Source organism: Geodermatophilus sp. SYSU D00696 (genome assembly GCF_054050235.1).
The window spans coordinates 1-56,493 of sequence record NZ_JBJGYY010000027.1; the positions used below are offsets into that span (position 1 = coordinate 1).

General features: G+C 74.6%; 55 protein-coding genes, 1 tRNA gene and 1 pseudogene (1 of these 57 only partly in view). 38 read left to right on the top strand and 19 right to left on the bottom strand.

Going from position 1 to position 56,493, the window contains the following annotated elements:
- Positions 1 to 111 (top strand): annotated as a pseudogene (locus tag ACI79O_RS16665) (IS5/IS1182 family transposase); the annotation flags it as partial.
- On the opposite strand, the gene ACI79O_RS16670 reads toward ACI79O_RS16665, so the two are convergent.
- Positions 108 to 524, bottom strand: coding sequence for a hypothetical protein (locus ACI79O_RS16670; RefSeq protein WP_456914689.1), 417 nt, complete (start codon positions 522 to 524; stop codon positions 108 to 110). The pseudogene ACI79O_RS16665 and the gene ACI79O_RS16670 overlap by 4 nt on opposite strands.
- A 97-nt stretch (positions 525 to 621) precedes the next feature.
- On the opposite strand from ACI79O_RS16670, the gene ACI79O_RS16675 reads away from it, so the two are divergent.
- Complete coding sequence (locus ACI79O_RS16675; RefSeq protein ID WP_456914690.1) at positions 622 to 858, top strand: hypothetical protein; 237 nt, start codon at positions 622 to 624, stop codon at positions 856 to 858.
- 20 nt (positions 859 to 878) lie between these two features.
- On the opposite strand, the gene ACI79O_RS16680 is transcribed toward ACI79O_RS16675, so the two are convergent.
- Positions 879 to 1,334: a hypothetical protein gene (locus ACI79O_RS16680; RefSeq protein WP_456914691.1), complete on the bottom strand. Its 456-nt coding sequence runs from the start codon at positions 1,332 to 1,334 to the stop codon at positions 879 to 881.
- Between the two features lie 175 nt (positions 1,335 to 1,509).
- Between ACI79O_RS16680 and ACI79O_RS16685 the strand changes: the two genes are divergently transcribed.
- Complete coding sequence (locus ACI79O_RS16685; RefSeq protein WP_456914692.1) at positions 1,510 to 2,700, top strand: tyrosine-type recombinase/integrase; 1,191 nt, start codon at positions 1,510 to 1,512, stop codon at positions 2,698 to 2,700.
- A gap of 25 nt (positions 2,701 to 2,725) precedes the next feature.
- Here ACI79O_RS16685 and ACI79O_RS16690 read toward each other — a convergent pair.
- From ACI79O_RS16690 to ACI79O_RS16700, 3 genes are all read right to left on the bottom strand, one after another.
- Positions 2,726 to 2,797: transfer RNA gene (locus ACI79O_RS16690), tRNA-Arg, on the bottom strand.
- A gap of 52 nt (positions 2,798 to 2,849) precedes the next feature.
- Complete coding sequence (locus tag ACI79O_RS16695; protein ID WP_456914693.1) at positions 2,850 to 3,530, bottom strand: DUF305 domain-containing protein; 681 nt, start codon at positions 3,528 to 3,530, stop codon at positions 2,850 to 2,852.
- 7 nt (positions 3,531 to 3,537) lie between these two features.
- A complete protein-coding gene (locus ACI79O_RS16700; RefSeq protein WP_456914694.1) occupies positions 3,538 to 4,389 on the bottom strand; it encodes a DUF3105 domain-containing protein in 852 nt (283 codons plus the stop codon).
- Positions 4,390 to 4,570: 181 nt separating this feature from the next.
- Here ACI79O_RS16700 and argS point away from each other — a divergent pair, with 181 nt between their 5' ends.
- From argS to ACI79O_RS16815, 23 genes are all read left to right on the top strand, one after another.
- Complete coding sequence (argS, locus tag ACI79O_RS16705; RefSeq protein ID WP_456914695.1) at positions 4,571 to 6,238, top strand: arginine--tRNA ligase; 1,668 nt, start codon at positions 4,571 to 4,573, stop codon at positions 6,236 to 6,238.
- Positions 6,235 to 7,725 carry a diaminopimelate decarboxylase gene (gene lysA / locus ACI79O_RS16710; protein WP_456890571.1) on the top strand — a complete coding sequence of 497 codons (1,491 nt, stop codon included), beginning with the start codon at positions 6,235 to 6,237 and terminating at the stop codon, positions 7,723 to 7,725. Before argS ends, lysA begins: the two co-directional genes overlap by 4 nt.
- On the top strand, positions 7,722 to 9,011 hold the full coding sequence (locus tag ACI79O_RS16715; RefSeq protein WP_456890572.1) for a homoserine dehydrogenase: 1,290 nt from the start codon (positions 7,722 to 7,724) through the stop codon (positions 9,009 to 9,011). The genes lysA and ACI79O_RS16715 overlap by 4 nt, the downstream gene beginning before the upstream one ends.
- Positions 9,008 to 10,087: a threonine synthase gene (gene thrC, locus ACI79O_RS16720; protein WP_456890573.1), complete on the top strand. Its 1,080-nt coding sequence runs from the start codon at positions 9,008 to 9,010 to the stop codon at positions 10,085 to 10,087. Before ACI79O_RS16715 ends, thrC begins: the two co-directional genes overlap by 4 nt.
- Positions 10,084 to 11,034: a homoserine kinase gene (thrB, locus tag ACI79O_RS16725; protein WP_456890574.1), complete on the top strand. Its 951-nt coding sequence runs from the start codon at positions 10,084 to 10,086 to the stop codon at positions 11,032 to 11,034. The genes thrC and thrB overlap by 4 nt, the downstream gene beginning before the upstream one ends.
- Before the next feature lie 245 nt (positions 11,035 to 11,279).
- On the top strand, positions 11,280 to 13,436 hold the full coding sequence (rho, locus tag ACI79O_RS16730; protein WP_456914696.1) for a transcription termination factor Rho: 2,157 nt from the start codon (positions 11,280 to 11,282) through the stop codon (positions 13,434 to 13,436).
- 162 nt (positions 13,437 to 13,598) lie between these two features.
- Entirely contained in the window at positions 13,599 to 13,823 is a 225-nt protein-coding gene (gene rpmE, locus ACI79O_RS16735) for a 50S ribosomal protein L31 (RefSeq protein ID WP_456873755.1), read from the top strand.
- A 117-nt stretch (positions 13,824 to 13,940) separates the two neighbouring features.
- Positions 13,941 to 15,020: a peptide chain release factor 1 gene (prfA, locus tag ACI79O_RS16740; protein ID WP_456890576.1), complete on the top strand. Its 1,080-nt coding sequence runs from the start codon at positions 13,941 to 13,943 to the stop codon at positions 15,018 to 15,020.
- A gap of 11 nt (positions 15,021 to 15,031) precedes the next feature.
- Positions 15,032 to 15,880: a peptide chain release factor N(5)-glutamine methyltransferase gene (prmC, locus tag ACI79O_RS16745; protein WP_456890612.1), complete on the top strand. Its 849-nt coding sequence runs from the start codon at positions 15,032 to 15,034 to the stop codon at positions 15,878 to 15,880.
- Between the two features lie 6 nt (positions 15,881 to 15,886).
- On the top strand, positions 15,887 to 16,528 hold the full coding sequence (locus ACI79O_RS16750; RefSeq protein ID WP_456890577.1) for an L-threonylcarbamoyladenylate synthase: 642 nt from the start codon (positions 15,887 to 15,889) through the stop codon (positions 16,526 to 16,528).
- Positions 16,529 to 16,681: 153 nt separating this feature from the next.
- Positions 16,682 to 17,965: a glycosyltransferase family 4 protein gene (locus ACI79O_RS16755; protein WP_456914697.1), complete on the top strand. Its 1,284-nt coding sequence runs from the start codon at positions 16,682 to 16,684 to the stop codon at positions 17,963 to 17,965.
- On the top strand, positions 17,962 to 18,438 hold the full coding sequence (locus ACI79O_RS16760) for a hypothetical protein (protein ID WP_456890579.1): 477 nt from the start codon (positions 17,962 to 17,964) through the stop codon (positions 18,436 to 18,438). The genes ACI79O_RS16755 and ACI79O_RS16760 overlap by 4 nt, the downstream gene beginning before the upstream one ends.
- Positions 18,439 to 18,556: 118 nt before the next feature.
- The gene (locus ACI79O_RS16765) at positions 18,557 to 18,781 is read left to right on the top strand and encodes an AtpZ/AtpI family protein (RefSeq protein WP_456890613.1); all 225 of its coding nucleotides are present in this window, start codon (positions 18,557 to 18,559) and stop codon (positions 18,779 to 18,781) included.
- Positions 18,778 to 19,605 (top strand): F0F1 ATP synthase subunit A, encoded by an 828-nt coding sequence (gene atpB, locus ACI79O_RS16770; protein ID WP_456873749.1) that lies wholly within the window; start codon positions 18,778 to 18,780, stop codon positions 19,603 to 19,605. The genes ACI79O_RS16765 and atpB overlap by 4 nt, the downstream gene beginning before the upstream one ends.
- A gap of 95 nt (positions 19,606 to 19,700) precedes the next feature.
- A complete protein-coding gene (gene atpE / locus ACI79O_RS16775) occupies positions 19,701 to 19,928 on the top strand; it encodes an ATP synthase F0 subunit C (protein ID WP_029432783.1) in 228 nt (75 codons plus the stop codon).
- 49 nt (positions 19,929 to 19,977) lie between these two features.
- Positions 19,978 to 20,559: a F0F1 ATP synthase subunit B gene (locus tag ACI79O_RS16780; protein ID WP_456890580.1), complete on the top strand. Its 582-nt coding sequence runs from the start codon at positions 19,978 to 19,980 to the stop codon at positions 20,557 to 20,559.
- Positions 20,559 to 21,377, top strand: coding sequence for a F0F1 ATP synthase subunit delta (locus ACI79O_RS16785; RefSeq protein ID WP_456890581.1), 819 nt, complete (start codon positions 20,559 to 20,561; stop codon positions 21,375 to 21,377). The genes ACI79O_RS16780 and ACI79O_RS16785 overlap by 1 nt, the downstream gene beginning before the upstream one ends.
- Before the next feature lie 59 nt (positions 21,378 to 21,436).
- A complete protein-coding gene (gene atpA / locus ACI79O_RS16790) occupies positions 21,437 to 23,125 on the top strand; it encodes a F0F1 ATP synthase subunit alpha (protein WP_456914698.1) in 1,689 nt (562 codons plus the stop codon).
- 1 nt (position 23,126) lies between these two features.
- Positions 23,127 to 24,071 (top strand): F0F1 ATP synthase subunit gamma, encoded by a 945-nt coding sequence (locus tag ACI79O_RS16795; RefSeq protein WP_456890583.1) that lies wholly within the window; start codon positions 23,127 to 23,129, stop codon positions 24,069 to 24,071.
- Positions 24,072 to 24,155: 84 nt separating this feature from the next.
- Positions 24,156 to 25,592: a F0F1 ATP synthase subunit beta gene (gene atpD, locus ACI79O_RS16800; RefSeq protein WP_456890584.1), complete on the top strand. Its 1,437-nt coding sequence runs from the start codon at positions 24,156 to 24,158 to the stop codon at positions 25,590 to 25,592.
- Between the two features lie 360 nt (positions 25,593 to 25,952).
- Complete coding sequence (locus tag ACI79O_RS16805; protein WP_456890585.1) at positions 25,953 to 26,165, top strand: hypothetical protein; 213 nt, start codon at positions 25,953 to 25,955, stop codon at positions 26,163 to 26,165.
- A 186-nt stretch (positions 26,166 to 26,351) separates the two neighbouring features.
- Complete coding sequence (locus tag ACI79O_RS16810) at positions 26,352 to 26,741, top strand: F0F1 ATP synthase subunit epsilon (protein ID WP_456873743.1); 390 nt, start codon at positions 26,352 to 26,354, stop codon at positions 26,739 to 26,741.
- 31 nt (positions 26,742 to 26,772) lie between these two features.
- A complete protein-coding gene (locus ACI79O_RS16815) occupies positions 26,773 to 27,174 on the top strand; it encodes a DUF2550 domain-containing protein (RefSeq protein ID WP_456890586.1) in 402 nt (133 codons plus the stop codon).
- Here the strand turns inward: ACI79O_RS16815 and ACI79O_RS16820 are convergent.
- Positions 27,171 to 27,773 (bottom strand): cob(I)yrinic acid a,c-diamide adenosyltransferase, encoded by a 603-nt coding sequence (locus ACI79O_RS16820; protein ID WP_456890587.1) that lies wholly within the window; start codon positions 27,771 to 27,773, stop codon positions 27,171 to 27,173. The two genes, ACI79O_RS16815 and ACI79O_RS16820, sit on opposite strands and share 4 nt — an antisense overlap.
- A 59-nt stretch (positions 27,774 to 27,832) precedes the next feature.
- Between ACI79O_RS16820 and murA the strand changes: the two genes are divergently transcribed.
- Complete coding sequence (gene murA / locus ACI79O_RS16825; protein WP_456890588.1) at positions 27,833 to 29,113, top strand: UDP-N-acetylglucosamine 1-carboxyvinyltransferase; 1,281 nt, start codon at positions 27,833 to 27,835, stop codon at positions 29,111 to 29,113.
- Here murA and ACI79O_RS16830 read toward each other — a convergent pair whose 3' ends face one another.
- Entirely contained in the window at positions 29,114 to 29,446 is a 333-nt protein-coding gene (locus tag ACI79O_RS16830) for a hypothetical protein (RefSeq protein WP_456873739.1), read from the bottom strand. It lies immediately after the preceding gene.
- A gap of 125 nt (positions 29,447 to 29,571) precedes the next feature.
- On the opposite strand from ACI79O_RS16830, the gene ACI79O_RS16835 reads away from it, so the two are divergent.
- A complete protein-coding gene (locus tag ACI79O_RS16835; protein ID WP_456914699.1) occupies positions 29,572 to 31,590 on the top strand; it encodes a protein meaA in 2,019 nt (672 codons plus the stop codon).
- Here ACI79O_RS16835 and ACI79O_RS16840 read toward each other — a convergent pair.
- The gene (locus ACI79O_RS16840; RefSeq protein WP_456914700.1) at positions 31,587 to 32,369 is read right to left on the bottom strand and encodes a YqjF family protein; all 783 of its coding nucleotides are present in this window, start codon (positions 32,367 to 32,369) and stop codon (positions 31,587 to 31,589) included. The two genes, ACI79O_RS16835 and ACI79O_RS16840, sit on opposite strands and share 4 nt — an antisense overlap.
- Between ACI79O_RS16840 and ACI79O_RS16845 the strand changes: the two genes are divergently transcribed.
- Entirely contained in the window at positions 32,370 to 33,143 is a 774-nt protein-coding gene (locus tag ACI79O_RS16845) for an enoyl-CoA hydratase-related protein (RefSeq protein WP_456914701.1), read from the top strand.
- A gap of 1 nt (position 33,144) precedes the next feature.
- On the opposite strand, the gene ACI79O_RS16850 is transcribed toward ACI79O_RS16845, so the two are convergent.
- Entirely contained in the window at positions 33,145 to 33,981 is an 837-nt protein-coding gene (locus ACI79O_RS16850) for a hypothetical protein (RefSeq protein WP_456914702.1), read from the bottom strand.
- Between the two features lie 65 nt (positions 33,982 to 34,046).
- Between ACI79O_RS16850 and nucS the strand changes: the two genes are divergently transcribed.
- From nucS to ACI79O_RS16865, 3 genes are all read left to right on the top strand, one after another.
- Positions 34,047 to 34,718 carry an endonuclease NucS gene (gene nucS, locus ACI79O_RS16855; RefSeq protein ID WP_456873734.1) on the top strand — a complete coding sequence of 224 codons (672 nt, stop codon included), beginning with the start codon at positions 34,047 to 34,049 and terminating at the stop codon, positions 34,716 to 34,718.
- A 75-nt stretch (positions 34,719 to 34,793) separates the two neighbouring features.
- Complete coding sequence (locus tag ACI79O_RS16860; RefSeq protein WP_456890593.1) at positions 34,794 to 36,575, top strand: 3-hydroxyacyl-CoA dehydrogenase family protein; 1,782 nt, start codon at positions 34,794 to 34,796, stop codon at positions 36,573 to 36,575.
- Between the two features lie 106 nt (positions 36,576 to 36,681).
- On the top strand, positions 36,682 to 36,888 hold the full coding sequence (locus ACI79O_RS16865) for a hypothetical protein (protein ID WP_456890594.1): 207 nt from the start codon (positions 36,682 to 36,684) through the stop codon (positions 36,886 to 36,888).
- A 19-nt stretch (positions 36,889 to 36,907) separates the two neighbouring features.
- On the opposite strand, the gene ACI79O_RS16870 is transcribed toward ACI79O_RS16865, so the two are convergent.
- From ACI79O_RS16870 to mce, 6 genes are all read right to left on the bottom strand, one after another.
- On the bottom strand, positions 36,908 to 37,585 hold the full coding sequence (locus tag ACI79O_RS16870) for a class F sortase (protein ID WP_456890595.1): 678 nt from the start codon (positions 37,583 to 37,585) through the stop codon (positions 36,908 to 36,910).
- Entirely contained in the window at positions 37,582 to 38,451 is an 870-nt protein-coding gene (locus ACI79O_RS16875) for a DUF4397 domain-containing protein (protein ID WP_456914703.1), read from the bottom strand. The genes ACI79O_RS16870 and ACI79O_RS16875 overlap by 4 nt, the downstream gene beginning before the upstream one ends.
- A 110-nt stretch (positions 38,452 to 38,561) precedes the next feature.
- Positions 38,562 to 39,488: a hypothetical protein gene (locus tag ACI79O_RS16880; RefSeq protein WP_456914704.1), complete on the bottom strand. Its 927-nt coding sequence runs from the start codon at positions 39,486 to 39,488 to the stop codon at positions 38,562 to 38,564.
- Between the two features lie 50 nt (positions 39,489 to 39,538).
- Complete coding sequence (locus ACI79O_RS16885; protein WP_456890598.1) at positions 39,539 to 40,951, bottom strand: hypothetical protein; 1,413 nt, start codon at positions 40,949 to 40,951, stop codon at positions 39,539 to 39,541.
- A gap of 138 nt (positions 40,952 to 41,089) precedes the next feature.
- Positions 41,090 to 42,421, bottom strand: coding sequence for a crotonyl-CoA carboxylase/reductase (gene ccrA, locus ACI79O_RS16890; protein ID WP_456914705.1), 1,332 nt, complete (start codon positions 42,419 to 42,421; stop codon positions 41,090 to 41,092).
- A 112-nt stretch (positions 42,422 to 42,533) separates the two neighbouring features.
- Positions 42,534 to 42,986 carry a methylmalonyl-CoA epimerase gene (gene mce / locus ACI79O_RS16895; protein WP_456890600.1) on the bottom strand — a complete coding sequence of 151 codons (453 nt, stop codon included), beginning with the start codon at positions 42,984 to 42,986 and terminating at the stop codon, positions 42,534 to 42,536.
- Between the two features lie 215 nt (positions 42,987 to 43,201).
- Between mce and ACI79O_RS16900 the strand changes: the two genes are divergently transcribed.
- The 6 genes from ACI79O_RS16900 to ACI79O_RS16925 all read left to right on the top strand — a co-directional run bounded on the left by ACI79O_RS16900 (position 43,202) and on the right by ACI79O_RS16925 (position 49,560).
- Positions 43,202 to 44,392 (top strand): acetyl-CoA C-acetyltransferase, encoded by a 1,191-nt coding sequence (locus tag ACI79O_RS16900; RefSeq protein ID WP_456914706.1) that lies wholly within the window; start codon positions 43,202 to 43,204, stop codon positions 44,390 to 44,392.
- Positions 44,389 to 45,450 (top strand): methylmalonyl Co-A mutase-associated GTPase MeaB, encoded by a 1,062-nt coding sequence (meaB, locus tag ACI79O_RS16905; RefSeq protein WP_456914707.1) that lies wholly within the window; start codon positions 44,389 to 44,391, stop codon positions 45,448 to 45,450. Before ACI79O_RS16900 ends, meaB begins: the two co-directional genes overlap by 4 nt.
- Positions 45,447 to 46,913 (top strand): phytoene desaturase family protein, encoded by a 1,467-nt coding sequence (locus ACI79O_RS16910; protein ID WP_456914708.1) that lies wholly within the window; start codon positions 45,447 to 45,449, stop codon positions 46,911 to 46,913. The genes meaB and ACI79O_RS16910 overlap by 4 nt, the downstream gene beginning before the upstream one ends.
- A 129-nt stretch (positions 46,914 to 47,042) precedes the next feature.
- Entirely contained in the window at positions 47,043 to 47,936 is an 894-nt protein-coding gene (locus tag ACI79O_RS16915; protein WP_456914709.1) for an endonuclease domain-containing protein, read from the top strand.
- A gap of 87 nt (positions 47,937 to 48,023) precedes the next feature.
- Entirely contained in the window at positions 48,024 to 48,557 is a 534-nt protein-coding gene (locus tag ACI79O_RS16920) for a MarR family winged helix-turn-helix transcriptional regulator (RefSeq protein WP_456914710.1), read from the top strand.
- A 34-nt stretch (positions 48,558 to 48,591) separates the two neighbouring features.
- Complete coding sequence (locus tag ACI79O_RS16925; protein WP_456914711.1) at positions 48,592 to 49,560, top strand: tetratricopeptide repeat protein; 969 nt, start codon at positions 48,592 to 48,594, stop codon at positions 49,558 to 49,560.
- A 16-nt stretch (positions 49,561 to 49,576) separates the two neighbouring features.
- Here ACI79O_RS16925 and ACI79O_RS16930 read toward each other — a convergent pair whose 3' ends face one another.
- From ACI79O_RS16930 to ACI79O_RS16945, 4 genes are all read right to left on the bottom strand, one after another.
- Positions 49,577 to 50,971: a neutral zinc metallopeptidase gene (locus ACI79O_RS16930; RefSeq protein WP_456890605.1), complete on the bottom strand. Its 1,395-nt coding sequence runs from the start codon at positions 50,969 to 50,971 to the stop codon at positions 49,577 to 49,579.
- Between the two features lie 94 nt (positions 50,972 to 51,065).
- The gene (locus ACI79O_RS16935) at positions 51,066 to 52,451 is read right to left on the bottom strand and encodes a neutral zinc metallopeptidase (RefSeq protein WP_456890606.1); all 1,386 of its coding nucleotides are present in this window, start codon (positions 52,449 to 52,451) and stop codon (positions 51,066 to 51,068) included.
- Between the two features lie 191 nt (positions 52,452 to 52,642).
- The gene (glgB, locus tag ACI79O_RS16940; RefSeq protein WP_456890607.1) at positions 52,643 to 55,531 is read right to left on the bottom strand and encodes a 1,4-alpha-glucan branching protein GlgB; all 2,889 of its coding nucleotides are present in this window, start codon (positions 55,529 to 55,531) and stop codon (positions 52,643 to 52,645) included.
- 88 nt (positions 55,532 to 55,619) lie between these two features.
- A protein-coding gene (locus tag ACI79O_RS16945; protein ID WP_456890608.1) for a maltokinase N-terminal cap-like domain-containing protein crosses the window boundary here: on the bottom strand, positions 55,620 to 56,493 show its 3' portion. The gene runs 530 nt beyond the window's last position; 874 of the gene's 1,404 nt are visible here — the last part of the coding sequence; the start codon falls outside the window, past its right edge; the stop codon is at positions 55,620 to 55,622.

Consider the following 56,493-nt stretch of genomic DNA (forward strand, 5'->3'; position numbering starts at 1 on the left):
CTGTCCTACAAACGCCTGGCGCTGCGCTACGACCGCACCGCCGTGACGATCACCGCGCTGGCCCGCCTGGCCGTCACCCTGATCTGTGCCCGACGACTCCCGACGAACTAATGCAACGTCTTCTTAATCTTGGGCTTCTCCAGTGAGGGGACTCGACGTCGGGTCAGGTCCTGGGCGCCGCGTCGATCCACGGGCCCTCGGCGCCCGGTGTCGTCCGACCGGACCCGCTCGGAGTCCTCGCCCACGGTGCGCCTCCGCCCAGGCGTCGACGGCCTGCAGCGCGGCGGGCCACTCGGGCCGGTGCCTTGCGCAGGTGCCGTCGCCGCCGCCGGCCGCTCAGCGTGCTGGCGGGAGCGGTCGTTGACCCGGTCGACGGCGACTGACTCGTCGGCGGCGAGCTCGATGAGGCGGATGACCGCGTCGAGGTAGCGCAGTTCCGGGTCCCCAGGCTGGCCGGACTCGTCGGCGAGTTCGGCGCGCATCTGCGCGGCCGCGGCGCGGGTACGGGCGACGTCGTCGGTCACGGCTGGCCTTCGGCGAGCGATGCAGATGAGGGCGCGACGTTAGGTGCGGACGGCTCCTACGGTGCGCCCGCCTGTTCGACGAGAAAGGACGATCACCGTGGACATGACCATGGTCAGCGAGCTGTTCAGCGGCACCAGCCGGACGTGGATCGCGCCGGACGAGCGGCGCTGGGCGCCTGAGGGCTTCAAGGACCTGACCCACGCGGTGCGCGAGGGCGACAGTGTTGCCCGGTGCGGCCAGCAGCTGTCGCTCGTGCCGGACGGGACGCGGTTCCCGCTGCCGCAGGTGAGCAGCGCCGGCGTCTGCCCGGCGTGCGCGAAGCTCGCGCGCTGATCCTGTCGCGCCTTGGGCAGTCACTGCTGGCCGTCCGGGGCGCGGCGCAGCGGCTGGGCGTGCGCGCGGTAGACGATAGCGGTCGTGGTGGCGCCCTGCTCGTCGTGGTCGCGGGCCATGTCGACCCACTGGCCGGCGAGCCGCCTCGCCTGCTGCAGGGCGGCATCGGCTTCGTCCCGCTGGCCGCGGATCCGCGCTTGCTCGGCCCACAGGCGGTCGTCTTCCCGCTTGAAGGTCGGCTGCCAGGCCGTTGAGGGACCGGCGACGAGCTGCTCAGCCTGCTCCGGCCAGTCCCACACCGCCCAGTGCCTGGAGTCGTAGTGCTCGACCATGGCGCGCAGCCAGCCGTGGACGCCGTCGACGAGCTCTTCACGTCCGTGCCCACCCGCCGGTGCGGTCACGCCGGGCGAGGTCTGGGGTGAAGTCCCGTCGACGATGGCCCGGTCCGCGGGCGACGAGTGCGGATGCAGGATCACCGCTTGGATCCCGAGGGCACTGGAGGAAGACCGGAGGACCGCTGCAGCTCACCTCCTGAGCTGCGAGTCATCCACAGCCGCTGACCGCGTCCACAGTTCCTCCGGGAATGGCCTGCACATCGCCTTCTCGCGCTAGACGGGTCCTGCGGACAGGACTCGAGCGGGACGAGGGTGGATGGCGAGCATCGCGAAGCGAGCAGACGGCCAGTGGCGGGCGCGTTACCGCGACGCGGCCGGACGCGAGCACGCCCGGCACTTCCGTCGCAAAGTCGACGCCCAGCGATGGCTGGACGGCGTCACGGCTGCCGTCGAGACGGGAACCTACGTCGATCCGCGGGCCGGGCGCGTCACCGTCGGGGAGTGGGCGGACCGGTGGTTGCACAGCCAGGCGCAGCTCAAGCCGACGACGCTGGCCCGCTACCGCGGCATTCTGCACGGACACCTCCTGCCGAAGTGGGCCGACCGGCAGCTGGTGACGCTCTCGCATGCGGAGATCCAGTCCTGGGTGGCCGAGCAGCGGGCGGCCGGCATGGCGGCGGCCACGGTGCGCAAGCACTTCCGGGTCCTCAGCCTGGTCCTCGACCTGGCTGTCCGCGACGGGCGGCTGAGCCGCAACCCCTGCACCGGGGTGAACCTGCCGCGCGCCGAGCAGGCCCGTCGTCGCTACCTGACCCACCGACAGGTCCACCTGCTCGCTGCCGAGACGGCCCGGCCCAGGCCGGGGACGCGACTGCCGTACCGCGAGCGAGAGGTCATGGACTCCTACCGGCTAGTCGTCCTCGTACTGGCCTACTGCGGTCTGCGGTGGGGAGAGCTCGCTGCGCTGAAGGTGAGCCGCATCGACCTCCCGCGGCGCCGGCTCGAGGTCGTCGAGTCGGTCGTCGAGGTCGACGGCGCCCTCGTCTGGGGGGTGCCCAAGGGCTACGAGCGCCGTTCCGTGCCCGTGCCGGCCTTCCTGCTGGAGGAACTCCGGAGGCACCTGGCGGGTCGGCAGGCCGACGACCTGCTCTTCACCGGCCTGCGCGGTGGGGGAGTGCTCCGCAACCGGATCTTCCGGCGCGCCGGCTTCGACCGCGCTGCTGCGGCCGTGGGACTCGACGGCTTGGTGCCGCACGAGCTGCGGCACACCGCCGCCAGCCTGGCCGTCTCCTCCGGCGCGAACGTCAAGGCGGTCCAGCGGATGCTCGGGCACGCCTCGGCCGCACTGACGCTGGACACCTACGCCGACCTGTTCGACGACGACCTCGACGCGGTGGCGGACCGGCTGGACGACGCCGCCCGGCACGTCCGCGGCGGTCTTGCGGACTTTCTGCGGACTGGGGACCAAATCGGCCCGGACGGAGGACCGTCCGGGCCGTTCAGTTGAGCCTCTGACCTGCAGTTATGTGGCGTGCCCCCGGCAGGATTCGAACCTGCGCACCCGCCTCCGGAGGGCGGTGCTCTATCCCCTGAGCTACGGGGGCTCGGGGCAGGAGTGAAGTTACCAGCCGTCCCCGGCCGCCCCGACGCCGGGACTCAGGGCGCCGGCAGCGGCGTCCCGCCCCGCGCGGTGAGCATGTCGACCATCGTCGTCACCTCGGCGCTCTGCGTGTCGGCGATCGAGCGGGCCAGTCTCCGCACGGCGGGCTCGGCGGCGTTCTCCGCGGCGTACTGAGCCATGTCGAAGCCGCCCTGGTGGTGACGGGTCATCAGCCGCAGGAACTCCACGTCGAACGCCGTCCCGGTCAGGGACCGCAGCTGCGCCAGCTCCGCCTCGGTGGCCATCCCGGGCATCACCGCGCCGTCGGCCTCCGACGCGCCGTGACCGGCGTGCTCCCCGCCCATCCAGGCCATGTGGTCGCCGCCGGAGCGCGACAGCCCCCACAGCGACAGCCAGCCCTCCATCCGGCCGGCCTGGTTGGTCTGCGTGCTGGAGATGTCGAAGGCCAACTGGCGGACCTCGGGGTCGGTGCTGCGCTCGAGCGCCAGGTTGGCCATCTCGACGCCCTGCCGGTGGTGCACCGCCATGTCCCGGGAGAACCCGGCGTCGACCGAGTCGGCCGTCGGCGCCTCCTCCTGGCCGATGCCCAGCCCCACCGCCAGCGCCCCGCCGAGGGCCACCAGCGCGACCGCGATGACCGCCAGCAGCACGGCGCGCAGGCCGCGGCGGGCCGGGGCCGGGGCGTCCTGGTCCGGGTCGACGGCGGTGGCGGTCATCGCGGCCTCACTCCGTGCTGGTCCCGTCGGCCGCCGCGGTCGGCGTGGTCGGGGCGTCGGTGGTCATGGCGTCGGTGCCGCGGCTGCCCTCGCCGGTGACGAGCGGGTCGGCGACGAAGTCGGGGTTCTCGCAGCTGGCGCCGATCTCCGGGTAGGCGCCCTCGACCTCGCCGTTGAAGGTGAGGAAGTCGGCGAACTGCTCGATCCGCGGATCGTCGGCCGAGTCCACCTTCAGCTGGTGGTTCCACGACTGCAGGCTCACCGCGGCGTCCAGGCCGGCGTAGGGCGACATCAGCCGGCCGGAGATGCCGTCGACCAGCCCCTCGAGCCGCGTGACGTCGTCGTCGGAGAGCCGCTCCGGGTCGTAGGCGATCCAGACGGCGCCGTGCTCGAGGGAGTGGACGGCGTTCTCGTGCCGGATGTCGGCGTCGTAGACGGTGCCGGTGCAGTCGGCCCACTCGCCGTCGTGCGGCCCGCCGACCGGCGGCGACTGCTCGTACTGCACCGGGGTGGTCACGTGCTCCTGGCCGGCGGCGTAGTCGAAGCTCTCGATGCCGGCGATCTCGTCGATGGAGTCGATGCGCGCCTCGTCGGCCTCGCGCACCTGCAGGACGGCGTAGGTGATCGCCGCGGCGGCGAAGACCACGACGGCGACCGCGGCGGCGATCAGGCCCCACGGCCGCTGCTGGGTGACCACCTGCGTCGGCGGCCGGGTGCGCCCGCGCCCGCCGGTGCCGCGGTTCGGCGTCCTGCCCGTCGAGGCGGGGCGCGCGCCGGAGCCGCCCCTGCCCGTCCCGCCGCCGGAGCGGGTCGCCCCGCCTCCGGCGCGGCCGGAATCGGGCTTGCGGTCCTTGGCCACGTGCTCTCCTCGGTGATCGTCGAGTGGTGCGTCCGCCGGTCGTGGCGCAGCATGGGTGCGCGCCGGCGCGGCAGGCCTCGCGCCCGCCCTCGCCCGGGAGTCTAGGTCGGGTTCCTGTGCGCGCCCCGGCACCGCGGGTACGGCGCGGAACCGGGTCGCGCCCGCTGCGTACGCTTCCCGGGTGACACCGGAGCAGTTGCGCGACCTCGTCCGGACCGTCGTCGCGGCGGTCGTCGAGCGCGGCACGCTCGCCGTCGCCGTCGCCGTCCCCGACGACGTCGTCGTCGAGCGCCCCAAGAACCCCGAGCACGGCGACTACGCCACCAACGTGGCCCTCCGGCTGGCCAAGCCGGCCGGCCGGCCGCCGCGCGAGGTGGCCGAGGCGATCGCCGGGGAGCTGCGCACCCGGCCGGGCATCGGGCGGGTCGACGTCGCCGGCCCGGGCTTCCTCAACATCACCCTGACGCAGGGCGCCCTGGGCCGGATCGCGGTCGACGCGGTCACCGCCGACGCCGCCTACGGACACACCGACGCGCTGGCCGGGCAGCGGCTCAACCTCGAGTTCGTGTCGGCCAACCCGACCGGCCCGGTGCACATCGGCGGCACCCGCTGGGCGGCCGTCGGGGACGCCCTCGGCCGGCTGCTCGAGGCCAGTGGCGCGACCGTGACGCGGGAGTACTACTTCAACGACGCCGGCGCGCAGATCGACCGCTTCGCCCGCAGCCTGATGGCCGCCGCAGCCGGGCGGCCGGTGCCCGAGGACGGCTACGCCGGCGACTACGTCGGCGAGATCGCCGCGCAGGTGGTCGCCGCCGAGCCCGGCGTGCTCGAGCTCCCCGAGGCCGAGCAGCAGGAGCGCTTCCGCGAGCGCGGCGTGGAGCTGATGTTCGCCGAGATCAAGCGCACGCTGGCCGCGTTCGGCGTCGAGTTCGACGTCTACTTCAGCGAGCGCACCCTGCACGAGACCGGGGCGCTGGAGAAGGCGATCGCGCGGCTGCGGGAGAACGGCCACGTCTACGAGGCCGACGGCGCCGTGTGGCTGCGCACCACCGACTTCGGCGACGACAAGGACCGGCCGCTGGTCAAGAGCGACGGCGACCCGACCTACTTCGCCGCCGACTGCGCCTACTACCTGGACAAGCGCTCCCGGGGCTTCGACAAGGTCGTCATCATGCTCGGCGCCGACCACGCCGGGTACGTCGGCCGCTACAAGGCGCTGGTGGCCGCGGTCGGCGACGACCCCGAGGCCAACCTGGAGATCCTGCTCGGCCAGCTGGTCAACCTGGTCCGCGACGGCGAGCCGGTGCGGATGAGCAAGCGCGCCGGCACCGTCGTCCTGCTCGAGGACCTCGTGGACGCCGTCGGCGCCGACGCCGCCCGGTACGCCCTGGCCCGGGCCTCGGTCGACCAGCAGATCGACCTCGACCTGGACCTCTGGAGCCGGCAGACCAACGACAACCCGGTCTTCTACGTCCAGTACGCGCACGCCCGCATCTCCTCGGTGCTGCGCAACGCCGCCGACCTGGGCATCGCGCTCGGGGAGGCGGGGGACGTCGACGTCGCCCTGCTGACCCACGAGCGGGAGAACGACCTGCTGCGCGCGATCGGCGAGTTCCCGCGGGTGCTGACCTCCGCGGCGGAGCTGCGCGCGCCGCACCGGGTGGCCCGCTACTTGGAGGAGCTGGCCGGCACCTACCACCGCTTCTACGACGTCTGCCGGGTGCTGCCCCGCGGCGACGAGGAACCCGGGCCGCTCACCACCGCGCGGTTGTGGCTGTGCGCCGCCACCGCGGTGGTGCTGCGCAACGGCCTGGGCGTGCTCGGGGTCTCCGCCCCGGAGCGGATGTGAGGGCGCACCCGGCGGGGCCGCTGCACGGCGCCATGGCCCCGCCGCCCTCGGCCGGCACGCCGCCGGAGGACCTCGGCGCCCTCGACGAGCAGGTCTGGCCGCGCTCGTCCCGCCGGGTCGACGGCGAGCTGCACCTGGCCGGCCGGCCGGTCACCGAGCTGGCCCGCGCGCACGGCACCCCGCTGTTCGTCCTCGACGAGGGTGACTTCCGCGGCCGTGCCGCCGACTTCGCCACCGCCTTCGACGGCGCCGACGTCCACTACGCCTCCAAGGCGTTCCTCTGCGGCCAGGTGGCCCGGTGGCTCGCCGACGACGGCCTGCACCTGGACGCCTGCAGCGGCAACGAGATGGCCGTGGCACTGGCCGCCGGCTTCCCCGCCGAGCGGATCGCGCTGCACGGCAACAACAAGTCCCTGGTCGAGCTGCAGCTGGCCGTCGACGCCAGCATCGGGCACGTCGTCCTCGACTCCTTCGACGAGATCGACCGGCTGGTGCCCATGGCGGCGGCGCGGGTGGCGGCCGGGGGAGCCCCGGTCCCGGTGCTGGTGCGCACCACCGTCGGCATCGAGGCGCACACCCACGAGTTCATCGCCACCGCGCACGAGGACCAGAAGTTCGGGTTCTCCCTGGCCACGGGCGACGCGCTGACCGCCGCCGTGCGGGTCATCCGGGAGCCGGCGCTGCACCTGACCGGCCTGCACAGCCACATCGGCTCGCAGATCTTCGACACCGCCGGCTTCGAGGCCGCCGCGCACCGCGTGGTGGGGCTGATGGGCCAGGTGCACCAGGCCACCGGCGAGGTGCTCGAGGAGCTCAACCTCGGCGGCGGCTTCGGCATCGCCTACCTGCCCGACGACGACCCGGTCACCCCCGGCGACGTGGCCCGCCGGCTGCGCACCGTGGTCGCCGCCGAGTGCGCCGCGCTGGACCTGCCGGTGCCCCGGCTGGCGGTCGAGCCGGGCCGGGCCATCGCCGGCCCGGGCACCGTGACGCTGTACGAGATCGGCACCATCAAGCCGGTGCGGCTGGGCAGCGGCAGCCACGGCGCGCCACCGGTGCGCAACTACGTCTCGGTCGACGGCGGGATGAGCGACAACATCCGCACCGCCCTCTACGACGCCGACTACACCTGCGTGCTGGCCAACCGCACCTCCGACGCCCCGCCGGCGCTGTGCCGCGTCGTCGGCAAGCACTGCGAGAGCGGCGACGTGCTGGTCCGCGACCTGTGGCTGCCCTCCGACGTGCGGGCCGGCGACCTGCTCGCCGTCGCCGCCACCGGCGCCTACTGCTGGTCGATGGCCAGCAACTACAACTACCTGCTCAAGCCGCCCGTGGTCGCCGTCCGGGACGGCGTCGCCACCGAGATCGTCCGGCGGCAGACACTGGCCGACGTGTTCGCCCTCGACGCCGTCCTCGCGAACCGCCCCGCGCCGTCGCCGGCGGTCGACCAGCCCGCGCCCGAGCACCCGGTGGGAGCCCAGTCGTGACGCCCCTGAAGGTCGCCCTGCTCGGCTGCGGCACGGTCGGCGGCGCGGTGCTGCGCCTGGTCGGCGAGCAGGCCGCCGACCTCACCGCCCGCGTCGGCCGCCCGGTGGAGGTCGCCGGGGTCGCCGTCCGCCGTCCCGACCGGCACCCCGACGTGCCCGCCGGGCTGCTCACCACCGACGCGCACGGCCTGGTCACCCGCGACGACGTCGACCTCGTCGTCGAGGTCATCGGCGGGATCGAGCCGGCCCGCTCGCTGATCCAGGCCGCGATCGAGTCCGGCAAGTCGGTGGTCAGCGCGAACAAGGCGCTGCTCGCCGAGGACGGCGTCGCGCTGCACGCCGCGGCGGCCAAGGCCGGCGTGGACCTGTACTACGAGGCGGCGGTGGCCGGGGCGATCCCGCTGCTGCGCCCGCTGCGCGAGTCGCTGGCCGGCGACCAGATCCGCCGGGTCGTGGGCATCGTCAACGGCACCACCAACTACATCCTGTCGCGCATGGCCGAGACCGGCGCCGGGTTCACCGAGGCGCTGGCCGAGGCCACCGAGCTCGGCTACGCCGAGGCCGACCCGACCGCCGACGTCGACGGGTTCGACGCCGCCGCCAAGGGCGCGATCCTCGCCTCGCTGGCCTTCCACACCGCGGTCACCGCCTCCGACGTGCACCGCGAGGGCATCTCCGCGGTGACCGCGACCGACGTCGCCCGCGCCGCCGAGATCGGCTGCACGGTGAAGCTGCTGGCGATCTGCGAGCGCGTCGCGGGGCCCGACGGGGACTCGGTCGCCGTCCGCGTGCACCCGGCGATGATCCCGACCACCCACCCGCTGGCCGCCGTCGGCGGGGCGTTCAACGCCGTCTTCGTCGAGGCCGAGGCCGCCGGGCAGCTGATGTTCTACGGGCAGGGCGCCGGCGGCGAGCCCACCGCCAGTGCCGTCCTCGGCGACCTCGTCGCCGTCGCCCGCAACCGGGTGGCCGGGGCCGCCGGCGCCGGCCCCACCGCCTACGCCGAGCTGCCGACCCGGCCGATCGCCGAGACGCCGACCCGTTACCACGTCAGCCTCGACGTCGCCGACGTGCCCGGCGTGCTGGCGACCGTGGCCACCGAGTTCGCCCGGCACGAGGTGAGCATCGCCACCGTCCGCCAGGACGGGCACGGCGACGCCGCCACGCTGGTCATCGTCACGCACAGCGCACCGGACGCGGCGCTGTCGGCCACGATCGCCGCGCTGCGGGAGGTGCCCGCGGTCCGCGGGGTGACCAGCGTGCTCAGGGTGGAGGGGTTGTCATGACGGGGACGCTGCCGGGTGCCGTCTCGCCGGCCTGGCCCGGCCTGATCGAGGCCTACCGGTCCCGGCTGCCGGTGAGCCCGGCGACGCCGGTGGTCACCCTGCACGAGGGCGCCACCCCGCTGGTGCCGGCGCCCGAGCTGTCGCGGCGCACCGGTTGCGAGGTGTTCCTCAAGGTCGAGGGCGCCAACCCGACCGGGTCGTTCAAGGACCGCGGGATGACCATGGCCATCACCAAGGCCCTGGAAGAGGGCTCCCAGGCGGTCATCTGCGCCTCCACCGGCAACACCAGCGCCAGCGCCGCCGCCTACGCCGCGCGCGCCGGGATGGTCTGCGCCGTCCTCGTGCCGCAGGGGAAGATCGCGCTCGGCAAGCTCGCCCAGGCCCTGGTGCACGGCGCCAAGCTGCTGCAGGTCGACGGCAACTTCGACGACTGCCTCGCGCTGGCCAGCAAGCTCGCGATCGACTACCCGGTCAGCCTGGTCAACAGCGTCAACCAGTTCCGCATCGAGGGGCAGAAGACCGCCTCGTTCGAGATCGTCGACGTGCTCGGCGACGCCCCCGACGTGCACTGCCTGCCGGTCGGCAACGCCGGCAACATCACCGCCTACTGGCAGGGCTACCGCGAGTACGCCGACGACGGCCCGGCCACCAGGCGCCCGCGGATGTGGGGGTTCCAGGCCGCCGGTGCCGCGCCGATCGTCACCGGCCGGGTCGTCGAGCAGCCGACCACCATCGCGACCGCGATCCGGATCGGGAACCCGGCGTCGTGGACCAAGGCGCTGGCCGCCCGCGACGAGTCCGGCGGGCGCATCGACGCGGTCACCGACCGCGAGATCCTCGCCGCCTACCGGTTGCTGGCCCGCACCGAGGCGGTCTTCGTCGAGCCGGCCTCGGCCGCGTCGGTGGCCGGGCTGCTCAAGGTGGCCGCGGCCGGCGAGCTCGAGCCCGGGCAGCGCGTCGTGTGCACGGTGACCGGCAACGGGCTCAAGGACCCCGACTGGGCCATCTCCGGAGCGCCCGCGCCGGTGACCGTGCCGGTCGACGCCGCCGCGGCCGTCGCGCAGCTCGGTCTGTGAGCACCCCCGCCGTCCGGGTGCAGGTCCCCGCCACCAGCGCGAACCTGGGCCCCGCCTTCGACTGCGCCGGCCTCGCGCTGACGCTGCACGACGTCGTCGAGTTCGCCGTCGCGGACGCCGGGCTGTCGGTGGAGGTCGCCGGCGTCGGGGCGGAGGAGCTGCCCGCCGACGAGCGGCACCTGGTCGTCCGGTCCTTCCGCGACGCGTGCGACCTGCTCGGCTGGTCGCCGCCGGGCCTGCGGGTGCGCGCGGTCAACGCCATCCCGCAGGGCCGGGGGATGGGCTCGTCGGCGGCGGCTGTCGTCGCCGGCGTGGTCGGCGCGTTCGAGCTGTGCCCCGGCGTCGACGTCCGCGACGACGGCGCGGTGCTGCGGCTGGTGTCGGACCTGGAGGGCCACCCCGACAACGTCGCCGCCTGCCTGCTCGGCGGGGCGACGCTGTCCTGGACCACGCCGGCCGGGGCGCGGGCCGACCGGCTGCCGGTCAGCGCCGAGGTGGCGCCGGTGGTGCTCGTCCCCGAGGGCACGCTCGCGACGCACACCGCGCGCACGCTGCTGCCCGCCGCGGTGCCGCACTGCGACGCCGCGTACAACGCCGCCCGCGCGGCGCTGCTGGTGCACGCGCTCATCGCCGAGCCGGGGATGCTGCTCGAGGCCACCGACGACCGGCTGCACCAGCGGCAGCGCGCGGCCGCGATGCCCGGCACGCTCGCGCTGGTCGACCGGCTGCGCGCCGCCGGCCACGCGGCGGTCGTGTCGGGTGCGGGCCCGAGCGTGCTGGTGCTCGGGCGGCACCGGGCCGGCGACGACCGGGCCGATCCGGCGTCGGCCGGCCACGTGCGCGAGGTGATCTCGCTCACCCCGGAGGGGTGGCGCGTGTACCCCCTGGAGGTGGACCACGGTGGCGCACGAGTGTCGGCCGTGACGCCTGGGGTATCGTCTTCGTAACGAGGAACACTCCGCCTGACAGCGGTGTTGTCCCGACCGTGGGGCGAGCCTAGGCTTCCTGGCGTAGCCGCCCTCGGGCGAGCCTCGCGCGGAACGTTGCAGACGACCTTCCTGTCGACGCTGATCCCGCTCCGCACCCATCGGATCCGCCGCTCCCTCCTGTCCCGAACCCGTCGGGACCGGGGCCGGCGCCGGGTCACCCCCTGTGCCGGTAGGCGCAGGTCACAGCAGGGAAGGACCTGTACGTGAGCGAAACCACCGACCTCGCGACCGTCGGCGCCCCCGAGGGCGTCGCCACGGGCGAGGCACCTGCCGCTCCTGGCTCGGCGGGCCGGACCCGCCGCCGCGGCAGCGGGCTGGCCGGGATGCTGCTCCCCGAGCTCCAGCGACTGGCCGCCGAGCTGGGCATCTCCGGTGTCGGCCGCATGCGCAAGGGCGACCTCGTCGCCGCCATCTCCGCCCGTCAGGTCGACAGCGCGCCGGGCGCCGTCCCGGCGCCCAGCGCCCCGGCCGACGAGGCCGGCTCCGCCTCCGGCGCCCCCGCGACGCGAGGCGTCGCCGCGACCGCCCCGCCGGTCGAGGCCCCTGTCAGCGGAGGCGCGAACGGCGGCCCGCTGACCGGGACCGCCGCCCCGGCCGCCGAGGGTGCCCCGCGCCGCCGCCGGGCGGCCAGCCGCCCCGCCGGCGCGCCGACCCAGGCCGCCGAGGCCGCGCCGGCCGTCCCCGTCACCGACGCCGCGCCTGCCGAGGCCGCGCCGGCCGCCGACGCCCCGACCGCCCCGCCGGCAGAGCGCACCGAGCGCACCGACGGCGAGCGGACCGACGGCGACCGTCCCGAGCGCGGCGAGGGCGAGCGCCCGGCCCGCAACCGGGACCGCAACCGCAACCGCGACGGCCGCGACACCACCCGCGAGGGTCGGGACACCAGCCGCGACACCAGCCGCGACACCGCCCGCGACGGCGAGCGGACCGGTCGTGACGGCGAGCGGACCGGTCGTGACGGTGAGCGCACCGGCCGCGACGGGCGGGACGGCCAGCGCGACGGCAACCGCGGTCCCGACCGCGGTGACCGCGCCGAGCGCAGCGGCCGCCCGGACAACCGCACCGACCGCGCTGCCGACGGCCGCAACGACGGCCGCAACGACGAGGACGACGACGACTTCGAGGGCGGCCGCGGCCGCCGCGGCCGCCGCTACCGCGACCGCAACCGCCGCAACGGGCGCGAACGGTTCGAGCAGCAGGGCGAGCCGACCGTCAGCGAGGACGACGTCCTCCTGCCGGTCGCGGGCATCCTCGACGTGCTCGAGAACTACGCGTTCGTCCGGACCTCGGGCTACCTGACCGGCCCGAACGACGTCTACGTGTCCCTGTCGCAGGTGCGCCGGCACGGCCTGCGCCGCGGTGACGCCATCACCGGCGCCGTCCGCCAGCCGCGGGAGGGGGAGCGCAAGGACAAGTACAACGCGCTCGTCCGCCTCGACACGGTCAACGGGCTCGAGCCCGAGCAGGCGCGCAACCGCCCCGAGTTCACCAAGCTGACCCCGCTCTACCCGCAGGAGCGCCTGCGGCTGGAGACCGACCCGCACCAGCTGACCACGCGTGTGATCGACCTGGTGATGCCGATCGGCAAGGGTCAGCGCGCGCTCATCGTGTCGCCGCCCAAGGCCGGCAAGACGATGGTGCTGCAGGCGATCGCCAACGCGATCACCACGAACAACCCCGAGTGCCACCTCATGGTCGTCCTCGTCGACGAGCGGCCCGAGGAGGTCACCGACATGCAGCGCTCGGTGAAGGGCGAGGTCATCGCCTCGACCTTCGACCGGCCGCCGTCGGACCACACCACGGTCGCGGAGCTGTCCATCGAGCGGGCCAAGCGCCTGGTCGAGATGGGCCACGACGTCGTCGTGCTGCTGGACTCGATCACCCGCCTGGGCCGCGCCTACAACCTGGCCGCCCCGGCCAGCGGGCGCATCCTCTCCGGCGGTGTCGACTCCACGGCGCTCTACCCGCCCAAGCGCTTCCTCGGCGCCGCCCGCAACATCGAGAACGGCGGCTCGCTGACCATCATCGCCTCGGCGCTGGTGGAGACCGGGTCCACCATGGACACGGTCATCTTCGAGGAGTTCAAGGGCACCGGTAACGCGGAGATCAAGCTCGACCGCCGGCTGGCGGACAAGCGGGTCTTCCCGGCCGTCGACGTCAACGCGTCGGGCACGCGCAAGGAGGAGATCCTCATGTCGCCCGACGAGCTGGCCATCGTCATCAAGCTGCGCCGGGTGCTCGCCGCGCTCGAGCCGCAGCAGGCCCTGGAACTGCTGCTCGCCCAGCTGCGCAAGACGCGCAACAACATCGAGTTCCTCATGCAGGTCCAGAAGAACACGCCCGGCACCGCGCTCGACTAGCGCCACCGGCGGGGCCGGCGAGCAGCCACCCGCCGGCGGGGCCCGGCCGATCAGGGATACTGGTCGGCCGAGCCCCGCGCCAGCGCCGTGCGGACGGCCGGAATGACCGGCCCGTCACCGGCGTTCGACCACCTGAACGGCCCAGACCCCGGAAGAGGCGACATGAAGCCCGGCATCCACCCCGACTACCACACCACCACGGTGACCTGTGGCTGCGGGAACACCTTCACCACCCGCAGCACGGCTCCCAACGGTCAGCTGACCGTCGAGACCTGCTCGGCCTGCCACCCGTTCTACACGGGCAAGCAGCGCATCCTCGACACCGGCGGCCGCGTGGCCCGCTTCGAGAAGCGCTTCGGCAAGCGCGGCGCGAACGCCGGCAAGTAGCACCCCCGACGGCGCCCGTCCCACCTCGCGTGGGGCGGGCGCCGTCGTCGTGTCCGCCCCATCCCCTCGTGCACTTCCGCGGAAGTGCCCGCCACGTCCCGCCCGAGAGGTCCTGTGATGAGCAGTCCCACCGACGCCGCGCCCGACCGGCTGCGCGGGCTGCTCGAGGAGCACGCCGCGCTCGAGACCGAGCTCGCCGACCCCGCGGTGCACGCCGACCCCGGCCGCGCCCGCCGGCTGGGCCGCCGCTACGCCCAGCTCGCGCCCGTCGTGGAGACCGCGCGCAGCCTGGACGCCGCCCGCGACGACCTCGCCGCCGCCCGTGAGCTGGCCGCGGAGGACGCGTCCTTCCACGACGAAGCACGTCAGTTGGAGCTCCGCGTCGACGGGCTCACCGACCGGCTGCGCGAGCTGCTGCTGCCGAAGGACCCCGACGACGACAAGGACGTCATCCTCGAGATCAAGGCGGGGGAGGGCGGCGCGGAGTCGGCGCTGTTCGCCGGCGACCTGCTGCGCATGTACCTGCGCTACGCCGAGCGCCGGGGCTGGGCCACCGAGGTGCTCGATGCCGTCCCCGCCGAGCTCGGCGGCTACAAGGACGTCTCGATCGCGGTGAAGTCCCGCGGCGACGAGGGCATCTGGTCCCGGCTCAAGTTCGAGGGCGGCGTCCACCGCGTGCAGCGGGTGCCGGTCACCGAGTCGCAGGGCCGCATCCACACCTCCGCCGTCGGCGTCCTGGTGCTGCCCGAGGCCGAGGAGGTCGACGTCACCGTCGACCCGAACGACCTTCGCATCGACGTCTTCCGCTCCTCGGGTCCCGGCGGGCAGAGCGTGAACACCACCGACTCCGCCGTCCGGATCACCCACCTGCCCACCGGGATCGTGGTCAGCTCGCAGAACGAGAAGAGCCAGCTGCAGAACCGCGAGTCGGCGCTGCGCGTGCTGCGCTCCCGGTTGCTGGCGGCCGCCCGTGAGGAGGCCGCGGCCACCGCCAGCGACCAGCGGCGCAGCCAGGTCCGCACGGTCGACCGCAGCGAGCGGGTGCGCACCTACAACTTCCCGGAGAGCCGGATCTCCGACCACCGGGTGGGCTTCAAGGCACACAACCTCGACCAGGTCCTCGACGGCGAGCTCGACCCGGTCATCGACGCGCTGACCCGCGCGCACACCGCCGAGCTGCTGGCGGCCGGGTCCTGAACACCCGCACGCTGCTCGCCGGCGCCGCCCGTCGGCTGGCCGACGCCGGCGTCGACTCGCCGCGCGTGGACGCCGAGCTGCTGCTGGCGCACGTCCTCGGCCGCCCGCGGGCGGCGCTGCTCACCCTCGACGACGTCGACGAGGACACCGCCGCCCGCTTCACCGCGCTGCTCGACCAGCGCGCCGCCCGCGCCCCGCTGCAGCACCTCACCGGCCGGGCGCCCTTCCGCCATCTCGAGCTCGCCGTCGGACCGGGCGTGTTCGTGCCGCGGCCGGAGACCGAGCAGCTCGTCGAGTGGGCGCTGGGGCGGCTGGCCGGCCTCGACGAGCCGGTCGTCGTCGACCTGGGCAGCGGCTCGGGCGCCATCGCGCTGTCCCTCGCCCACGAGCACCCCGGCGCGCGGGTCACCGCCGTCGAGCGCGACCCGCAGGCGCTGGAGTGGACCCGGCACAACGCCGCGCTGCGCGCCGCCGCGGGCGACCGGCAGGTCACCGTCCTCGCCGGGGACATGACCGACCCCGGCCTGCTGCGCGAGCTCGACGGCGCCGTCGACCTCGTCGTCTCCAACCCGCCCTACGTGCCCGACGGCGCCCGGGTGCCGCGCGAGGTCGCCGACCACGACCCGCCGCTGGCGCTGTGGGGCGGCCCCGACGGCCTCGACGTCGTCCGCGGCCTGCTGCGCACCGCAGGCCGGCTGCTGCGGGCCGGCGGCGCCCTGGGCATCGAGCACGCCGACCAGCAGGGGAGCGCGCTGCCCGCGCTCGTCCGCGGCACCGGCGACTTCGCCGACGTGGCCGACCACCCCGACCTGGCCGGCCGCCCGCGCTACACCACCGCCGTCCGGGGTGGGGGAGACTGACCGCCCGTGGCCGACGTCTACGACTGCACCGACCCCGCCGCGCGCACGGCGGGCCTGGACGCCGCCGCGGCGGCGATAGCCCGCGGTGAGCTGGTCCTGCTCCCCACCGACACCGTCTACGGCGTCGGTGCCGACGCCTTCTCCCCGGCGGCGGTCGCCGGCCTGCTCGCGGCGAAGAACCGCGGCCGCGCGATGCCCGTGCCCGTGCTGATCGGGGAGGCCTCGACGCTGGCCGGGCTGACCATGAGCGTCCCGGCCGCGGCGTCCCGCCTGGCCGAGGCGTTCTGGCCCGGCGGGCTGACCCTCGTCGTCGAGCACGCGCCCTCCCTGGCCTGGGACCTCGGCGACGCGGAGGGCACCGTCGCCGTCCGCCTCCCCGACGACGACGTCGCCCGCGACCTGCTGCGCCGCACCGGCCCGCTGGCCGTGTCCAGCGCCAACCGCTCCGGCCGGCCCGCCGCGACCACCGCCGAGGAGGCGGTCGCCCAGCTCGGCACGCACGCCGCGGTCGTGCTCGACGGCGGACCGCGGACCGGCTCGGCGGCCAGCACGATCGTGGACTGCACCGGCTCCGTGCCGCGCGTGTTGCGGGTGGGCGCGGTCCCCGTCGAGCGGCTGCGCGAGGTCCTCCCTGACGTCACTGACTAGGCCGCACGGGAACGCTCGGTCCCGCTCCGGTCACGGCGCGGGCGATACCGTGGGGAGACCGCCCTGCCGTCTCGCCCAGGGAGCACCGCCGCGATGAGCCCCTCCGCCGCGCGCCCGGCCCGGGTCCCGCGCGGGGCCGGGCGGGGCTGAGCCGTGCGCGAGTACGCCGTCGTCCTGCTCACGGCGGGCCTGGTCACCTTCCTCGCCACCCCGGTGGTGCGGGTGGCGGCGGTGCGGCTGCGGATGATGGCCGCGCCACGCGAGCGCGACGTGCACGTGATCCCCACCCCGCGCGGGGGAGGGGTGGCCATGTACCTCGGGGTGGCCGCCGCGGTGCTCGTCGCCACCCGGCTGCCGGCCCTGCAGCGCACGTTCGACGACTCCCAGACCGCCGCGGTGCTCGTCGCCGGCGGCCTGATCTGCCTGCTCGGCGTCCTCGACGACAAGTGGGGCCTCGACGCGCTCACCAAGCTGACCGGCCAGATCGCCGCGGCCGGCGTCATGGTGCTGCTCGGCGTCCAGCTGGCCTTCCTGTTCCTACCGGTGGCCGACATCGGGACCCTCTCCTTCGGGCCGGACGTCGGCGTGCCGCTGACGATCCTGCTGACCGTCGTGACGGTCAACGCGCTCAACTTCATCGACGGCCTCGACGGGCTGGCCGCGGGCGTCTCGGCGATCGCCGCGCTGGCCTTCTTCGCCTACAGCTACAACCTCAGCATGGTCGGCTACGACGAGGTGGCCAGCGCCCCGGCGCTGATCACCGCCGTGCTGGCCGGCGCCTGCCTGGGGTTCCTGCCGCACAACTTCAGCCCGGCGCGGATCTTCATGGGCGACTCCGGGTCGATGCTCGTGGGGCTCATGCTCTCGGCGGCGGCCGTCAGCGCCACCGGCCGGGTCGACGCGCAGACCTTCGACTCCGCGGCCAGCCTGCTGCCGCTGGCGCTGCCGCTGCTGGTGCCGATCGCGGTCCTCTCGATCCCGTTCACCGACCTCGTGCTGGCCGTCGTCCGGCGGACCCGCCGCGGGCAGTCGCCCTTCTCACCCGACAAGATGCACCTGCACCACCGGCTGCTGGCCATCGGCCACTCCCACCGCCGGGCGGTGCTGACCATGTACTTCTGGGCGGCTCTCCTGTCCTTCGGCGCGGTGGCGCTCTCGATCACCGGCGGGACCGCGGAGCTGCTCGTCGTGATCGGGGTGCTGCTCGCCGTGGGTGTCGTCGTCGTCCTCAGCCCGCACACCCGGCGGGCGGCCCGGGAGGCCCGGGCGGCCGAGATCGCCGCCCAGCGACGGCGCAGCCGCGCCGCGCACCCCACCGCCCGCGCCACCCGCAGCAGGCAAGGCCGGACCGCCGGGCCGGAGGGCGCCCCCGTGCCGCCGTCGCCGCAGGGGGCGACGGCGCCGCGCGCGGCCGGTGCCGGTCAGGGGCTCCGGTGAGCGCGCCCCGCCCCGCCCCGGAGGTGCCCTGGGACCTGTCGTTCCTGCGCGTCGGCGCCCTGGTCACCGGCGCGGTCGCCGCCGTGGCGGCGCTGGTCGCCGGGCTGGTCGCCGGCTGGGCCGACGCCGTGGGCGTGCTCGTGGGAGCCGCGGTGGTGACGGCGTTCTTCGTCGTCTCCGGTGTGGTCATCGCCTGGGCGGGCCGGATCAACGACACCTTCACGCTCCCCGCGGCGCTGGGGACCTTCTTCGTCAAGGCCGTCGTCCTGTTCGGCATCCTGAGCGCGCTCCCCGAGGACGGCTGGCTCGACCGGCTCACGATGGCCTGGGCGGTCATCGTGGGCGCTCTGCTGTGGAGCGTCGTCCAGCTGCGCTGGGTCTGGACCCGGCCGCTCTACTACGTCACCCCGCCCGCGCCGCCCGGTCGGGCGACCCTCCCCCCGGCACCGGACGGGCCCGCGACACGCGGCTGATAGTGTCCCGGCGATGGCCGAGGACGACCCCGTGCGCGGGGACCCCCGGCCTCGATCTGCGCGACCATCCGCTCCCCGGGGTAGTGGTGCCGAGACCGGCTACGCCGTCATCGGGACGATGATCTCCGGGATGGCCGTGTGGGGCGGGGCGGGCTGGTTGCTCGACCGGTGGTTGGACACGCGGGTGTTCCTGCCGGTCGGGATCCTCCTCGGCATCTCGGCGGCCATCTACCTGGTCGTGAAACGGTACGGCGGGCTGCCACCGACACCCGGTGCACCCGAGAAGAGCGACAGCCCGGGCGGACGACGGAGCCGGCCCAGGACGCAGAAGGGACAACGGTGACCTCCAGCGCCCTCGCGCTCGCAGACGTGCTCGCGGTCGAGGAGAGCAGCGGGGACGGTTTCCAGGCCCCCGGTCTCAGCGAGTTCTACCCGGAACCGATCGCCGAGTTCTCGGTGCTCGGCATCGACTTCGCCATCACCCGCATCACGCTGATCCTGTGGATCGCCACGCTGGCGATGCTGGTCTTCATGGTGGCGACGGTCCGCAGGCCGCAGATCGTCCCGGGCAAGCTGCAGTTCGTCGGCGAGAGCGGCTACTCACTTGTCCGCGACGGCATCGCGCGCGACGTCGTCGGTCCCAGAGGCCTGCCGTTCGCCCCGTTCCTCGCGTCGCTGTTCTTCTTCATCCTCGCGAACAACCTGATGGCGATCATCCCGTTCGCGCAGATCTCGCCGATGTCGCTGTTCGCGTTCCCGCTGGTGCTCGCCGGCATCTGCTGGGTCCTCTACATCTACATCGGCATCCGCGAGCAGGGCGCCGGCCGCTACTTCAAGGACATCCTGTTCCTGCCGGGCGTGCCCAAGCCGATGTACGTCCTGGTCACGCCGATCGAGATCCTGCAGAACTTCGTCGTGCGGCCGTTCACCCTCGCGGTCCGGCTCTTCGCCAACATGTTCGCCGGCCACATGCTGCTGGTCGTCTTCTCGCTCGGCGCGGTCTACCTGTTCAGCCGGGACAACTTCTCGATCGTGTTCGGTCCCGTCTCCGCCCTCATGGCGATCGTGATGACGTTCTTCGAGCTGCTGGTCATCTTCCTGCAGGCCTACGTCTTCACCGTGCTGATGGGGACCTACCTCAACGGCTCGATCGAGGCCGAGCACTGACGGCCTGACCCGCACCACCCGGACCGCACCACCCGCACGACCCCCGCAAGCCGCCCGGCGGACACCGGGCGACGACACAGGAGGAACACCCCGTCATGGATCTTCTCGCTGAGCTGACCGGCAGCATCGGCTCCGTGGGCTACGGCCTCGCCGCCATCGGCCCGGGCATCGGCGTCGGCATCGTGTGGGCCGCCTACATCCAGGCCACCGCCCGGCAGCCCGAGTCGGCCGGTCTGACCCGTACCTACGCCTTCCTCGGGTTCGCCCTCTCCGAGGCGCTCGCGCTGATCGGCTTCGTCGTCCCCTTCGTCTTCGGCACCTGATCCGTAGCTCCAGGCACGGGTCACCGACTCAGACAGGGACACTGAGACCATGAGCATCCTCGCTGCGGAGAGTGCCAACCCGCTGCTGCCGCCGCTGGGTGAGATCATCATCGGCCTGATCGCCTTCGCGATCGTGCTGCTGGTCTTCTTCCGGTTCATCGCGCCGCGCTTCGAGCAGGTCTTCCGGGCCCGCCGCGAGGCGATCGAGGGCGGCATCGAGCGCGCCGAGGCCATGCAGGCCGAGGCGAAGGCCGCGCTGGAGCAGTACCGCGCCCAGCTGGCCGAGGCCCGGACCGAGGCCGCGCAGATCCGCGACCAGGCCCGCGCCGAGGGCCAGCAGATCCTCGAGGAGCTGCGGACCCAGGCGCAGGAGGAGTCCGCGAGGATCGTCGCCCGCGGCGAGGAGCAGCTGGCCGCCAACCGCCAGTCGGTGGTCAACCAGCTGCGCGGTGAGCTCGGCGCGCTCGCCGTCGACCTGGCCGGCCGGGTGGTCGGCGAGTCCCTCGAGGACGAGGCCCGCCGCCGCGGGACCGTCGACCGCTTCCTCGACCAGCTCGACGGCATGAGCGCCGGCGGCGCCTCCGACGGCCGGACCGGCAGCACCGTGTTCGTCCCCGGGTCGGACCGCTGATGGACGCCTCCAGCCGGGAGGCGCTCGCGGTCAGCCGGGAGCGCCTGGCGGCGACGACCCGCGGTGCCGCCGGCCCGGGACTGCTGGCCCTGGCCGAGGAGCTGTTCGCCGTCGCGCGGCTGCTCGACGGCCAGGTCTCGCTGCGCCGCGCGCTGTCGGACGCGTCGGTGAAGCCGGTCGACCGGGCCGGCGTGACCCGCCGGATCCTCGGCGGCCGGGTCTCCGAGGCGACCGTCGACCTGGTCGAGACCGTCGCCCGGCAGCGCTGGTCGCGGCCGCTCGACCTCGTCGAGGCCGTGGAGGTCCTCGCGACCGAGGCGGGGCTGGACGCCGCGGAGGCACGCGGCGAGCTCGAGGGCGTCGAGGACGAGCTGTTCCGGTTCGGCCGGATCGTCGCCGGCGACCCGGAGCTGTCGCGCATCCTCTCCGACGACCGCGCGCCGGTCGCCGGCAAGACCGCGCTGCTCGACCGGCTGCTGTCGGGCCGGGTCAGCCCGGTCTCCGAGCTGCTGCTGCGGAACTCGCTCACCGCGCGGCACGTGGGCAACGCGGAGAACCGGGTCGAGCGCCTCTCGGCGTCGGCGTCGGCCCGCCGTGGCCGGTCGGTCGCCCACGTCACGACGGCGGTGCCGCTGACCACCGCGCAGGAGCAGCGGCTGCAGACCGTGCTCGGCCGGATCTACGGCCGGACCATGGGGCTGCAGGTGACCGTCGACCCGGCGGTGCTCGGCGGTCTCGTCGTCCGCGTCGGTGACGAGGTCATCGACGGCAGCATCGCCAACCGGCTCGAGGCCGCCGGCCGCCGGCTCACCGGCTGACCCGGCGCCCGCCCACCCAGACCACCAGCACCACCTCAGCAGGGAAGAGGACGCGACCCATGGCCGAGCTGACGATCTCCGCAGACGAGATCCGCAGTGCCATCCAGAACTACGTCACCGAGTTCTCCCCGGACGTCTCCCGGGAAGAGGTCGGGATCGTCACCGAGGCCGGCGACGGCATCGCCCGGGTCGAGGGCCTGCCCTCGGTCATGACCAACGAGCTGCTCGAGTTCGAGAGCGGCGTCCGCGGACTGGCCCTGAACCTCGACGTGCGCGAGGTCGGTGTCGTCATCCTGGGTGACTTCGCCGGCATCGAGGAGGGCCAGCAGGTCCGCCGCACGGGCGAGGTCCTGTCCGTGCCGGTGGGCGACGGCTACCTCGGCCGCGTGGTCGACCCGCTGGGCAACCCGATCGACGGCGCGGGCCCGATCGCCACCACCGGCCGCCGCGCCCTCGAGCTGCAGGCCCCCACCGTGGTGCAGCGCCAGTCGGTGCACGAGCCGCTGCAGACCGGCATCAAGGCCATCGACGCGATGACCCCCATCGGCCGCGGTCAGCGCCAGCTGGTCATCGGCGACCGGCAGACCGGCAAGACCGCGATCGTCACCGACACGATCATCAACCAGAAGCAGGCCTGGGCCACCGGCGACCCGGCGCAGCAGGTGCGCTGCATCTACGTCGCGGTGGGCCAGAAGGGCTCGACGATCGCGGCGATCCGCGCCTCCCTCGAGGAGGCCGGCGCGATGGAGTACACGACCATCGTCGCCGCCCCGGCGTCGGAGTCGGCCGGCTTCAAGTACATCGCCCCCTACACCGGCTCGGCCATCGGCCAGCACTGGATGTACGAGGGCAAGCACGTCCTGATCGTGTTCGACGACCTGTCCAAGCAGGCCGAGGCCTACCGCGCCGTCTCGCTGCTGCTGCGCCGCCCGCCGGGCCGCGAGGCCTACCCCGGCGACGTCTTCTACCTCCACTCCCGGCTGCTGGAGCGCTGCGCCAAGCTCTCCGACGAGCTCGGCGCCGGGTCGATGACGGGGCTGCCGCTCATCGAGACCAAGGGCAACGACGTGTCGGCCTACATCCCGACCAACGTCATCTCGATCACCGACGGGCAGATCTTCCTCGAGACGGGTCTGTTCAACTCCGGTGTCCGCCCTGCCATCAACGTCGGCATCTCGGTGTCCCGGGTCGGCGGTTCGGCGCAGATCAAGGCGATGAAGTCCGTCGCCGGGCGACTGCGCCTCGACCTCGCCCAGTACCGCGAGCTCGAGGCCTTCGCCTCCTTCTCGTCGGACCTCGACGCCTCCAGCCGGGCCACCCTCGACCGCGGTCAGCGGCTGGTCGAGCTGCTCAAGCAGGGCCAGTACCAGCCCTACCCGGTCGAGCGCGAGGTCGTCTCGCTGTGGCTGGGCACCACCGGCAAGCTCGACCGCGTCCCGGTCGGCGACGTCCGGCGCTTCGAGTCGGAGTTCCTCGACTACGTGGGCCGCAGCGAGACCGGCGTCTTCGACGAGATCCGCACCTCGCGGGCCCTCGGGGACGACGCCGTCAACAGCCTCGAGCGCGCCGTCACGGCGTTCTACGGCCAGTTCACGACGTCGGACGGCAGCTCGCTGACCGGCGACGACGAGGGCGTCTCCACCGCCCAGGGCGGCGGTACCACCCAGGGCGGGGCCACCACCCAGGGCGGGGCCACCACCCAGGGCGGCGCCACCACCCAGGGCGCCTCGACGGCGAAGCGGGCCTGACGTGGCCGGTTCGCTCCGCGCGCTGCGGCGCCGGATCCGCTCCACCCAGTCGACGAAGAAGATCTTCTCGGCCCAGGAGCTGATCGCCGGCGCCCGCATCGTGCGCGCCCAGGCCCGGGTGGAGGCCTCCAAGCCCTACGCCCGCGAGATCACCCGCGTGCTGTCGGCGCTGGCGTCGTCGGCGTCGCTGGAGCACCCGCTGCTCAACGAGCGGACCGGCACCCGGCGGGCGGCGGTCCTGGTGGTCACCTCCGACCGCGGGTTCGCCGGCTCGTACAACGTGAACGTGCTGCGCCGCACCGAGGAGCTGCTCGGCACCCTGCGCCAGCAGGGCAAGGAGCCGGTGCTCTACGTCGTCGGTCGCAAGGGGGAGACCTACTACTCCTTCCGCGACCGCCCGGTCGAGGAGACCTTCACCGGGTTCTCCGAGCAGCCGGCCTACTCCGACGCGCAGGAGGTCGGCCGGGCGCTGATCGACGTCTTCGCCCCCGGCGAGGACGCCGACCGCAGCGGGGCGGTGGACGAGGTGCACATCGTCTACACGGAGTTCGTGTCGCTGCTGAGCCAGGTGCCGGTCGCCCGGCGGCTGGCACCGGTCGACACCGAGGAGCTCCAGCGGGAGGACGAGGACTCCGGGGACGGCACGGGCGTCGGCCCCTCCGGCGTGCCGACGTCCTACGAGTTCGAGCCCTCGGCCGACGCGCTGCTCGACTCGCTGCTGCCCAAGTACGTCACCACCCGCATCTACGCGGCCCTGCTCGAGGCGGCTGCCTCGGAGTCGGCGTCGCGCCGGCGGGCGATGAAGTCGGCCTCGGACAACGCCGAGGAGCTGGCCAAGAACCTCTCCCGCCAGGCCAACCAGGCGCGGCAGGCGGAGATCACCCAGGAGATCAGCGAGATCGTCGGCGGCGCCGACGCGCTGGTCAGCGCCGGCGCCGACGACTGACCCCCACCGTCCTCCGCCCCCACCGGGGGCGGAGGACACTGGACTGCGAGACCACCGAGGCCCGAAGGGCAGGAGAGCACCCCCATGACCGTCACCGAGGACCGTCCGACCACCCAGACGACCGGCCGCGTCGTCCGGGTCACCGGCCCGGTCGTCGACGTCGAGTTCCCGCGCGACGCGATCCCGGACCTGTTCAACGCCCTGCACGTCGACGTCACCCTGGCCGACCTGGGCAAGACGCTGACCCTCGAGGTCGCCCAGCACCTGGGTGACAACGTGGTCCGCACCATCTCCATGCAGCCCACCGACGGCCTGGTCCGCGGTGCCGACGTCCGCGACACCGGCGCCCCGATCAGCGTCCCGGTCGGTGACGTCACCAAGGGCCACGTGTTCAACGCCCTCGGCGACTGCCTGGACGCCCCCGGTCACGGTGCCGACGCCCCGCACTGGTCGATCCACCGGCACGCGCCGCGCTTCGACCAGCTCGAGGGCCGCACCGAGCTGCTCGAGACCGGCATCAAGGTCATCGACCTGCTCACCCCGTACGTGGCCGGCGGGAAGATCGGCCTGTTCGGCGGTGCCGGCGTGGGCAAGACCGTGCTGATCCAGGAGATGATCCGCCGCGTCGCCCAGGAGTTCGGTGGCGTGTCGGTGTTCGCCGGCGTCGGCGAGCGCACCCGCGAGGGCAACGACCTCATCACCGAGATGACCGAGTCCGGCGTCATCGACTCGACCGCGCTGGTGTTCGGTCAGATGGACGAGCCGCCGGGCACCCGGCTGCGGGTCGCCCTGTCGGCGCTGACGATGGCGGAGTACTTCCGCGACGAGCAGAACCAGGACGTGCTGCTCTTCATCGACAACATCTTCCGGTTCACCCAGGCCGGGTCCGAGGTCTCCACGCTGCTGGGCCGCATGCCCTCCGCCGTGGGTTACCAGCCGACCCTCGCCGACGAGATGGGCGAGCTGCAGGAGCGGATCACCTCGACGCGGGGTCACTCGATCACCTCGCTGCAGGCCATCTACGTGCCCGCCGACGACATCACCGACCCGGCGCCGCACACCACCTTCGCCCACCTCGACGCGACGACGGTGCTCTCCCGGCCGATCTCGGAGAAGGGCATCTACCCGGCCGTCGACCCGCTGGACTCCACCAGCCGGATCCTCGACCCGCAGTACGTCGGGCAGGAGCACTACCAGGTCGCCCAGACCGTCAAGCAGATCCTGCAGCGCTACCAGGAGCTGCAGGACATCATCGCGATCCTCGGCATCGACGAGCTCTCCGAGGAGGACAAGGTCACCGTGCAGCGCGCGCGGCGGATCGAGCGGTTCCTCTCGCAGAACATGTTCGTGGCCGAGGCCTTCACCGGTCAGCCCGGCTCGTTCGTGCCGCTGTCGGAGACCCTCGAGGCCTTCCGGGCGCTCACCGAGGGCAACTACGACCACGTGCCCGAGCAGGCGTTCTTCATGTGCGGTGGCCTCGAGGACCTCGAGCGCAACGCCGAGAAGCTCAAGCGCGGGTGAGCAAGGACCACCCTTCCCCCCACGCCTCGCAGGCTCGGCGCGGGGCCCTGAAGGGTGGCCGTTCCACAGAACGACAGTGACGGCCGGGCACCCCTCGCGGGGGTGCCCGGCCGTCGCGTTCTCCCGGGTCCGCGGGGTGCCGGCAGGACGGCACCGTTACCCATCCGAGACCTGCGCGGGCCGTTCCGCGTGCGTGCGCCTACGCAGCGTCGGGACCGGCCAGGGAGTGCCCCATCCGGTGGTTCACAACGGGTGAAGCGTGGGCACGACCCTGGCGGACGCACCCTCAAGCGCGGGAGCCTCTCTGCCGATCGAGCAGATGGCGCCCGGAGGGACCGGTCGCGCAGCGCGGGAGAGACGATGGACTGGCTGGACGGGGCGAGCACCCAGAGCGCGGTGGCCGGGCCCACGGTGTGTACGCCCGATCCCGGGTGGACCTGGCCGCCGTCGGCACCCGTCTCGCACGTGACCGACATCCGCTACGACACCGAGGAGTGGGCACCGGCCTCCACGGTCCGCCACCCGTGGGTCCGTGTGGGCCGCTGGACCCTCCTCTACCGCCGGGCCGCCTGAGGGAAGACCACCCTGCCCCCACGCCTCGCGAGCTCGGCGCGGGCCCCTGGAGGGTGGCCGTTCCAGCAGCTCACCCGGCCCGCACCGGGTGCCCCGGGATCACGCGGCTAGAGTGGGCAGGTCCGTCGCCGTGCCCGCCCGGCCGGCGTCCCAGCACCGCAGCGTCGGTGGACCCGGAGGAGTGTCGTGGCGACCCTGCAGGTCGAGTTGGTGGCCGTCGAGCGGACGATCTGGTCCGGTGAGGCCAGCATGGTCATCGCCCGCACCACCGAGGGCGAGATCGGTGTGCTGCCCGGTCACGCCCCGCTGCTCGGCGAGCTGGCGCCCGGCGGCGTCGTCACCATCCGCAGCGCCGACGGCCAGGACGTCGTCGCCGCCGCCCACGGCGGTTTCCTCTCGGTGACCCCGCAGGGGGTGTCCATCCTCGCGGAGAACGCCGAGATCAGCTCCGAGATCGACGTCGAGCGCGCCCGCGCGGCGCTGAGCCGCGCCGAGCAGGCGGGCGACGACCCCGACGCCCTGGCCGCCGCGCGCCGGGCCCAGTCCCGCCTGCGGGCCGCCGGCCAGGCCGTCTGACCCCACCGGACCGAGCCCGCACCGCCCGCCGGTGACCACCGCCCTCCTGCTCCTCGCCGCGGCGCTGGTCCTCGCCCTGGTGGTCGGGTTCCTGCTGCGCCGCCGCCTGCTCCTGATGGGCCTGGGCGCGGTTCCCATGTGGCTGCGCCCGCTGGGCAGCTCCCGCTGGTCGGTGGGGGTCGCCTGGTACGGCGGGGACGCGCTGCTCTGGTACCGCGCGCTGTCGCTGTCGGTGCGCCCGCAGCAGCGGCTGTGCCGGACCGAGTTCCGCGTGGCCGGCCGCCGCGCCGCCGGCCGGGACGACGTCGCCCTGCCCGACGACGCCGTCGTCCTCACCTGCGAGACCGGCAGCGGGCCCCGGGAGCTGGCCATGGACCCCTCGACGGTGACCGGCTTCCTGTCCTGGGTGGAGTCGGCCCCGCCGGTCCACTAGCCGCGGGCGGCCCGCTGGGCGTGCACGCCGCTGTGTGCGCCGGGCTCCCAGAGCACGTCGCCGTCCGGGTTGGCCTCGCGGGCGAGGATGAACAGCAGGTCCGAGAGCCGGTTGAGGTAGCGCGCCGTCTCGGGGTTGGTCCGCTCGCCGTCGGCGGCCACCAGCGCCCAGACGCTGCGCTCGGCCCGCCGCACCACCACCCGCGCCTGGTGCAGCAGCGCCGCGAGGGCGGTGCCGCCGGGCAGCACGAAGCTGGTCAGCGCCGGCAGCGCCTCGTTGTGCGCGTCGCAGGCCGCCTCCAGCCGCTCGGTGTAGGCGGCGGTCACCCGCAGCGGCGGGTGAGCGGGGTCCGGGACGACCGGCGTCGAGAGGTCGGCTCCGACGTCGAACAGGTCGTTCTGCACGCTGCGCAGCAGCTCGACCAGTTCCGGCGACGGCGACCCCAGTGCCAGCGCCACGCCGAGCACGCTGTTGGCCTCGTCGACGTCGGCGTAGGCGACCAGTCGCGGGTCGGTCTTCGCGACCCGGCTCATGTCGCCCAGGTGCGTCTGGCCGGCGTCACCGGTCTTCGTGTAGATGCGGGTGAGCCGGACCGTCATGGCGACCGAGCCTAGGCGGTGGGCGGAGGCGGGTCGCACGCCCGCCGTAGGGTGACCCGGTGCAGTGCTTCGAGGTGACCGGCGGCACGCCGCTCAAGGGCCGGGTCCGCGTCACGGGGGCGAAGAACAGCGCCCTGAAGCTCATGGCCGCAGCACTGCTGGCCCCGGGGCGGACGACCATCGACGAGGTCCCCGACATCCTCGACGTCGCCATCATGAGCGAGGTCCTGCGCCGGCTGGGCTGCGGCGTCGGTTACGAGCGCTCGGGTGAGGCCGGCGGCGGCGGCCGGGTCGTCGTCGACGTGCCCGAGGCCCCGTCCACCGAGACCGACTACGACCTGGTCCGCAAGATGCGCGCCTCGATCAGCGTGCTCGGCCCGCTGGTCGCCCGCTGCGGCAGCGCCCGGGTGGCCCTGCCCGGCGGGGACGCGATCGGCTCGCGCGGGCTGGACATGCACATCTCCGGGCTGGAGCGGCTCGGCGCCTCGATCCACAGCGAGCACGGCTTCCTGGTCGCCAGCGCGCCGCGGCTGCGGGGCACCTCGATCTGGCTGGACTTCCCGTCGGTCGGGGCCACGGAGAACCTGCTCATGGCCGCCGTGCTCGCCGAGGGCACCACCGTCATCGACAACGCGGCGCGGGAGCCGGAGATCGTCGACATCAGCTCGATGCTCACCGCGATGGGGGCGCGCATCGAGGGAGCGGGGTCGTCCACGCTCACCGTCGAGGGCGTCACGGCGCTGGCACCGGTCGCCTACAGCACCGTGCCCGACCGGATCGTGGCCGGGACCTGGGCGATCGGTGCGGTCATGACCCGCGGCGACGTCGTCGTCGAGCGCGCGGTGGCCGAGCACCTCGCCGTCCCGCTGGACAAGCTGGTCAGCGCCGGCGCCACGGTCGAGGTGGTCCCCGACGGCATCCGCGTGGCCATGGAGGAGCGGCCGCGCGCGGTCGACGTCGTCACGCTGCCCTTCCCCGGGTTCCCCACCGACCTGCAGCCGATGGCGGTCGCCCTGGCCGCGGTCTCGACCGGGACGGCGCTGGTCACCGAGAACGTGTTCGAGGGCCGGTTCATGTTCGTCAACGAGCTGGTGCGGCTCGGCGCCGACGTGCGCACCGACGGCCACCACGCCGTGGTGCGCGGCCGCGAGCGGCTCTCCAGCGCCCCGGTGCTGGCCACCGACATCCGCGCCGGTGCCGGGCTGGTGCTGGCCGGGCTGCTCACCGACGGGGTGACCGAGGTGCAGGACGTGCACCACGTCGACCGCGGCTACCCCGACTTCGTCGAGCTGCTGCGCGGTCTCGGCGCGCAGGTCGAGCGGGTCGAGCGCCCGGACTGACTAGGCGGCGGGGAAGGACGCGGCCAGCTCGCGGGCGCGGGCGGCGTCCTCGCGGAACACCAGCACGTCGGCCCGGTGTGCCTCGGGGCAGCGGATCGTCGAGCGGATGCCGGCGTCGGAGAGCACCGCTCGCAGCGCCAGCGCCGACTCCCGGCGGGAGAGGGTGGCCACGCGGGTGAGCAGGCCGTCGTCCGACGGCGTCGGCCGCCGGCGGCGCATCCCGCCCGTGGAGCTGCCCCCGAACGCCCAGCGCATGAACAGCACCAGCAGCACCATGACCACGATCGCGACGACGGGCCCGGCGATGTAGCTGAGACTGCCCGGCTGCAGCATCCCGGCCTCCCTCGGCGATCGGTGCCGGACCCTCGCGGCCCGGTCGCACACGATCGAGTGTGCCACCGCCGGGGCCTCCGGCCGGTGCTGTTACCGGCCAGTAGGTCCCCTTACACTCCGCTGGCATGCCGTTCCCCTCGTCACCGGACGAGCGCGACCGCCCCTGGGTCATGCGCACCTACGCCGGGCACTCGTCGCCGGCCGAGTCCAACTCGCTGTACCGGCGCAACCTGGCGAAGGGACAGACCGGGCTGTCGGTCGCCTTCGACCTGCCGACCCAGACCGGCTACGACCCCGACGACGAGCTCGCCGTCGGTGAGGTCGGCAAGGTCGGCGTCCCGGTGACGCACATCGGCGACATGCGGGCGCTCTTCGACGGCATCCCGCTCGACGGGATGAACACGTCGATGACGATCAACGCCACCGCGATGTGGCTGCTGGCGCTCTACCAGGCGGTCGCCGAGGAGCACGGCCACGACGTCGCGGCGCTGGCGGGGACGACGCAGAACGACATCATCAAGGAGTACCTGTCGCGGGGGACCTACGTGTTCCCGCCCGGGCCCTCCATGCGGCTGATCACCGACATGGTCGCCTACACCGTGACGGCGATGCCGCGGTGGAACCCGATCAACATCTGCAGCTACCACCTGCAGGAGGCCGGCGCGACGCCGGTGCAGGAGATCGCCTACGCGATGAGCACCGCGATCGCGGTCCTCGACTCCGTGCGCGACTCCGGCCAGGTGCCGCCGGAGCGCTTCGGCGAGGTCGTCGCGCGCATGTCCTTCTTCGTCAACGCGGGCGTCCGCTTCGTCGAGGAGATGTGCAAGATGCGGGCGTTCACCCGGCTCTGGGACGAGCTGACCCGGGAGCGCTACGGCGTGCAGGACCCCCGGCACCGCCGGTTCCGCTACGGCGTCCAGGTCAACTCGCTCGGCCTGACCGAGGCGCAGCCGGAGAACAACGTCCAGCGGATCGTGCTGGAGATGCTGGCGGTCACCCTGTCCCGGGACGCCCGCGCCCGCGCGGTGCAGCTGCCGGCGTGGAACGAGGCGCTGGGCCTGCCCCGGCCCTGGGACCAGCAGTGGTCGCTGCGGCTGCAGCAGGTGCTGGCCTACGAGACCGACCTGCTCGAGTACGAGGACCTGTTCACCGGGTCGGTGGTCGTCGAGCGGAAGGTCGCCGAGCTCGTCGACGGGGCGCGCGCCGAGATCGCGCGGGTGCAGGAGATGGGCGGCGCCGTGGCCGCCGTCGAGTCCGGCTACATGAAGGGGCAGCTGGTCGCCTCGCTGGCCGAGCGGCGCCGCCGGATGGAGAGCGGCGAGGACGTCGTCGTCGGCGTCAACCGCTTCGAGGCCACCGAACCCAACCCGCTGCTGGCCGACCTCGACACCGCGATCCAGGTCGTGGACCCGGCCGTCGAGGCCGCGGCCCAGGAGGCGGTGCGCGCCTGGCGCGCCGGGCGGGACCCCGAGCCGGTGCGGCGGGCCCTCGACCGGCTGCGGGCGGCCGCGGGCACCGACGAGAACCTGATGGCGGCGACCCTGGAGTGCGCCCGCGCCGGGGTGACGACGGGGGAGTGGGCCGGCGTGCTGCGCGAGGCGTTCGGCGAGTACCGCGCGCCCACCGGCGTGGCGGCGGCCACCGGCGGCGGCGAGGCCGACGACACGCTGGTGGCGGTCCGCGAGCGGGTGCGGGCCACCGGGGAGGAGCTCGGCGGCCGGCTGCGGTTCCTGGTGGGCAAGCCCGGCCTCGACGGGCACTCCAACGGCGCCGAGCAGATCGCCGTGCGCGCGCGCGACGCCGGCTTCGAGGTGGTCTACCAGGGCATCCGGCTCACACCCGCACAGATCGTCTCGGCCGCGGTCGAGGAGGACGTGCACGTCGTCGGGCTGTCGGTGCTGTCCGGTTCGCACCTGCAGGTCGTCCCGGCGGTGCTGCGCGGGCTGCGGGAGGCCGGGCTCGACGACGTGCCGGTCGTCGTCGGCGGGATCATCCCCGACGGTGACGCCCGCCGGCTGCGCGAACAGGGCGTGGCCCGGGTGTTCACGCCGAAGGACTTCGGGCTCACCGACATCATGGGCCAGGTCGTCGACGTCATCCGGGACGCGCACGGCCTCGACGAGCGGGTGCCCGCGCCGGCCTAGGAGCGCGGGCCGAAGCGCACGTCGACGCCGGGGGAGAACAGCACGCTGTCCGGCGGGCCGCCGACGCCGGGCGGGCCGGCCGCGGCCAGCAGGTCGCCGTCCCAGGCCAGCAGCTCGGCGCGGTGCAGCGGCCAGGCGGGGTGCTCGTTGGGCCAGTAGACCGTCCGGCCGCGCGCGGTCTGGTGCAGCCCCCACCGGCCGGTGAGGAAGCGCTCGAGCGGGCCGGGGTCGGTGAGCCGCTCGCCCACGCGGACCTCGATCCGCCCCCCGGCCCCGCGCGGGCCGGGCCAGCGCCGGTGCGAGGAGTAGGTGATCCGGTCGCCGTCGCGGGCGATCCGCATCCGCGACCACAGGTAGGGCAGTCCCGCCGCCCGGGCCACCAGGACGGGCAGCAGCCGGTCGGCGTCGAGGGACCGGAAGACGACGCCGCGGCGGCCCCGGTCGTCGACCGAGTACAGCCGCACGTTGGTCTCGAGGAACGAGCCGACCCACGGCAGCCCCGGCGAGCCGAGGACGCCGATGCGCCGCATCCGGAAGGGCACCAGGCCGACCCAGCTCGACCCCGCGTGCACGTCGGGCCGGGTGCCCGGCGGCAGCAGCGGGGCGACGACGGCCGGGTCGACCGCCCAGTGCACGAACGCGACGTCGCGCCAGCCCTGGGTGAACAGGGTCCGCCCCGCGCCGCGCGGCGCGGTGTCGGTGACCGGCTCGGGCAGCACGCCCTCCAGCCTCCCCAGCCACGTTGCCCGGGGCGACCCGGTCGTGGTGAGGTCGCTCACATGACCGCCGAGGGTGCCCCCCGCGTCGAGCGCGACGGGGACGTCGTCCGCATCACGATGTGCCGGCCGCAGCGCCGCAACGCGCTGTCCCGCGACCACCTGCAGCAGTTGCTCGCCGCGGTGACGGAGGTGGGGGAGAGCGACGCCGCCGGGATCGTGCTCGGCGCGGAGGGGCCGGTGTTCAGCGCCGGCCACGACTTCCGCGACGTCCTCGACGCCCCGCTGCCCGAGGTGCGCAGCCTGCTGGCGCTGTGCACCGAGCTCATGCAGACCCTCGAGCAGGTGCCGCAGGTCGTCGTCGCCCGGGTGCACGCGCTGGCCACCGCCGCCGGCTGTCAGCTGGTCGCCTCCTGCGACCTCGCCGTCGCCGCGGAGTCGGCCGGCTTCGCCGCACCCGGCGGCAAGGGCGGCTGGTTCTGCCACACGCCGATGGTCGCGATCGCCCGCAACGTCGGCCGCAAGCGGGCGATGGAGCTGGCGCTCACCGGCGACGTCATCGACGCCCGGACCGCGCTGGACTGGGGGCTGGTCAACCGGGTGGTGCCCGACGCCGGGCTCGACGCCGCCGTCGACGACCTGGTGGCCCGGGCCACCCGCGGGTCGCGGGCGAGCAAGGCGTGGGGCAAGCAGACGCTGTACGCCCAGCTCGACCGGCCCGAGCGCGACGCCTACTCCACCGCTGTCGAGGTCATGGCCGCGGCCAGCCAGATCGAGGGCGCCCGCGAGGGCATGCGCTCCTTCCTCGAGAAGCGCCCGGCGGTCTGGACGGACTGAGTCAGGGAGCCAGGTCGGCGCAGCCGGACTCGTGCGGCAGCACCGGCCGGAACGCGACCGACCAGCGGCTGCCGTCGGCGGTCACCCACGGGGTGAGCACGGTGGCCGAGGCCGCCGCGGCCAGCAGGTCGGCCGCCTGCTGCCCGGTGGCGCTCACGCAGGTCAGCCCGGCGCCGAGCGGGGTGCCGGGCAGGTCGGGGCCGGGCCAGGCGACCTCGGGCTGCGGCAGCTCGGGGTCGCCGCCGGTGTACGGCTGCACGACGGCGGCCACCGTCTGCGGCTCGTAGGTCTCCGTCGCACCACCGCCCAGGCCGGTGAGCTCGTCGGCCAGGTCCTGCAACCGGCCACGGGCCTCGGCCTGCTCGTCGGTCACGGTGTCGTCGGGGGTCTCCGCGAGGGCGTACACCTCCCGCACGGACGTGCCCTCGGCCGTCACGAGCGTGAAGCGGGTGGTCGCCGCGTCGGCCAGCGGCGGCTCGCCGAGGTCGCCGGACCCCGTGACGCCCGCCTCGACCGCGCGGTCGACGAGGTCACGGACGGTCGCCTCGTCGACCCTGGCCACCTGCACGTTCGGCAGCGCGGGCGCCGGCCAGATCGCGATCTGCGGGCCCTGGGTCAGCACCCGGCCGTCGCCGTAGACGCTGACCAGCGGCAGCCGGGTGGCCAGCTCCTCCGGCGTGGTGAACCCGCCGGTGTGGGCGACCTGCAGGACCAGCCCGGCGGGCAGGGGGCCCGGGGACGCCGGCGCGCCGGGGTCGCCACCGCCCTCCGCGCACGCGGTCAGGACCAGCGCCCCGGCCAGCAGGGACGCCGCACGCACCGCCCACGTCGTCGTCACGGTCCTGGCACGCCCGGCCGTCCTCGGCGGTTCCCGTCGTGACCGGACCGGTACCGTCGGCGCCCGTGCGTCTGGTCATCGCCCGCTGCTCGGTCGACTACATCGGGCGGCTGACCGCCCACCTGCCCCTCGCCACCCGGCTGCTGCTGGTCAAGGCCGACGGCTCGGTCTCGGTGCACGCCGACGACCGCGCCTACAAGCCGCTCAACTGGATGAGTCCTCCCTGCAGGTTGGAGGACGAGCTGGTCGACGGGGCGGGCACCTGGACGGTCACCAACAAGGCCGGCGAGCAGCTGGTCATCACCATCGAGGCGGTCGAGCACGACTCCTCGCACGACCTCGGCGTCGACCCGGGCCTGCAGAAGGACGGCGTGGAGGCCGAGCTGCAGCGGCTGCTGGCGCTGCACGTGGAGACGTTCGGCACCGGCTGGCAGCTGGTCCGCCGGGAGTACCCGACCGCGATCGGCCCGGTCGACCTGCTGTGCCGCGACGCCGACGGCGCGACGGTGGCCGTCGAGGTCAAGCGGCGCGGGGAGATCGACGGCGTGGAGCAGCTGACCCGCTACCTCGAGCTGCTCAACCGCGACCCGCTGCTCGCCCCGGTCAAGGGGGTCTTCGCCGCGCAGGAGATCAGGCCGCAGGCGCGGGTGCTCGCCCAGGACCGCGGCATCGACTGCGTGACCGTCGACTACGCCGTCCTCAAGGGCACCGACGACCCCACCCAGCGGCTGTTCTAGGCCCGGCACCCACCGCCGCCGCGGGGCTCCGCGGGTGCGACACTGCCCCGGTCAGCGTCGTGGAGGGATGGCAGCGTGGCCAGAGAACTGACCGAGGTCGGCGTGGTGGGCCTGGGCACCATGGGTGCGGGCATCGCCGAGGTCATGGCCCGCGCGGGCCTGTCGGTGACCGCCGTCGAGGTCGACGAGCAGGCCCTCGAGCGCGGCCGGGCCCACGTCGAGCAGTCCACCGGCAAGGCCGTCGCGCGCGGCAAGCTCGAGCCCGCCGACCGCGACGCCATCATCGGGCGGATCCGCTTCAGCACCGCGCTGGAGGACCTGTCCCAGGCCGAGCTGGTCGTCGAGGCCGTCCCCGAGCGGATGGAGCTCAAGACCGAGCTGTTCGCGAAGCTGGACAAGATCTGCCCGCCCGACACCATCCTGGCGACCAACACCTCGAGCCTGTCGGTGACCGAGCTGTCGGTGGCCACCGGCCGGCCGAGCAAGGTCATCGGCATGCACTTCTTCAACCCGGCGCCGGTCATGAAGCTGGTCGAGGTCGTGCGCACGGTGGTCACCGAGCCCGCGGTCATCGAGGACGTCGAGGCCCTCGCCGCCCGGCTGGGCAAGGTCGACGTCACCATCGGCGACAAGGCCGGCTTCATCGCCAACGCGCTGCTGTTCGGCTACCTCAACCACGCGGTCGCCATGTACGAGAACCGCTACGCCAGCCGCGAGGACATCGACGCCGCCATGCGGCTGGGCTGCGGCCTGCCGATGGGGCCGCTGGCGCTGATGGACCTCATCGGCATCGACACCGCATACGAGATCCTCGACACGATGTACAAGCAGTCGCGCGACCGGCTGCACGCGCCCAGCCCGATCATCAAGCAGATGATGACCGCGGGCCTGCTGGGCCGGAAGTCCGGCCGCGGCTTCTACACCTACGCCGCCCCGGGCTCCGCCGAGGTCGTCCCCGACGAACACACCCCGCGGGCCGGCGGTGCCGCCGAGGGCGCCCGGCCGGTGTCACTGGTCGGCGTCGTCGGCTCGGGCACGATGGCCACCGGCATCGTCGAGGTCGTCGCCAAGGGCGGCTACGACGTGCTGTTCCAGGCCCGCTCGCCGGAGAAGGTCGAGGCGGTGCTGACGGCGCTGCGCCGGTCGCTGGACAAGCAGGTGGCCCGCGGGCGCCTCGACGAGGCCGGCCGCGACGAGGTGCTGGGCCGGGTCCGCGGGACGACGTCGCTGGACGAGCTCGCCGACCGCGACCTGGTCGTCGAGGCCGTCGTCGAGTCGCTGCCGGTCAAGCAGGCGCTGTTCGCCGCGCTGGGGGAGATCGCCAAGCCCGGCGCCGTCCTCGCGACGACGACCTCCAGCCTGCCGGTGATCGAGTGCGCCAAGGCCAGCGAGCGCCCCGGTGACGTCGTCGGCCTGCACTTCTTCAACCCCGCGCCGGTGATGAAGCTGGTGGAGGTGGTCAGCACGATCGCCACCGCCCCCGACGTCGCGGCCACCGCGCACGCGGTCTGCGCGCAGCTGGGCAAGCACGCGGTCTCCTGCACCGACCGCGCCGGGTTCATCGTCAACGCGCTGCTGTTCCCCTACCTCAACGACGCGGTGAAGATGCTCCAGGCGCACTACGCGACCGCCGACGACATCGACGCCGCGATGAAGGTCGGCTGCGGCTACCCGATGGGCCCGTTCGAGCTGCTCGACGTCGTCGGCCTGGACGTGTCGCTGGCGATCGAGCGGGAGCTCTACACCGAGTTCCGCGAGCCCGGCTTCGCGCCGGCGCCGCTGCTCGAGCACCTGGTCACCGCCGGGTACCTCGGCCGCAAGACCGGCCGGGGCTTCCGGGACTACTCCGGCCGCTGAGGTGCCCCGACGGGGACGACGCGGCAGCGGGGGGCGGCCGTCGGGCCGCCCCCCGCTGGCACCCCGGTCCGACCCGGTCGAGGAGGCCGCCGACGGCGACTGGGTCGTGCGGTCCCTGACCGGCGCGGCGAGCACCAAGCCCTACCGCTGCCCGGGCTGCGACCAGGAGGTCCGGCCCGGGACGCCGCACCTGGTGACCTGGCCGGCCTTCGCGCGCGACTCCGACCTCGACCCCTGGGACACCGACTCCGCGGCCGACCGGCGCCGGCACTGGCACACCGCCTGCTGGCGCGCCCGCGACCGCCGTCGGTGACGGCGCCCGGCTCAGGTCCTCAGCTCACCAGGGTCGCGAAGACGACGACGTTGTCCTCGTAGCTGCCCCGCGACCGGTCGAAGGCCCCGCCGCAGGTCACCAGCCGCAGCTGGGCGTCGGGGGTCGGCCCGTAGACCTCCTCGGTCGGGAACGCGCCCTTGGAGTGCCGCTCGACGCGGGTCACCGCGAAGCGGACGGTGGTGCCGTCGGAGCGGTCGACGAGCACCTCGTCACCGGGCTCGATCCCGGCGAGGTGGGCGAACACGGCCGGCCCCCGGGCGGAGTCGACGTGCCCGGCCAGCACCGCGGGCCCGACCTCGCCGGGGACCGGGCCGGCGGCGTACCAGCCGGCCAGGGAGGGGTCGGCCGGCACCGCCAGCGCGCCGGCGGGGTCGAGGCCCAGCTCCACCAGGGCGCTGTCGACGCCGGCCGCCGGTACCCGCACCCGGACGGGGACCGTGGCCGGTGCCGTCGGCTGGGCGGCGAGCACCACCGGTCCGGGGACCGACGCCGCGGGCGCCGTCGCGCCCGATGCCTCCGCCGCCGGGGCAGACGAGCCGGGCACGAGCAGTGCGACCGTCACGGCGCCCAGGGCGAGCACGGTCAGGACCACGGGCAGCAGCGGGCTCCTGCGCCGGTGCGGCGTGCGGTACCGGGTCCCGCGCTGGGGAGCCCGGTGGCGGGCCGGGAGCGTCACCGGCTCCGGGAGGTGGCGGCGTGCCGCGGGCGACCGGCCGGGCGCCGCGCCGTCGCGAGACACACCCCCGCGCCGGCGGCCAGCGCTGCGCCTGCGGTGGTCAGGGCGACGGGCAGCGACACCCCGTCCGGCTGCGCCGCGCCGCCCGCGCCGGCCTCCACGCCGCCGGCCGGGACGACGGCGGTCCCCGCGGCGTCGCGCACGGCCCGCACGGTCAGCCCGCCGCCGGACCGGTCGAGCACCAGCACGCTGTAGACCGACCCCGCGGCCAGCTCGACCGGCAGCTCGGCCGGCTGCCCGCCCTCCGGGGTGACCCCGATGCCCGTGGGGCCGGCGGGCACGTCGACGTAGCCGCTGGTGTCGGCGAAGGCGAGGTCGCCGGCCAGCGACGGCCCGCCGGGCACCCCGACGGCGAGGGCGGGCGCGCTCGCCGCGGCGGCGAGGACCCGCAGCCGGGCCGCCCCGGATGCCGGCGGCGTCAGGTCGTCCTCGAGGACCTCCAGCCCGAGGTCGGCGAACGGGCCGACGCCGGCGACCGTGCGGGCGCTGTCGGCTTCCACCTCGACGGTCGTCGACAGCACCGGTGGGGTGTCCGGGTCGGCGCCCGCGGCCCGCATGCTGACGGCGTAGGTGCCGGCCGGGACGCTCTGGTACTCCGACACCGTGCCGTAGCCGACCGCCGGGAAGACCTGCCCGGCGGCGGGGTCGGCGACCGAGTCGACGTACACGTCGACCGCGGGGGTGTCGGGGGACAGGTGCGCCAGCCGCAGCAGGCCGCCCTCGTCCGCCGTCGCCGTTGCCAGGGGCAGCCCACTCACCGCGGCCGCCAGCGCCGTCACCACCAGGACGCGGCTGGTCCTCGTCACTCGTTCCTCCCCGTGTGCGGTCCCGGTCGCGTCGCAGCGCGGCCGGGGCGTCACTCACGTGTACCCCGCGCCCGCCGGACGCGCACGCCGGGGGTCCGCCGGGCGTGCCGTCAGCCGACGGCGCCGGCGACCAGGCCGTCGGGATCGGAGACGTGGTGGAAGGAGACCAGGACGCCGTCGGCGGTCACCTGCACGTCGTCGGGACGCAGCGGCGGCAACTGGGCGTCCAGCCAGGCGCGCAGCCGGTCGGTCCCCGCCGGGTCGGCCGGCACCGGCGCACCGCCGAAGGCGTCGATCAGCACCCGCCGGGCCGGCGTCCCGGCGTCCTCCTCGCCCGGCAGGGCCGGGAGGGCGGCGATGCCGACCCCCTCGCCCGCGGCGAGGCCGGCCAGGAGGCTCAGCACCCGCAGGTCCACCTCCCCGGAGCGCAGGACGGCCGCGACGGCGGGGTCCGCGCCGGTGGTCGGGTTGGCCAGCAGGGCCGCGGCCAGCGACCGCCGCCGCTCGCGTTGCTCGGCCGTGGGCTCGACGGGCCGCGGGTCGACCACCAGGAGGTCGTCGTCGCCGGGCCGGTCGAAGCGGGCGACGACCCGGGAGCCCGGGGGCGCGGGGCCGACGACCGCCAGCAGGGCACCGGGCGGGACGGCGCTCCCGGCCGCGCGGAGCCGGCCGGGCGGCACCCCGCCGGCGATGAGCTCCTCGCGGACGGCGGTGGAGGCGGCCAGGTCCGCCGACGGCGGGAGGGCGGCCGGGAGCCAGTCCGCCGGCGTGGCGGTCCCGGTCGCCGGGTCGCCCGTCCCGGCGGCCGTACCGCCGTCCCCGGTCAGCCGCGGCAGCAGGACCACTGCGGTGGCGAGGACGGCCAGCACGAGGGCCAGGAGGCCGCCGCGGACGAGCGGTCGCCGCAGCGAGGACCGGTCGCGGTGCCGGGCCCGGTGGCCGAGGTGGGTGAGGGCCGCGGCGGGGGCGTCGGCGGGGGCGGCGTGGCGCGGCCCGCCCGCCGCACCGGGGCTCCCCGGTCCGGCGGTGTCAGGCACGTGTCGTGCCTACCCTGTCGCGGCATCCCCCGCGCGCGGGGGATGCGGGGTCAGCGGCGCCCGGGGACGGCCGGCTGGCCGCCGGTGTCCTGCGGGGTGACGGCCGGCTGGACCCTGGTCGGCGCGTCCCCCGCGGGGGGCGCGCCCTCGGCCGGCCGGCCGGGCTCGGCCACACGGCTGGAGCCGCCGGCCTGCCGGTCCTCCTCCTGACCGCTGGCGTGGACCGGGCGGATCTGCTGCGTCCGCTCCGTCGAGACGGACTCGGGCTGCTGCACCGCCGGCAGCGTGGAGGGCGAGGACGACCGGGTGGGCTGGCGGGCGGCCGCGGCCTCCCCGACCCCCTGGACCGGTGTGTCGACGGTGCGCGCGTGCGGAGCCGGTCGCGGTGCGCCCGGCTGCCCGCCGGTCTGCGGCCCCACGGCCGGCTGCACGGCCGTCTGCGGACCGACGGCGGGCTGCATCGCCGTCTGCGGCCCGGCGACCGGCTGGACGGCGGTCTGCGGCCCGCCGGGCTCACGGCGCGGCAGCCGCACCTCCTCGGTCGCCCCGGGGCGCGGTGCCTGGGCCGGCTGGGGAGCCTGCCCCTGCTGGGGCTGGCCCTGCTGCGGCTGACCCTGCTGGCCACCCTGGCCCTGCTGCGGCGCCGCGGGACGCGGCTGCGGCCGGTCGCCGAGGTCGGGCAGGGCGGAGAGCACCCGGCGGGCCTCGGTGAGGCGGGCGGTCAGCTCGTCGCGCACCCGGCGGACGGCGGCGGCCGAGGCCTCGGCCTCGCCGACGACGCGGGCGGCGTGCGCCTCGGCCGCGGCGACCCGCTGCTGCGCGGCCTGGACCGAGGCGCGCTCCCGCTCCTCCTCGGCGCGCGCGGCCTCCATCCGGCGGGCGCGCTGGGCGATCTCGAAGTCCTCCTCCACCTTGGTCCGGCGGGCCTGGGACTCGGCCTCGAGGCGGGCGACCTTCTCCTGTGCCTTGGCGACCAGCTCGTCGGCGCGGATCTGCGCCTTGCTGGCGATCTGCTCGGCGTTCTGGCGGGCCTCGGTGAGCATCCGCTCCACCTCGGCCTGCCCGGCGGCGTGCCGCTCGAGCATCGCCCGCTCCTCGGCGGCGGTCTGCTCGCGCAGCGCGCGGGCCTCCTGCTCGGCGGCGGCGCGGATGTCCGCGGCCTCCTCCTCGGCCAGCCGGAGCATGTGCGAGATCCGCTCGCTCATGTTCTCGAAGGTGGCCGGGCCGGAGGTGGCGGCCTTGCGGCGCAGCTGCTCGATCTCCGCGTGCATCGCCGACAGCTGGCCGGCGAGGTCGGCCGAGCGGCCCACGGCGGCGTCCCGGTCGGCCATGGCGACCCGGATGTCGGCCTCGAGGCGTTCGATGGTCTCGGCCACCTGGTGGCGGTCGTAACCCCGCAGCACCACGTCGAACGAGTGCTGCGCCTCGCGCATCGGCAGCAGGTCGCGGCGGGGATCGCTCATGCCGCCATCCTCGCAGAGTCCGGGAGTGTCGTCAGGACGTCGGTCGGGCACCGGACCGCGCCCCGCCCGGCGGGCGGCCCCTCCCCGGGCGCTCCGCGGTGGTCCGGGCCGATCACCCGGCCCGGACCACCGGCGGGTTCACACGCCGCGGAAGCGGTTGATCGCGCTCAGGTGCCGTTCCCGCTTCTCGGCGTCCTTGACACCCAGGCCCTCCTGCGGGGCGAGGGTGAGCACGCCGACCTTGCCCTGGTGCAGGTTGTGGTGGACGTCGTAGGCCGCCTGGCCCACGTCCTCCATCGCGTAGGTCCGCGACAGGGTCGGGTGGACCAGGCCCCGGTCGATGAGCCGGTTGGCCTCCCACGCCTCCTTGTAGTTGGCGAAGTGCGACCCGACGATCCGCTTGAGGTTCATCCACAGGTAGCGGTTGTCGTAGGAGTGCATGTACCCGCTGGTGGAGGCGCAGGTGACGATCGTGCCGCCCTTCTTGGCGACGTAGACGCTCGCGCCGAAGGTCTCCCGGCCGGGGTGCTCGAAGACGATGTCGACGTCGTCGCCGCCGGTCAGCTCGCGGATGCGCTTGCCGAACCGCTGCCACTCCCTGGGGTCCTGGGTGTCCTCGTCCTTCCAGAACCGGTAGCCCTCGGCGGAGCGGTCGATGACCAGCTCGGCGCCCATCGTCCGGACGATGTCGGCCTTCTCCGGGCTGGAGACCACGCAGACGGGGATCGCGCCGCCGTTGAGCGCCATCTGGGTGGCGTAGGAGCCCAGCCCGCCGGAGGCGCCCCAGACCAGCACGACGTCGCCCTGCTTCATGCCGGCGCCGTTGCGGGAGACGAGCTGGCGGTAGGCGGTGGAGTTGACCAGCCCGGGGGCGGCCGCCTCCTCCCAGGACAGGTGCCGTGGCTTGGGCATGAGCTGGTTGCTCTTGACCAGCGCCAGCTCGGCCAGGCCGCCGAAGTTGGTCTCGAACCCCCAGATGCGCTGCTGGGGGTCCATCATCGTGTCGCCGTGGCCGGCCGGGTCCTCCAGCTCCACCGACAGGCAGTGCGCCACGACCTCGTCGCCGGGCTTCCACTTGTTCACGCCCGGGCCCACCCGCAGCACGACGCCGGCCAGGTCGGAGCCGACGACGTGGTAGGGCAGGTCGTGCCGCTTGGTGAGCGGGTTCTGGCGGCCGTAGCGCTCGAGGAACCCGAAGGTGGAGACCGGCTCGAAGATCGACGTCCAGACGGTGTTGTAGTTCACCGACGACGCCATCACCGCCACCACCGCCTCGCCCGGGCCGAGCTCGGGGGTGGGCACCTCCTCGACGTGCAGCGACTTGCGCGGGTCCTTCTCCTTGGTCGGCATCCCGGCGAACATCTCCTGCTCGTCCTTGCGGACGACGACCGCCCGGTAGGACTCCGGCACCGGCAGCCCGCCGATGTCGCTGAGCTGGTCGGCGAGGATGGCGTCCCTGATCGCGTCCACGTGCTACTCCCGGGTCTTGGTCGGCTCGGAGCGGAGGGGGTGCGGCGGCAGGTTACCGGCCGGTAACCGCCGGGGCCGGGCGACCCGGGGACGCGCCCCGGAGCCCGGGGGCTCAGGAGGCGGTGCGGGCGGGCTCGACGAGCTCGACGAGGACGCCGCCGGCGTCCTTGGGGTGCACGAAGTTGACCCGGCTGCCCGACGTCCCGCGCCTCGGGACGTCGTAGAGCAACCGCAGGCCGCGCTCCCGCAGCGTGGCGCCGGCCGCCTCGACGTCGTCGACGCGGAAGGCGAGCTGCTGCAGGCCGGGCCCGGAGCGGCCGATGAACTTCGCGATCGTCGACTCCGGGGTGAGCGGGGCGAGCAGCTGGATCCGGGTCTCCCCGCTGCCGACGGCGAGCATCGCCTCGCGGACGCCCTGCTCCTCGTTGGTCTCCTCGTGCACCGACCGGACGCCGAAGGTCCTCGCGTAGAAGGCGATCGCCTCGTCGAGGTCGGGGACGGCGATCCCGACGTGGTCGACGGTGGTGAACAGCTCGGCGGGCAGACCCGTCGCGGCGTCGGTCATCGGGTCATCTTGGCGCAAGACGTCTGAGACGACTCACCAGTGTGTCGGGGATCACGCCGCGGCGGGCCGAGCCGTCCGGGGTGCCGGTCGGCCCGTCGACCCGGTTGGAGAACCGATCTATCCTGGCCTGCAGCCCTGTCCCCGCGACCTGCGACTCCCGCGGGCGCGGTCCGACCCGTCGTCGCCAGCGTCGGCGGCGCGCTCCTGGAGGCAGCATGTCCCGCTCGGTGATCGTCAGCGGCGCCCGGACCCCCATGGGCCGGCTGCTCGGCTCGCTCAAGGACTTCTCCGCGGCCGACCTCGGCGGTGTCGCGATCAAGGCCGCCCTGGAGCGCGCGGGCATCAGCGGCGACCAGGTCGAGTACGTGATCATGGGGCAGGTGCTGCAGGCCGGCGCCGGCCAGAACCCCGCCCGGCCCGCCGCGGTGGCCGCCGGCATCCCGATGACCGTCCCGGCGATCACCGTGAACAAGGTCTGCCTGTCCGGGCTGAGCGCCATCGCGCTGGCCGACCAGCTCATCCGCGCCGGCGAGTTCGACGTCGTCGTGGCCGGCGGCCAGGAGTCGATGACCCAGGCGCCGCACCTGCTGCCCAGCGGCCGCACCGGCACCAAGTACGGCGACGCCCGGCTGGTCGACGCCATGGCGCACGACGGGCTGACCGACACCTTCGACCAGGTGGCCATGGGCGCGCTGACCGAGCAGGCCAACGACCGGTACCGGCTGACCCGCGAGGAGCAGGACGCCTTCGCCGCGGAGAGCCACCAGAAGGCCGCCCGCGCGGGCAAGAACGGGATCTTCGACGAGGCGATCACCCCCGTGCTCATCCCGCAGCGCAAGGGCGACCCCATCGAGTTCCGCGACGACGAGGGCGTGCGCGCCGACACCACCGTGGAGACCCTCGCCCGGCTCAAGCCCGCCTTCGCGAAGGACGGCACCATCACCGCGGGCACCGCCTCCCAGATCTCCGACGGCGCCTGCGCGGTCGTGGTCATGAGCGCCGAGAAGGCCGCGGAGCTGGGCATCACGCCGATCGCCGAGATCGGCGCGCACGGCGTCGTCGCCGGGCCGGACGCGACGCTGCAGAGCCAGCCCGCCCGCGCGATCCGGCGGGCCTGCGAGCGCGAGGGGATCGCGCCGGAGGACCTGGACCTGGTCGAGTTCAACGAGGCCTTCGCCGCGGTCGCCCTCGTCGCCACCCGCGAGCTGGGGATCGACCCGGAGAAGGTCAACCCCAACGGCGGCGCGATCGCCCTCGGACACCCGATCGGCATGAGCGGCGCCCGGATCGTGCTCGACGTGGCGCTCGAGCTGCGCCGCCGCGGTGGCGGCGTCGGTGCCGCCGCGCTGTGCGGCGGTGGCGGGCAGGGCGACGCGCTGGTCCTGCACGTGCCCGCTCCCGCGTGACGCCCGACGGCCTCGTCCGGGAGGACACGGCCGTCGCGACGCCCGGCCCCGCCACCCCCCGGGGGAGGCGGGGCCGGCGCGTTGTCGACGTCGCCGACCTGGTCGCCCGCGCCCGCGACGGCGAGGCCCGCGCGGTGGCCCGGCTCATCTCGCTGGTCGAGGACGCCAGCCCGCTGCTGCGCGAGGTCGCCGCCGCGCTGGCGCCGCACACCGGGCGCGCCCAGGTGCTGGGGCTGACCGGCGCGCCCGGCGTCGGCAAGTCCACGACGACGACGGCGCTGGTGCGCGGCCTGCGGGCCGCCGGCCGGCGGGTCGGCGTGCTCGCCGTCGACCCGTCCTCGCCCTTCTCCGGCGGCGCGCTGCTCGGCGACCGGGTGCGCATGCAGGACCACGCCGGCGACCCCGGCGTCTACATCCGGTCGATGGCCTCGCGCGGGCACCTGGGCGGGCTGGCCTGGGCGACGCCGCAGGCGCTGCGGGTGCTCGACGCGGCCGGCTGCGACGTCGTGCTCGTCGAGACCGTCGGCGTCGGCCAGTCGGAGCTGGAGATCGCCTCGCTCGCCGACACCACGCTGGTGCTCGTCGCGCCGGGGATGGGCGACGGCATCCAGGCGGCCAAGGCCGGGATCCTCGAGGTGGCCGACGTCCTCGTCGTCAACAAGGCCGACCGGGACGGCGCCGACCGAACCGTGCGCGACCTGCGCTACGCCCAGTCCCTGGGCGGCCGGTCCACCGGTCCGGGGGCGTGGCGGCCGCCGATCCTGCGCACGGTGGCCGCCCGCGGGGAGGGCGTCGACCGGGTCCTCGAGGAGGTCGAGGCGCACCGCCGGTGGCTGGCCGGCTCCGGCGAGGGCGCCCACCGCCGTGCCGAGCGGGCCGCCCGCGAGATCGAGGCGATCGCCCTGGCCGGGCTGCGGGAGCGGATCGGCGAGGTGCGCGGGTCGGCCGCGCTGGCCGCGCTCGCCGGCGAGGTGGTGGCGGGCGAGACCGACCCCTACCGCGCCGCCGACCGGCTCCTCGGGCAGCTCCGGGACCCCGCGGGCAGACTGACCCGGTGAACGGGAAGCCGGACGCCGTCGTCGTCGGAGCCGGGCCGAACGGCCTGGCCGCAGCGCTGCGGCTGGCGGCGGCCGGGCTGCGGGTGCAGGTCGTCGAGGCGGCGGACCGGCCCGGCGGCGGGATGCGCACCGAGGAGCTCATGCGGCCGGGCTACCGGCACGACGTCTGCTCGATCGTGCAGCCGATGGCCGCCGCGGCACCGTTCTTCCGCGAGTTCGACCTGCCCAGCCGCGGCGTCCGGCTGGTGCAGCCGGAGGTCAACTTCGCCCACCCGCTGGAGGGCGGGCGGGCCGCGGTCCAGTACCACTCCCTGGAGGAGACGGCGGCCGCGCTCGGGCGGGACGGGGCGGCCTACCGCCGCCTGTTCGAGCCGCTGGTGGAGCACGGGCAGGACGTCGTCGACTTCTTCCTGACCAGCCGGCTGCGCCGGCTGCCGACCCGCAGCGTGCCGCAGATCGTGTACTTCGGGCTCAACGGGCTGCCCAACGTGAGCTGGCTGGCGCACCGGTACTTCGAGACCGAGGAGGCCCGCGCGCTGCTCGGCGGCGCCGCGGCGCACGGCATGCTCGACCTGAGCCAGCCGCTCACCTCCGCGCTCGGGATGCTGCTGACGATGCTCGGCCACCACGTCGGCTGGCCGCTGGTCGAGGGCGGGTCGCAGAACCTCGCCGACGCGATGGTCACCGCGCTCGAGCAGCAGGGCGGCGAGGTGGTCACCGGGCACCTGGTCACCGACCTGTGCGAGTTCGACGGCGTCCCGGCCGTGCTGCTCGACACCACGCCCGAGGCGTTCGTGTCGATGGCCGGCGACCGGGTGCACGAGGGCTACCGGCGCTGGGTGCGGCGGTACCGGCACGGGGCCGGCGTCTTCAAGATCGACTGGATCCTGTCCGAGCCGGTGCCGTGGACCAACCCCGACGCCCGGCGGGCCGGGACGCTGCACGTGGCCGGCACCCTCGAGGAGACCATCGCCGGCGAGCGCGCCCCGAACCAGGGGAGGGCCGCCGAGCGCCCGTACGTGCTCGCCGTCCAGCCGACCGTGCCCGACCCGACCCGTGCGCCCGAGGGCGGCCACGTCTTCTGGGCCTACGTGCACGTGCCGCACGGGTCCGACGTGGACATGACCGCGGCGATCGAGGACCAGGTCGAGCGGTTCGCGCCGGGGTTCAAGGACACGATCGTCGACCGGGTCACCAAGAACGCCGTCCAGATGGAGGCGTGGAACCCGATGTACCTCGGCGGGGACATCTCCAACGGGCAGGCCACGCTGCGCCAGATGCTGTTCCGCCCGGTGCCGCGGTGGAACACCTACAAGACGCCGGTCGACGGCGTGTACCTCGCGTCCTCGGCCACCCCGCCCGGGCCCGCCGTGCACGGCGCCTGCGGGGACAACGCCGCACAGGTGGCGCTGCGCGAGTTGTTCGGCGTCCGCGACGTCCCCCGGCTGCGCCCCGCCGTCTGAGGGGTCGGCCGCTCGCCCGTTGGTCACCTGCCGTGGTCTCCCGTCGGCGGTGACCACGGCCGCTGACCACTACGTCCGGCCTGTGGACGGCGCCGGCGGGCAGCGGCCGTCTCCGGGCAGGCTGCGCCGGTGTCCAGGTCACCCCGCCGTCCCCCGGAGCTGCGCGGCCGCGTCTTCCGGGGGTCCAGCGTCGTCTCCGCGGGGCTGCTGACGGAGAACGAGCTGTGGGGGCCGGCCTGGCGCCGGGCCTTCCGGGACGTGTACGCCTGCACCACGGTCGACCTCACGCACCAGCTGCGGGCCCGTGCCGCGGCGGTCCTGCTCGTGCCGGGCGCCGTCGTCAGCGGCCGGAGCGCCGCGGTGCTGTGGGACCTGCGCCTGGCCGGGGCGACCGAGGACGTCGAGCTCACCGTCCCGCCCGACCGGTCGCGGGTCCGCCTGCCGGGCATCCGGGTCCGCCGGGCCGCGCTGTCCGGGGACCAGGTCACCCGCCGGTCCGGCGTCGCCGTCACCACGGCCGCGGCGACGGCGGTCGCCGTGGCGGCCTCCGGTCCGCTCGACGAGGCGGTCGTCCTGCTCGACCGGTTCGTCGCCCAGCGGCTCGTCGACCTCGACGCCGTCCGTGCGGCCGCCGCGGCGGCGACCGGGCGCGGGTGCCGGCAGGTGCGGACGGCGGCGACGCTCGCCGACGGCCTGGCCGGGTCGCCGCAGGAGACCCGGCTCCGGCTGCTGCTGCACCGGTCGGGGTTGCCGCTGCCGGTCGCACAGTTCACCGTCCGCGACGACCGCGGCTTCGTGGCGCGGGTCGACTTCGCCTGGCCCGGACACCGGCTCGCGGTCGAGTACGACGGTCTGTGGCACGGCGACCCCGCCCAGTTCGTGGCCGACCGGCGCCGGCTCAACCGGCTCACCGAGGCCGGGTGGCGCGTCCTCTTCGTCACGGCCGAGGACCTGCGCTGTCCGGCCCGCCTCGTCGCCCGGATCGCCGAGGCACTGGCCGCCTGCGAACGAGTGGTCGGCTGACGTGGTTGTGCGGCCGGGGTGACCACGGCGGGTGACCGGTCGGCGCGGGGGCCGGGGCGCAGGCGGGCGGCGGGTAGCGTCGGGCGCATGGTCCGGGCGCTGGGGCTGCCGTTCGACCCGATCGAGCGCGCAGGGGAGACCTGGGAGCGGCGCTTCGGGCCGGCCGCGGCGATGCGCGCGGCCACGTCGGTGTTCCGGGTGCAGCAGATCCTGCTCGCCCGCTTCGACGAGGTGCTGCGCCCGCACGGGCTGACCTTCGCCCGCTACGAGGTGCTCGTGCTGCTCACCTTCAGCCGCAGCGGGCAGCTGCCGCTCAAGGTCATCGGCAGCCGCCTCATGGTCCACCCGACCAGCGTCACCAACGCCATCGACCGGCTCGTCGCGGCCGGGTACGTCGACCGCCGGCCCAACCCCGCCGACGGCCGCGGCGTCCTCGCCGGCATCACCGACCGCGGCCGCGCCGTGGTCGAGGCGGCCACCCGGGAGCTCACCGCGCTCGACTTCGGCCTCGGCGACCTGCCCGAGGCCGAGCAGGAGACCCTGTTCGACCTCCTGCGCCGGGTGCGGCTGGGCGCCGGCGACGTCGCGGAGGTCGACGCGGCCCCGTCCGCCGAGAGCTGACACCGCGCCCACCCGCCGGTGGGATCATGGGCGCATGCAGCCCACCCGTCCCGGACGCCCCGACCCGCGCGCGCAGGCCCAGCAGGCGCAGCTCGCCGCCTCCCTGGCCGGTGCGGTCGACCTCGCCGCCGTCAAGGCCCGCTCCGAGGCCGCCGCGCGGGCCGAGGCGGCCCCGCAGCCCAGTGCCACGGCCCCGGCGGGCGCACCCGGCTCGGCGGTCGTCGACGTCACCGAGGCCACCTTCCAGGCCGAGGTGCTCGACCGCTCCTTCCAGGTGCCGGTCGTCCTCGACCTGTGGGCCGAGTGGTGCGGCCCCTGCAAGCAGCTCTCCCCGGTGCTCGAGCGGCTGGCCGCCGAGGGCGGCGGTTCGTGGGTGCTCGCCAAGGTCGACGTCGACGCCAACCCGGCGCTGGCCCAGGGCCTGCGGGTGCAGGGCATCCCCGCGGTCAAGGCGGTCTGGCAGGGGCAGCTGGTCGCCGAGTTCACCGGCGCCATCCCCGAGGAGCAGGCCCGCCAGTTCGTCACCGAGCTGGTCCGGGCCACCACCGGCGGCGCGGTCCCGGAGGGCGGGCCCGGCGAGGACGAGGCGATGGACGACCCCCGCCTCGACGCCGCCGAGGCTGCCCTCGAGCGCGGCGACCTCGAGGCCGCCGAGGCCGCCTACGCCGCGATCCTCGAGACCGAGCCCGACCACCCGGTCGCGGGCCTCGCGCTGCGCCAGGTGCGGCTGATCCGCCGGGCCGACGCCGCCGGTCCCGAGGCGCTCGCGGCCGCCGACGCCGCCCCCGACGACGTCGAGGCGCAGACGCGGGCGGCGGACTTCCAGCTCGGCACGGGCGACGTCGAGGGCGCCTTCACTCGCCTGGTCGACGTCGTCCGGCGGACCGCCGGCGACGACCGGGACCGCGCGCGCCAGCACCTCGTCGAGCTCTTCGACGTCGTCGGCGCCGAGGACCCGCGGGTGGTCGCCGCCCGCCGCCAGCTGATGGCGGCGCTCTACTGAGCCGCGCCCGGCGGCGCTAGACCCCGACGCCGCACGGTTCCGCGCCGTTGAGGAAGCCGGCGCGGAACAGGTCGACCAGCTGGAACCCGGTCAGCTCGACGTCGGCGAGCACGTCCGGGTCGTTGCCGTACTCGAGCAGGAACTGCACGCTCTCGTCGATGTCACCGGGGGAGATGCGCACGCTCTCCAGCTGGTTGTTGTAGACCTGCGCCGAGTACCAGCCGGTCAGGCACACGGCCGACTGCAGCGCCTCGGTGTCGTCGGTGGACAGGCCCAGCTGGTCGCGGGCGGCCAGCGCGTACGGGACGGCCACCCCGGTGACCACGGCGAAGTCGCCGAGCTCGTAGGTCTGCTCGGCGAAGTCCCCGTCGAAGGCGACGAGGCCGGCCCCGTCCCCGCCGTCGGGGCAGTAGACCAGCGCGACGTCCTCGGGGGCGCAGTCCGGCGGGGCGGTGGTGGCCTCCAGCGCCGGCTCGGTGAACTCGGCGTCGAGGACCTCGGTGAACGCGCGGCCCCAGAACTCGGCCAGCGACGCCTCGGTGAAGCCGAGGGTGTCGCCGAAGGGCGCGTTGCCGCCGGTGGCGAAGTCCGCGTCGGTGGTGAACTCGCCCTGGGTGAACACCCGGTCGGGGCCGTAGCGGTCGCGGCAGGCCGTCGAGCCGTCGTCGAAGCCCTCCTGGAACGCCGAGACGCGGTCGAAGTAGGAGCCGTGCGCCTGCTGCTCGCCCGAGCCGGTGCCCACCGGGTCGCGCAGCAGGAAGTAGCCGCGCAGCAGCTGGTCGAGGTCGTCGGTGTCGATGGAGGAGTACTCGGCGTTGCCGTCGGCCACCCACGCCGTCCACGCGCCGGCCAGGCAGTCGGCCTGGGTCTCGGTGGCGATCGAGGCCGGCGGGTAGCCGACCCGGGCCTGCACCGCGTGGCCGAACTCGTGCGCCATCACCAGCTGCGGCAGCACCTCGCCGTACTGGCCGGCGAGTTCGCCGAGGAAGGCGCGGTCGTAGCTGATCGAGTCGGAGTTGGGCGCCTCCTGCGAGGAGCAGTAGAAGGCGTTGTTCTCCAGCTCGCGGGGATCGGTGCCGCAGCCGATGCCGTCGGGGTACAGCGACGGGTCGACGTCGTTCGGGTCGACGCTGAAGAAACCGCCGGTCAGCGGCTGGAACGGCTGCCCGAAGACGTCGGGGAAGCCCGCCGCCCAGAAGGTCTCCAGGTCGGCCAGCGCGTTGCGGGCGAGGGTGTCGATCGGCCCGTCGGTGGCGCCGACGACGCGCAGCGTGCCGGCGTCGACCGACTCGGTCGGCATGCCCTGCGACCGCGGGGTGCCGATCACGACGTAGGAGCACGCCGAGGTGACGAGGACGCCGAGCGCCAGCAGCGCGGCGAGGGCGCCCCGGGAGCGCGAGGGGAGGTCCATCGGGAGGCCCGTACCCGGCCGGGGCCTGCGTGAACGCGGCGGCGCCCGCCTCCCGCGCGGGGGAGACGGGCGCCGCTGTCGTGACCGGGACGGGCTACAGCCCGATGTCGCAGCCGGTGCCGCCGTTGAGGAAGCCGTCGCGGAAGGCGTCGACCATCTCGAAGCCGGACAGGTCGGTGTTCGGGAAGACACCCTCCTCCTGACCGTAGGTGAGCAGGAAGATGGCCGCCTCGTCGACGTCGCCGGGGGAGAGGCTGCCGATCTGCTCGAAGTCACCGGTCCAGAAGCGGGCGGTGTACCAGCCGGTCAGGCAGACCGCCGAGGAGATCGCCGCGGCGTCGTCGATCGGCAGGTCCAGCTGGGCGCGCGCGGCCTGGGCGTAGGCGACGGAGATGGCCGCGGCGACCGCGAAGTCCCCGATGCCGTCGTAGGTCGAGCCCAGCAGCTCCGCGTCGAGGTAGACGGTGTCGTCGGCCTCGCAGTACCCGAGGTCGCGGTTCTCCGCGCCCATGTCACCGCAGTCGGGCGCGTCCCCCTCGAAGGACTCGATCGCGGGGTCGGTGAACTCGGCGCCCAGGCCCGGGAACACCGACTGGTAGAAGACCGGCAGCGTGGTGGCGACCAGCTCGCCGATCTGGTCGGCGGGCAGGTTGCCCCCGCTCTCGAGGTCGGCCTCGGTGGTGAACTCGGTGGCGGTGAACAGCCGGTCCTCGGTGAAGTCGTCGCGGCAGGTGCCCACGCCGCCGTCGTAACCGGCGTAGAAGGCCGACATCCGGTCGAAGCCGGAGCCGTGCGCGCGCTGGTCGTCGGGGTCGAAGCCGACCGGGTCGCGCAGGCCGATGACCCCGAGGACGACCTGGTCGAGCTCGGCGGCGCGCAGCGCGATGTGCTCGGCGTTTCCGTCGATCACCCAGCGGGTGAAGGCGCCGGCGAGGCAGTCGGCCTGCGTCTCGACGACGATCGCCGAGTCGGCGAAGCCGAACCGGCCCTGCATCGCGTGGCCGATCTCGTGCGCCATGACCGCGGGGCCGAGGTAGGGCCCGAACTGGTCGCTGAGCTGCTGCAGCAGCGCCCGGTCGTAGGCCACGACGTCGCAGTTCGGGTCGTAGTGCGCGTTGTTGGCCACCCCCTCGGGGTCCTCGGGCGCCCGGGCGCAGCCGATGCCGGTGTCGGGGTAGGCCGACTCGTCGATGTTCGTGGAGTCGACGGAGAAGTAGCCGCCGGTGATCGGCTCGTACTCCTCACCGAAGTACTCGGGGTAGGCCTGCGACCAGAAGGTGTCCAGGTCGGCCAGGGCGTTGCGGGCGAGCCGGTCGGCCTCGGTGTCCGCGGAGCCGGTGACCGGGAAGTCCGCGTCGGAGACGTCGACCGGCACGCTCGCGCCGCGCGACGCGATGCCGGAGACGGTGCTCGTGCAGCCGGTGAGCAGCACGCTGCCCGCCGCTGCCGCCACGATGACGCGACGCAGGACATGCCTCATGGAGCTGGTGTTCCTTCTCTGCCGGTGTGCCGTCACCCGGGGAGCCGGGCGCGCGGGGTGCGGTCCGCGCCACCGGGGGCGGCGCGGAGCCGGGCCATGATGCACGGGCGGGCAGGAGTGCGGAACAGGTCGGCGCGCGGCGACGCCCGGGCCACCCCGAGGGGGCGGCCGGGGCGTCGCCGATCAGGGGATCAGCCCTCGTGGACCAGCCAGAGGGTGCCCAGCGGCGGCGCGGAGACGGTGGCCGAGAAGGGCTGGCCGTGCCAGGGCTCGGCGACGGCGTCGACCCCGCCGTAGTTGCCGACCCCGGAGCCGCCGTAGAGCTCGGCGTCGGTGTTGAGCACCTCGCGCCAGCGCCCGCCGCGGGGCAGGCCGACGCGGTAGCCGTGGTGCGGCGTGCCGGCGAAGTTGCAGACCGCGGCCAGCACCTGGCCTCGTGTCTGCCCGCCCTCGACCTGCCCGCCGCGCTCGCCGGACTCCGCGGCCTGGGTGGCCGTGGGGACGTCGGTCACCTTCGGCCCGCCGTAGCGCAGGAACGTGACGACGTTGCCCGAGGCGTCGTTGGCGTCGATCCACTGGAAACCGGCCGGGTCGACGTCGAGCGACCAGAGCGCCTCGAGCTCGCGGTAGCGGGCGTTGAGGTCGGTGACCAGCTGCAGCACGCCGCGGTGCGCGGGGTCGTCGAGGTGCCACCAGTCCAGCGAGCGGCTCTCGGCCCACTCGCTGTCCTGGGCGAACTCCGAGCCCATGAACAGCAGCTGCTTGCCGGGGTGGGCCCACATGTAGGCCAGGTAGCCGCGCACGCCGGCCAGCTGCTGCCAGCGGTCACCGGGCATCTTCCGCAGCAGCGAGCCCTTGCCGTAGACGACCTCGTCGTGGCTGATCGGCAGCACGTAGTTCTCGGAGTAGGCGTACATCATCGAGAACGTCAGCTGGTTGTGGTGGTAGCTGCGGTGCACCGGCTGGCGGGAGACGTAGGCCAGCGAGTCGTGCATCCAGCCCATGTTCCACTTGAATCCGAAGCCCAGGCCGCCCAGGTGGGTGGGCCGGGTGACCCCGGGCCAGGCCGTCGACTCCTCCGCGATGGTGACCACGCCGGGCACCTCGCGGTAGACGGTCGCGTTGACCTCCTGGAGGAACGACACCGCCTCCAGGTTCTCCCGCCCGCCGTAGGCGTTGGGCACCCACTCGCCGTCCTCGCGCGAGTAGTCGAGGTAGAGCATCGAGGCGACGGCGTCGACCCGCAGCCCGTCGATGTGGAACTCCTGGCACCAGAACAGCGCGTTGGCGACGAGGAAGTTGCGCACCTCGGTGCGGCCGAAGTTGAACACGAACGTGCCCCAGTCCGGCTGCTCACCGCGGCGGGGGTCGTCGTGCTCGTAGAGGGCGGTGCCGTCGAAGCGGCCCAGCGCCCACGCGTCCTTGGGGAAGTGTGCGGGGACCCAGTCGACGATGATCCCGAGGCCGGCCTGGTGGGCCCGGTCAACGAGGTAGCGCAGGTCGTCGGGGTGCCCGAAGCGCGAGGTGGGGGCGTAGTAGCTGGTGACCTGGTATCCCCAGGAGCCGCCGAAGGGGTGCTCGGCGACCGGCAGGAACTCCAGGTGGGTGAAGCCGGCGGCGACGGCGTAGTCGACGAGCTCGTCGGCCAGCTGCCGGTAGGACAGCCCCTGCCGCCACGAGCCGAGGTGCACCTCGTAGATGCTCATCGGCCGCTCGTGCCAGCCGCCGCGCTCGCGCTCGGCCAGCCACGCGTCGTCGTTCCACTCGTAGGTGGACTCCGTGACCACTGAGGCGTTGAGCGGGGGCACCTCGGTGGCGAAGGCCATCGGGTCGGACTTCTCCCGCCACACGCCGTCGGCGCCGAGCACGTGGAAGCGGTAGCGGGCGCCGACCTGCACGCCGGGCACGAAGATCTCCCAGACGCCGATCGAGCCGAGCTGGCGCATCGGGTAGAGCCGCGCCTCCCAGTAGTCGAAGTCGCCGGTGACCTTCACGCCCTGGGCGTTGGGCGCCCACACCGCGAAGGAGACGCCCGCCACGGTGCCGCGCGGGGTGTCGTAGCGGCGGACGTGCGCGCCCAGCACGTCGTACAGCCGCTCGTGGCGGCCCTCGCCGAGCAGGTACTGGTCGAGCTCGCCGAGCGTGGGCAGCCACCGGTAGGGGTCGTCGACGGGGAAGGTGTCGGTGCCGTAGGTGACCTCGAGCCGGTAGTCGCCAGGCTGCGCGGGCAGCGTGGCCTCGAAGACGCCGCCCGGGTGGATCTGCCGGGCCTCGTAGCGGGTGTCGTCCTGGTCGAGGACGGCCACGGCGGAGGCGTTGGGCCGCAGTGCGCGCACCACCCAGCCCGAGCCGGACGGGTGTGCGCCGAGGACGCGGTGCGGATCCCGCGACCAGCCGTCCACGATCGCGCGCAGGTCCTCCTCGGTGACGGCGTCGGTCGCGTCGGGCGCGCCCTCGCCGCCGGCGCCGGAGGCCAGCCCGCCGCCGTCCCCCGGCTCGGGCTCGGGCCGTGCCTCGGGCTGGGCCTCGGGCTGGGACTCGGGCTGGGGTGCGGGGGCGCCGGAGGGGGACCCGGGCTCGGCGATCGGGGCCGGGGCGACCACCGGGGGCGTCGTGCCGCCCTGCTCGGCGACGATCTCGGCGGAGGGCTCGGCGGCGGTGTCGGCGGCCGTGCGCTTCGCGGGGGTGCGCGTGCGGGTGGCCTTCACCGGCGCCTCACCCGTGGCGGTGGTCGCCGCCGTGGCCTTCCTCGTCGTCCGCTTGGCCGCCTTCTTCGCGGCGGCGGGCTCGGCGGCGCCGTCGCCGTCGGTGACCGCGGCCGTGGTCGCCGCGGCCGTCTGCCCGGCGGGGGCCTTCTTGGCCGGGGCCTTCTTCGCGGGGACCTTCTTGGCCGCCGCCTTCTTGGCCGGGGCGCGCTTCTTCGCGGGGGCCGCGTTCACCACCGGCTCGCTCTCGGCCGCCTCGGCCTGGGCGGCGCGCTCGTCGACCACCCGCTGCAGTTCCTCCTTGGAGGCCGGCGCGTCGGCGGTCTCGTTGGCGGTGGGCGTACCGGGAGGGAGTGTCGAGTCGCTCGTCGTCATGGTCGCGTTGCCGTCCTCTGCCGTCGTCTCGTGCCGTCGTCTGGTCCGCGGGTGCTGACTCCGTGCGGTGTCGTCGTGCGGGTGGGGCTCAGGACTCCCCGGCGGTGAGCCGCGCCAACGACTGCAGCGGGATCATCAGCCAGTTCGGCCGGTTGCGCGCCTCGTAGACGCACTCGTAGACGGCCTTGTCCGCCTCGAAGGCCCGCAGCAGCGGGGAGTCCCCGCACGGGTCCATCTCGCCGGCCGCCGAGTAGCCCGTGCAGAAGGCGCCGCGGTTGCGCACTGCCCACTCCTGGGCGCGGTACGCGCGCTGGGAGTCGTCGGGCTGCTCCACGAGCATGTGCCGTGCGGCGTAGTCGAAGCTGCGGAGCATCCCCGCGACGTCGCGCAGCGGACTGTCGAGCTGCCGGCGTTCGGCCAGCGGCCGGGCCGGCTCGCCCTCGAAGTCGAGCACCACCCAGCCGGTCGCGGTCCGCAGCACCTGGCCGAGGTGGAAGTCGCCGTGCACCCGCTGGCGCACCACCTCCTCCGGGCTGTCGGCCACCGCGGCGAAGAGCGCGCGCAGTCCGGCCAGGTGCTCCTCGAGCTGGGGGACCACGCCCAGGGCCGCCTCCAGCCGGGCGTTCATCGCCTCCGCGCTGGCGGCGAACCAGGCGCGGTCGGCGGGCTCGCTCGGCAGCACGCGCGCGAGGTCGGCGTGCACCGACGCGGTCGCCGCGCCCAGCCGCTCGCTGTCCGCGGCGAAGTCCCCGCCGACCTCGTCGGCGTGCAGGTCGCCCTCGGCGTAGAGGTCGCGGACGCTGGCGGTGGCCAGCCGCCAGCCGTCGCTGGCGCCTCGGACGAAGGTCTGCAGCATCGCGACCGTCGCGGGCTCGGCCGACGGGTCCGGGTCGTCGATCTCGACGTACCCGAGCAGCGGGGCGATGTGCGGGTTCTCGGTCCGCCGCAGCGCCTCGCCGATC

Bases quoted from the DNA above. Each gene is read 5' to 3' on its own strand.
- ACI79O_RS16685 (WP_456914692.1), top strand. From the start codon at position 1,510: ATGGCGAGCATCGCGAAGCGAGCAGACGGCCAGTGGCGGGCGCGTTAC.
- ACI79O_RS16695 (WP_456914693.1), bottom strand. From the start codon at position 3,530: ATGACCGCCACCGCCGTCGACCCGGACCAGGACGCCCCGGCCCCGGCC.
- thrC (WP_456890573.1), top strand. From the start codon at position 9,008: ATGACGGGGACGCTGCCGGGTGCCGTCTCGCCGGCCTGGCCCGGCCTG.
- rpmE (WP_456873755.1), top strand. From the start codon at position 13,599: ATGAAGCCCGGCATCCACCCCGACTACCACACCACCACGGTGACCTGT.
- prfA (WP_456890576.1), top strand. From the start codon at position 13,941: ATGAGCAGTCCCACCGACGCCGCGCCCGACCGGCTGCGCGGGCTGCTC.
- ACI79O_RS16765 (WP_456890613.1), top strand. From the start codon at position 18,557: ATGATCTCCGGGATGGCCGTGTGGGGCGGGGCGGGCTGGTTGCTCGAC.
- atpE (WP_029432783.1), top strand. From the start codon at position 19,701: ATGGATCTTCTCGCTGAGCTGACCGGCAGCATCGGCTCCGTGGGCTAC.
- ACI79O_RS16780 (WP_456890580.1), top strand. From the start codon at position 19,978: ATGAGCATCCTCGCTGCGGAGAGTGCCAACCCGCTGCTGCCGCCGCTG.
- ACI79O_RS16785 (WP_456890581.1), top strand. From the start codon at position 20,559: ATGGACGCCTCCAGCCGGGAGGCGCTCGCGGTCAGCCGGGAGCGCCTG.
- atpA (WP_456914698.1), top strand. From the start codon at position 21,437: ATGGCCGAGCTGACGATCTCCGCAGACGAGATCCGCAGTGCCATCCAG.
- atpD (WP_456890584.1), top strand. From the start codon at position 24,156: ATGACCGTCACCGAGGACCGTCCGACCACCCAGACGACCGGCCGCGTC.
- ACI79O_RS16805 (WP_456890585.1), top strand. From the start codon at position 25,953: ATGGACTGGCTGGACGGGGCGAGCACCCAGAGCGCGGTGGCCGGGCCC.
- ACI79O_RS16820 (WP_456890587.1), bottom strand. From the start codon at position 27,773: ATGACGGTCCGGCTCACCCGCATCTACACGAAGACCGGTGACGCCGGC.
- ACI79O_RS16830 (WP_456873739.1), bottom strand. From the start codon at position 29,446: ATGCTGCAGCCGGGCAGTCTCAGCTACATCGCCGGGCCCGTCGTCGCG.
- ACI79O_RS16835 (WP_456914699.1), top strand. From the start codon at position 29,572: ATGCCGTTCCCCTCGTCACCGGACGAGCGCGACCGCCCCTGGGTCATG.
- ACI79O_RS16845 (WP_456914701.1), top strand. From the start codon at position 32,370: ATGACCGCCGAGGGTGCCCCCCGCGTCGAGCGCGACGGGGACGTCGTC.
- ACI79O_RS16885 (WP_456890598.1), bottom strand. From the start codon at position 40,951: ATGAGCGATCCCCGCCGCGACCTGCTGCCGATGCGCGAGGCGCAGCAC.
- mce (WP_456890600.1), bottom strand. From the start codon at position 42,986: ATGACCGACGCCGCGACGGGTCTGCCCGCCGAGCTGTTCACCACCGTC.
- ACI79O_RS16900 (WP_456914706.1), top strand. From the start codon at position 43,202: ATGTCCCGCTCGGTGATCGTCAGCGGCGCCCGGACCCCCATGGGCCGG.
- ACI79O_RS16920 (WP_456914710.1), top strand. From the start codon at position 48,024: ATGGTCCGGGCGCTGGGGCTGCCGTTCGACCCGATCGAGCGCGCAGGG.
- ACI79O_RS16925 (WP_456914711.1), top strand. From the start codon at position 48,592: ATGCAGCCCACCCGTCCCGGACGCCCCGACCCGCGCGCGCAGGCCCAG.
- ACI79O_RS16930 (WP_456890605.1), bottom strand. From the start codon at position 50,971: ATGGACCTCCCCTCGCGCTCCCGGGGCGCCCTCGCCGCGCTGCTGGCG.
- ACI79O_RS16935 (WP_456890606.1), bottom strand. From the start codon at position 52,451: ATGAGGCATGTCCTGCGTCGCGTCATCGTGGCGGCAGCGGCGGGCAGC.
- glgB (WP_456890607.1), bottom strand. From the start codon at position 55,531: ATGACGACGAGCGACTCGACACTCCCTCCCGGTACGCCCACCGCCAAC.